At 40.1% G+C, this 57,671-nt stretch carries 57 protein-coding genes (2 of these 57 cut by a window edge); 34 read left to right on the top strand and 23 right to left on the bottom strand.

Features of this window, described 5'->3' with window-relative positions; genetic code table 11:
* Window positions 1–1,957, top strand: partial view of a beta strand repeat-containing protein gene (locus tag AC504W_RS08760; RefSeq protein ID WP_494877396.1) — the 3' portion only. It extends 419 nt beyond the left edge of the window; 1,957 of the gene's 2,376 nt are visible here — the last part of the coding sequence; its start codon lies beyond the left edge, outside the window; the stop codon is at window positions 1,955–1,957.
* A 191-nt stretch (window positions 1,958–2,148) separates the two neighbouring features.
* On the opposite strand, the gene rppB is transcribed toward AC504W_RS08760, so the two are convergent.
* Both rppB and rppA read right to left on the bottom strand, forming a co-directional pair.
* Window positions 2,149–3,507, bottom strand: a complete 1,359-nt coding sequence (gene rppB, locus AC504W_RS08755) for a two-component system sensor histidine kinase RppB (protein ID WP_494877395.1) — start codon at window positions 3,505–3,507, stop codon at window positions 2,149–2,151.
* Between the two features lie 5 nt (window positions 3,508–3,512).
* Window positions 3,513–4,247, bottom strand: coding sequence for a two-component system response regulator RppA (gene rppA, locus AC504W_RS08750; protein ID WP_494877394.1), 735 nt, complete (start codon window positions 4,245–4,247; stop codon window positions 3,513–3,515).
* 207 nt (window positions 4,248–4,454) lie between these two features.
* On the opposite strand from rppA, the gene AC504W_RS08745 reads away from it, so the two are divergent.
* Window positions 4,455–4,592 (top strand): hypothetical protein, encoded by a 138-nt coding sequence (locus AC504W_RS08745; protein WP_494877393.1) that lies wholly within the window; start codon window positions 4,455–4,457, stop codon window positions 4,590–4,592.
* Window positions 4,593–4,949, top strand: coding sequence for a DUF389 domain-containing protein (locus AC504W_RS08740; RefSeq protein WP_494877392.1), 357 nt, complete (start codon window positions 4,593–4,595; stop codon window positions 4,947–4,949).
* Between the two features lie 72 nt (window positions 4,950–5,021).
* Here the strand turns inward: AC504W_RS08740 and AC504W_RS08735 are convergent, their stop codons facing one another.
* Complete coding sequence (locus tag AC504W_RS08735) at window positions 5,022–5,921, bottom strand: ABC transporter ATP-binding protein (RefSeq protein WP_494877391.1); 900 nt, start codon at window positions 5,919–5,921, stop codon at window positions 5,022–5,024.
* 466 nt (window positions 5,922–6,387) lie between these two features.
* Here AC504W_RS08735 and AC504W_RS08730 point away from each other — a divergent pair, with 466 nt between their 5' ends.
* The gene (locus AC504W_RS08730) at window positions 6,388–6,726 is read left to right on the top strand and encodes a carbon dioxide-concentrating mechanism protein CcmK (RefSeq protein ID WP_494877390.1); all 339 of its coding nucleotides are present in this window, start codon (window positions 6,388–6,390) and stop codon (window positions 6,724–6,726) included.
* Window positions 6,727–6,768: 42 nt separating this feature from the next.
* Here AC504W_RS08730 and AC504W_RS08725 read toward each other — a convergent pair whose 3' ends face one another.
* Window positions 6,769–7,965: an acetyltransferase domain-containing protein gene (locus AC504W_RS08725; protein ID WP_494877388.1), complete on the bottom strand. Its 1,197-nt coding sequence runs from the start codon at window positions 7,963–7,965 to the stop codon at window positions 6,769–6,771.
* A gap of 43 nt (window positions 7,966–8,008) precedes the next feature.
* The gene (locus tag AC504W_RS08720; RefSeq protein WP_494878609.1) at window positions 8,009–8,782 is read right to left on the bottom strand and encodes an ABC transporter permease; all 774 of its coding nucleotides are present in this window, start codon (window positions 8,780–8,782) and stop codon (window positions 8,009–8,011) included.
* Window positions 8,783–8,953: 171 nt separating this feature from the next.
* Here AC504W_RS08720 and AC504W_RS08715 point away from each other — a divergent pair, with 171 nt between their 5' ends.
* From AC504W_RS08715 to AC504W_RS08705, 3 genes are all read left to right on the top strand, one after another.
* Window positions 8,954–10,894: an FAD-dependent oxidoreductase gene (locus AC504W_RS08715; protein WP_494877386.1), complete on the top strand. Its 1,941-nt coding sequence runs from the start codon at window positions 8,954–8,956 to the stop codon at window positions 10,892–10,894.
* A gap of 142 nt (window positions 10,895–11,036) precedes the next feature.
* A complete protein-coding gene (locus AC504W_RS08710; RefSeq protein WP_494877385.1) occupies window positions 11,037–11,465 on the top strand; it encodes a hypothetical protein in 429 nt (142 codons plus the stop codon).
* Window positions 11,466–11,540: 75 nt separating this feature from the next.
* Window positions 11,541–12,491, top strand: a complete 951-nt coding sequence (locus tag AC504W_RS08705; RefSeq protein ID WP_494877384.1) for a glycosyltransferase family 2 protein — start codon at window positions 11,541–11,543, stop codon at window positions 12,489–12,491.
* A 194-nt stretch (window positions 12,492–12,685) separates the two neighbouring features.
* Here the strand turns inward: AC504W_RS08705 and AC504W_RS08700 are convergent, their stop codons facing one another.
* On the bottom strand, window positions 12,686–13,330 hold the full coding sequence (locus AC504W_RS08700; RefSeq protein WP_494877382.1) for a transaldolase family protein: 645 nt from the start codon (window positions 13,328–13,330) through the stop codon (window positions 12,686–12,688).
* 503 nt (window positions 13,331–13,833) lie between these two features.
* On the opposite strand from AC504W_RS08700, the gene rnhA reads away from it, so the two are divergent.
* Window positions 13,834–14,742, top strand: coding sequence for a ribonuclease HI (rnhA, locus tag AC504W_RS08695; RefSeq protein WP_494877380.1), 909 nt, complete (start codon window positions 13,834–13,836; stop codon window positions 14,740–14,742).
* A 100-nt stretch (window positions 14,743–14,842) separates the two neighbouring features.
* Here the strand turns inward: rnhA and cruG are convergent, their stop codons facing one another.
* Window positions 14,843–16,042, bottom strand: coding sequence for a 2'-O-glycosyltransferase CruG (gene cruG, locus AC504W_RS08690; RefSeq protein ID WP_494877378.1), 1,200 nt, complete (start codon window positions 16,040–16,042; stop codon window positions 14,843–14,845).
* 208 nt (window positions 16,043–16,250) lie between these two features.
* Between cruG and pstS the strand changes: the two genes are divergently transcribed.
* The 6 genes from pstS to AC504W_RS08660 all read left to right on the top strand — a co-directional run bounded on the left by pstS (window position 16,251) and on the right by AC504W_RS08660 (window position 23,392).
* Window positions 16,251–17,432, top strand: a complete 1,182-nt coding sequence (gene pstS / locus AC504W_RS08685; protein WP_494877377.1) for a phosphate ABC transporter substrate-binding protein PstS — start codon at window positions 16,251–16,253, stop codon at window positions 17,430–17,432.
* A 187-nt stretch (window positions 17,433–17,619) separates the two neighbouring features.
* On the top strand, window positions 17,620–18,570 hold the full coding sequence (pstC, locus tag AC504W_RS08680; RefSeq protein WP_494877375.1) for a phosphate ABC transporter permease subunit PstC: 951 nt from the start codon (window positions 17,620–17,622) through the stop codon (window positions 18,568–18,570).
* 20 nt (window positions 18,571–18,590) lie between these two features.
* On the top strand, window positions 18,591–19,472 hold the full coding sequence (gene pstA, locus AC504W_RS08675) for a phosphate ABC transporter permease PstA (protein WP_096575254.1): 882 nt from the start codon (window positions 18,591–18,593) through the stop codon (window positions 19,470–19,472).
* A gap of 127 nt (window positions 19,473–19,599) precedes the next feature.
* On the top strand, window positions 19,600–20,406 hold the full coding sequence (gene pstB / locus AC504W_RS08670; protein ID WP_096575252.1) for a phosphate ABC transporter ATP-binding protein PstB: 807 nt from the start codon (window positions 19,600–19,602) through the stop codon (window positions 20,404–20,406).
* Between the two features lie 249 nt (window positions 20,407–20,655).
* The gene (locus tag AC504W_RS08665) at window positions 20,656–22,248 is read left to right on the top strand and encodes a DEAD/DEAH box helicase family protein (protein WP_494877374.1); all 1,593 of its coding nucleotides are present in this window, start codon (window positions 20,656–20,658) and stop codon (window positions 22,246–22,248) included.
* Window positions 22,178–23,392 (top strand): DUF790 family protein, encoded by a 1,215-nt coding sequence (locus AC504W_RS08660; RefSeq protein ID WP_494877373.1) that lies wholly within the window; start codon window positions 22,178–22,180, stop codon window positions 23,390–23,392. The genes AC504W_RS08665 and AC504W_RS08660 overlap by 71 nt, the downstream gene beginning before the upstream one ends.
* A gap of 135 nt (window positions 23,393–23,527) precedes the next feature.
* Here AC504W_RS08660 and crtO read toward each other — a convergent pair whose 3' ends face one another.
* The 4 genes from crtO to AC504W_RS08640 form a co-directional block, all read right to left on the bottom strand.
* Window positions 23,528–25,222, bottom strand: coding sequence for a beta-carotene ketolase CrtO (gene crtO / locus AC504W_RS08655; protein ID WP_494877372.1), 1,695 nt, complete (start codon window positions 25,220–25,222; stop codon window positions 23,528–23,530).
* A gap of 106 nt (window positions 25,223–25,328) precedes the next feature.
* Complete coding sequence (locus tag AC504W_RS08650; RefSeq protein ID WP_494877371.1) at window positions 25,329–26,087, bottom strand: LmeA family phospholipid-binding protein; 759 nt, start codon at window positions 26,085–26,087, stop codon at window positions 25,329–25,331.
* A gap of 32 nt (window positions 26,088–26,119) precedes the next feature.
* Window positions 26,120–26,380 carry a hypothetical protein gene (locus tag AC504W_RS08645; RefSeq protein WP_494877370.1) on the bottom strand — a complete coding sequence of 87 codons (261 nt, stop codon included), beginning with the start codon at window positions 26,378–26,380 and terminating at the stop codon, window positions 26,120–26,122.
* A 100-nt stretch (window positions 26,381–26,480) separates the two neighbouring features.
* Complete coding sequence (locus AC504W_RS08640) at window positions 26,481–27,866, bottom strand: cytochrome P450 (RefSeq protein ID WP_494879594.1); 1,386 nt, start codon at window positions 27,864–27,866, stop codon at window positions 26,481–26,483.
* A gap of 233 nt (window positions 27,867–28,099) precedes the next feature.
* Here AC504W_RS08640 and AC504W_RS08635 point away from each other — a divergent pair, with 233 nt between their 5' ends.
* The 5 genes from AC504W_RS08635 (at window position 28,100) to AC504W_RS08615 (ending at window position 33,309) form a co-directional block, all read left to right on the top strand.
* Entirely contained in the window at window positions 28,100–30,313 is a 2,214-nt protein-coding gene (locus AC504W_RS08635) for a phosphoketolase family protein (protein ID WP_494877367.1), read from the top strand.
* A gap of 143 nt (window positions 30,314–30,456) precedes the next feature.
* Window positions 30,457–31,509, top strand: coding sequence for a GTPase (locus tag AC504W_RS08630; protein ID WP_494877365.1), 1,053 nt, complete (start codon window positions 30,457–30,459; stop codon window positions 31,507–31,509).
* Between the two features lie 147 nt (window positions 31,510–31,656).
* On the top strand, window positions 31,657–31,893 hold the full coding sequence (locus AC504W_RS08625; RefSeq protein ID WP_494877364.1) for a hypothetical protein: 237 nt from the start codon (window positions 31,657–31,659) through the stop codon (window positions 31,891–31,893).
* Between the two features lie 655 nt (window positions 31,894–32,548).
* On the top strand, window positions 32,549–32,719 hold the full coding sequence (locus AC504W_RS08620; RefSeq protein WP_494877363.1) for a hypothetical protein: 171 nt from the start codon (window positions 32,549–32,551) through the stop codon (window positions 32,717–32,719).
* A complete protein-coding gene (locus tag AC504W_RS08615; RefSeq protein ID WP_494877361.1) occupies window positions 32,716–33,309 on the top strand; it encodes a Uma2 family endonuclease in 594 nt (197 codons plus the stop codon). Before AC504W_RS08620 ends, AC504W_RS08615 begins: the two co-directional genes overlap by 4 nt.
* A 54-nt stretch (window positions 33,310–33,363) precedes the next feature.
* On the opposite strand, the gene AC504W_RS08610 is transcribed toward AC504W_RS08615, so the two are convergent.
* Together AC504W_RS08610 and AC504W_RS08605 are read right to left on the bottom strand one after the other, a co-directional pair.
* The gene (locus AC504W_RS08610; protein WP_494877360.1) at window positions 33,364–34,119 is read right to left on the bottom strand and encodes a ParB N-terminal domain-containing protein; all 756 of its coding nucleotides are present in this window, start codon (window positions 34,117–34,119) and stop codon (window positions 33,364–33,366) included.
* Window positions 34,119–35,498 carry a ParA family protein gene (locus AC504W_RS08605; RefSeq protein ID WP_494877358.1) on the bottom strand — a complete coding sequence of 460 codons (1,380 nt, stop codon included), beginning with the start codon at window positions 35,496–35,498 and terminating at the stop codon, window positions 34,119–34,121. Before AC504W_RS08605 ends, AC504W_RS08610 begins: the two co-directional genes overlap by 1 nt.
* 338 nt (window positions 35,499–35,836) lie before the next feature.
* On the opposite strand from AC504W_RS08605, the gene AC504W_RS08600 reads away from it, so the two are divergent.
* The gene (locus AC504W_RS08600) at window positions 35,837–36,721 is read left to right on the top strand and encodes a ParA family protein (protein WP_494877357.1); all 885 of its coding nucleotides are present in this window, start codon (window positions 35,837–35,839) and stop codon (window positions 36,719–36,721) included.
* A gap of 262 nt (window positions 36,722–36,983) precedes the next feature.
* Here the strand turns inward: AC504W_RS08600 and AC504W_RS08595 are convergent, their stop codons facing one another.
* Entirely contained in the window at window positions 36,984–37,538 is a 555-nt protein-coding gene (locus tag AC504W_RS08595) for an SRPBCC family protein (protein WP_494877355.1), read from the bottom strand.
* A gap of 270 nt (window positions 37,539–37,808) precedes the next feature.
* Here AC504W_RS08595 and AC504W_RS08590 point away from each other — a divergent pair, with 270 nt between their 5' ends.
* The 5 genes from AC504W_RS08590 to lpxD all read left to right on the top strand — a co-directional run bounded on the left by AC504W_RS08590 (window position 37,809) and on the right by lpxD (window position 42,249).
* On the top strand, window positions 37,809–38,003 hold the full coding sequence (locus tag AC504W_RS08590) for a hypothetical protein (RefSeq protein WP_494877353.1): 195 nt from the start codon (window positions 37,809–37,811) through the stop codon (window positions 38,001–38,003).
* 199 nt (window positions 38,004–38,202) lie between these two features.
* On the top strand, window positions 38,203–38,367 hold the full coding sequence (gene rd, locus AC504W_RS08585) for a rubredoxin (protein WP_096575230.1): 165 nt from the start codon (window positions 38,203–38,205) through the stop codon (window positions 38,365–38,367).
* A gap of 117 nt (window positions 38,368–38,484) precedes the next feature.
* Window positions 38,485–39,717, top strand: a complete 1,233-nt coding sequence (locus AC504W_RS08580; RefSeq protein ID WP_494878607.1) for a BaiN/RdsA family NAD(P)/FAD-dependent oxidoreductase — start codon at window positions 38,485–38,487, stop codon at window positions 39,715–39,717.
* Window positions 39,718–39,923: 206 nt separating this feature from the next.
* Window positions 39,924–40,997: a hypothetical protein gene (locus AC504W_RS08575; protein ID WP_494877352.1), complete on the top strand. Its 1,074-nt coding sequence runs from the start codon at window positions 39,924–39,926 to the stop codon at window positions 40,995–40,997.
* 217 nt (window positions 40,998–41,214) lie between these two features.
* Entirely contained in the window at window positions 41,215–42,249 is a 1,035-nt protein-coding gene (gene lpxD / locus AC504W_RS08570) for a UDP-3-O-(3-hydroxymyristoyl)glucosamine N-acyltransferase (protein ID WP_494879593.1), read from the top strand.
* A gap of 154 nt (window positions 42,250–42,403) precedes the next feature.
* Here the strand turns inward: lpxD and AC504W_RS08565 are convergent, their stop codons facing one another.
* Window positions 42,404–43,309 carry a CoB--CoM heterodisulfide reductase iron-sulfur subunit B family protein gene (locus AC504W_RS08565; RefSeq protein WP_103124610.1) on the bottom strand — a complete coding sequence of 302 codons (906 nt, stop codon included), beginning with the start codon at window positions 43,307–43,309 and terminating at the stop codon, window positions 42,404–42,406.
* Window positions 43,310–43,634: 325 nt separating this feature from the next.
* Here AC504W_RS08565 and AC504W_RS08560 point away from each other — a divergent pair, with 325 nt between their 5' ends.
* Both AC504W_RS08560 and fabF read left to right on the top strand, forming a co-directional pair.
* Window positions 43,635–43,886, top strand: a complete 252-nt coding sequence (locus AC504W_RS08560) for an acyl carrier protein (RefSeq protein WP_096575222.1) — start codon at window positions 43,635–43,637, stop codon at window positions 43,884–43,886.
* A 151-nt stretch (window positions 43,887–44,037) separates the two neighbouring features.
* Window positions 44,038–45,285, top strand: coding sequence for a beta-ketoacyl-ACP synthase II (gene fabF / locus AC504W_RS08555; RefSeq protein ID WP_494877347.1), 1,248 nt, complete (start codon window positions 44,038–44,040; stop codon window positions 45,283–45,285).
* A 30-nt stretch (window positions 45,286–45,315) separates the two neighbouring features.
* Here fabF and AC504W_RS08550 read toward each other — a convergent pair whose 3' ends face one another.
* Window positions 45,316–45,507, bottom strand: a complete 192-nt coding sequence (locus tag AC504W_RS08550) for a hypothetical protein (RefSeq protein WP_096575218.1) — start codon at window positions 45,505–45,507, stop codon at window positions 45,316–45,318.
* A 117-nt stretch (window positions 45,508–45,624) separates the two neighbouring features.
* Between AC504W_RS08550 and tkt the strand changes: the two genes are divergently transcribed.
* The gene (gene tkt / locus AC504W_RS08545; protein ID WP_494877346.1) at window positions 45,625–47,637 is read left to right on the top strand and encodes a transketolase; all 2,013 of its coding nucleotides are present in this window, start codon (window positions 45,625–45,627) and stop codon (window positions 47,635–47,637) included.
* Here the strand turns inward: tkt and AC504W_RS08540 are convergent.
* Window positions 47,634–48,146 (bottom strand): hypothetical protein, encoded by a 513-nt coding sequence (locus AC504W_RS08540; protein WP_494877344.1) that lies wholly within the window; start codon window positions 48,144–48,146, stop codon window positions 47,634–47,636. The genes tkt and AC504W_RS08540 overlap by 4 nt on opposite strands.
* 365 nt (window positions 48,147–48,511) lie before the next feature.
* Between AC504W_RS08540 and tadA the strand changes: the two genes are divergently transcribed.
* Together tadA and AC504W_RS08530 are read left to right on the top strand one after the other, a co-directional pair.
* Entirely contained in the window at window positions 48,512–49,039 is a 528-nt protein-coding gene (gene tadA, locus AC504W_RS08535) for a tRNA adenosine(34) deaminase TadA (RefSeq protein WP_494877343.1), read from the top strand.
* A gap of 70 nt (window positions 49,040–49,109) precedes the next feature.
* Window positions 49,110–49,880, top strand: coding sequence for a lysophospholipid acyltransferase family protein (locus AC504W_RS08530; RefSeq protein ID WP_494877342.1), 771 nt, complete (start codon window positions 49,110–49,112; stop codon window positions 49,878–49,880).
* Window positions 49,881–49,946: 66 nt separating this feature from the next.
* Here AC504W_RS08530 and AC504W_RS08525 read toward each other — a convergent pair whose 3' ends face one another.
* Entirely contained in the window at window positions 49,947–52,049 is a 2,103-nt protein-coding gene (locus AC504W_RS08525; RefSeq protein WP_494877340.1) for a S8 family serine peptidase, read from the bottom strand.
* A 172-nt stretch (window positions 52,050–52,221) separates the two neighbouring features.
* On the opposite strand from AC504W_RS08525, the gene AC504W_RS08520 reads away from it, so the two are divergent.
* The 3 genes from AC504W_RS08520 (at window position 52,222) to grxD (ending at window position 53,574) form a co-directional block, all read left to right on the top strand.
* A complete protein-coding gene (locus tag AC504W_RS08520) occupies window positions 52,222–52,815 on the top strand; it encodes a hypothetical protein (protein ID WP_494877339.1) in 594 nt (197 codons plus the stop codon).
* Between the two features lie 102 nt (window positions 52,816–52,917).
* Window positions 52,918–53,154, top strand: a complete 237-nt coding sequence (locus AC504W_RS08515) for a BolA family protein (protein WP_096575206.1) — start codon at window positions 52,918–52,920, stop codon at window positions 53,152–53,154.
* 96 nt (window positions 53,155–53,250) lie between these two features.
* The gene (gene grxD, locus AC504W_RS08510) at window positions 53,251–53,574 is read left to right on the top strand and encodes a Grx4 family monothiol glutaredoxin (RefSeq protein ID WP_494877338.1); all 324 of its coding nucleotides are present in this window, start codon (window positions 53,251–53,253) and stop codon (window positions 53,572–53,574) included.
* A 374-nt stretch (window positions 53,575–53,948) separates the two neighbouring features.
* Here grxD and AC504W_RS08505 read toward each other — a convergent pair whose 3' ends face one another.
* Window positions 53,949–54,197 (bottom strand): DUF6761 family protein, encoded by a 249-nt coding sequence (locus AC504W_RS08505; RefSeq protein ID WP_096575202.1) that lies wholly within the window; start codon window positions 54,195–54,197, stop codon window positions 53,949–53,951.
* 563 nt (window positions 54,198–54,760) lie between these two features.
* Between AC504W_RS08505 and AC504W_RS08500 the strand changes: the two genes are divergently transcribed.
* Window positions 54,761–55,528: a response regulator transcription factor gene (locus AC504W_RS08500; protein WP_062296855.1), complete on the top strand. Its 768-nt coding sequence runs from the start codon at window positions 54,761–54,763 to the stop codon at window positions 55,526–55,528.
* Between the two features lie 46 nt (window positions 55,529–55,574).
* Here the strand turns inward: AC504W_RS08500 and AC504W_RS08495 are convergent, their stop codons facing one another.
* From AC504W_RS08495 to AC504W_RS08480, 4 genes are all read right to left on the bottom strand, one after another.
* Window positions 55,575–56,345 carry an ABC transporter ATP-binding protein gene (locus AC504W_RS08495; protein WP_494877336.1) on the bottom strand — a complete coding sequence of 257 codons (771 nt, stop codon included), beginning with the start codon at window positions 56,343–56,345 and terminating at the stop codon, window positions 55,575–55,577.
* 161 nt (window positions 56,346–56,506) lie between these two features.
* Window positions 56,507–57,064, bottom strand: a complete 558-nt coding sequence (locus tag AC504W_RS08490) for a hypothetical protein (RefSeq protein ID WP_494877335.1) — start codon at window positions 57,062–57,064, stop codon at window positions 56,507–56,509.
* A 72-nt stretch (window positions 57,065–57,136) separates the two neighbouring features.
* On the bottom strand, window positions 57,137–57,505 hold the full coding sequence (locus AC504W_RS08485; protein WP_494877334.1) for a DUF8617 domain-containing protein: 369 nt from the start codon (window positions 57,503–57,505) through the stop codon (window positions 57,137–57,139).
* Between the two features lie 24 nt (window positions 57,506–57,529).
* Window positions 57,530–57,671: the 3' portion of a DUF4079 domain-containing protein gene (locus AC504W_RS08480; RefSeq protein WP_494877332.1), read on the bottom strand. Its footprint extends 320 nt past the window's final position; the window shows 142 of its 462 coding nt (coding positions 321–462); its start codon lies off the right edge, out of view; the stop codon is at window positions 57,530–57,532.

The raw sequence follows: 57,671 nt of genomic DNA, 5'->3' as shown, positions 1-57,671 counted from the left end.
AAATAATAGCCTATATGGTGGTGCAGGTAATGACTCCTTCTACATCAGCAACCCTGTTTCACAAGAGTCAAGTTCCACAACAGTCACTCAAATAGTCGATGGGGAAGATGGCGAAGACTATCTCTCAGTTGATTACAGTGATGCTGATGCACCAATCTCCTCAACGTTCAATAGTGCGAGAAACATTGGCACAATCACAGCCGGAACAAATGAGATTAGCTACAGCAACATCGAACGTTTGAACATTATTGGTACACAGTTCAATGATTTCATCACGATTAGCAATGCGCGTTTAGATGACAGCATTGATGCAAGTGATGGAGACAACAACATTGCAGGTGAAGATGGCAATGACACAATACTAGCTTCCTTTACGACAGGAGATAATACCCTGAGTGGAGGTGAAGGTGATGACCTAATTGATATCAGTTCCTCTACCGGAAACAATCTGGTGGAAGGTGGTAATGGGAATGATGAAATTTATGCGGAGCGAGTCGCCGGAAATAATAGCCTGTATGGTGGTGCAGGCAATGACTCCTTCTACATCAGTAACCCTGTACCACAAGAGTCAAGTTCCACAACAGTCACTCAAATAGTCGATGGGGAAGATGGCGAAGACTATCTCTCAGTTGATTACAGTGATGCTGATGCACCAATCTCCTCAACATATAATGCTTCAACTAACAGTGGCAGAATTACCGCAGGTACAAATCGGGTTAGCTACAGCAACATCGAAAGTTTAAATATTATTGGCACAGCCTACAGTGATAGCATTGTCGGCAGTAATGGCAATGATACACTTTCTGGTGGTAGTGGTGGCAATGATCGGATCAATGGCGGTGCAGGTGACGATACCTTAAATGTTGACTATTCCACAGGCGATAACCTGTTGAATGGTGGCGCAGGGAATGATGTGCTTTCCGCTATTGGTGCTGCTGGTGATAACAATCTTGATGGTGGAGTAGGTGACGATAGAATAATTGCGGATGATTCCACAGGCAATAACTTGCTGAATGGTTACAACGGTAATGATGAGCTTGATGCTGTTGGTTCGTCTGGTGTTAACACCCTCATTGGTGGTGCAGGTGACGATACCTTAAATGTTGACTATTCCACAGGCGATAACCTGCTAAATGGTGGTACTGGTGATGATTCTCTGTATGCTGTTGGTTCGTCTGGGAATCACACCCTCAATGGTGGTGCTGGGAGAAACGCATTAATTGTGGATGATTCCACAGGTAATAACCTGCTGAATGGTGATAACGCTGATGATTTTCTCTCTGCTGATGGTTCATGGGGGAATAACACTCTTAACGGTAGATCTGGTAACGACATATTAATTGTGGATGGTTCCAGTGGCACTAATGTTTTAAATGGTGACAATGGTAATGATTATCTGTCTGCTGATGGTTCGTCTGGGAATAACACCCTTAATGGTGGTAATGGTAGCGACATATTAATCGTAGATAGTTCTAGTGGAAATAACTTACTCAATGGTGGTAGTGGGAATGATTATCTTTCGGCTGCTGGTGCTTTAGGTAATAACACCCTCGACGGTGGTACTGGCAATGATATTCTCACTGGGGGTAATGACAATGATATTTTAGTCGGTGGCCAAGGTAGAGATATTCTTTCAGGAGGTGGCGGTGCAAATACCTTTGTCTTTAATAGTTTCAATGAAGGTACTGACACTATTACTGACTTCAGCATCACTAATGACATCATTCAGATATCAGCAGCTGGTTTTGGTGGTAGTTTATTAGCAGGTGCGCTATCGATTAGTCAGTTCACTTTAGGAACATCTGCAACTACCAGTGATCAGCGATTTATCTATAACAATACGACTGGTGCGCTGTATTTTGACCAAGATGGTGGCGCTGGTGGATTTAGACAGGTGCAACTTGCACAACTATCTGGTGCGCCTGCATTGAATGTCAGTAATTTTGTGATTGTTTGACAAAATAAATGATTTGTTAGTTATTTGGCTTTGAAATAGTTCAGCAAATCAAGGTTACGCTAATAGCGTAACCTTACTTTTATATAGTGTTTGGTATAGCAGGAGGCAAGAGATAAAAATCTTACTATGTCTGCCATTTATGCTTTTTAAATGTTCTCACCTATACTTCGACTACTATAAAAGACGGGTCATTAAGACCGCAGAGAAAGCAGGGAAGAGGATGATAAAGGCAAGCGGATTGTAAATATACTACCCAAACCAGATTGACTTTGAACGTGAATATTGCCTTTGTGTGCTTGGACGATCGCTAAAGCAATGGCTAAACCCAATCCAGAACCACCAGAACTACGAGAGCGATCGCGATCTATTCGATAGAACCGATCAAAAATTCGCTGTTGATGTTCGAGCGCAATCCCAATTCCAGTATCTTGGACTTTAATAATGGCGTAAAGCTCACTATCTTCTAAAAAAATGATAACTTTTCCTCCACTAGATGTTGCTTGAATTGCATTGATCATTAAGTTAGAAATTAACCGATAAAGTTGTTCTTCATTTCCTTGAACATAAACTTTTTTTGTAACCAACATTTGACTAGAAAGACTGACTTGATGCTCTACTGCTAAAAATGCTAACTCCTCAATTAAATCGCTAATTAAGTCATTCAAACAGCAAAGCTGATATTCTCTGGTTATTTGTTTTTGATCTATCCTTGTCAATAGCAATAAATCACCAACTAATTGTGATAGGCGATGATTTTGGCGTTTGAGAACATCTAAAGTGCCATTATTAGATTTTGGTTCTGGCTGTAACTTAATAGCAGCCTCAATAGTAGAGTGCATTGCGGCTAAAGGTGTACGGAATTCATGGGCTGCATCAGCTGTAAATTGTTGCATCTGTTGATAGGAACTATACACAGGCTGCATAGCCCTTTCTGCTAACCACCAACTAGATAAAGCAACAAAAATCAGGGAAATTGGCAATCCTAAAATCAAAGTTAATCTCAAATAAGCAAGATGTTGCTCCAAATCAGTGATACTGCGTGCTACTTGGAGATAACCGGAAATTTGGTTATTAGTATATAAGGGTAAAGTGATTTGGCGGTAGCGAGTCCCAAAAGCATCGGTAATAATTTGCCACTTTTGTGACGATAAGATAATTGGTAAATTATCAAATTGTATATCTGTACTTGCAAAAACTTTTTGTGAACTATCTAATAAGCGTATATAGTAATTAACCTGATTACCTGCTTCTTCTATTGGTTGTTGAATAATAGTTGTTTTTGGCAAACAGTTTGTCGGATTTATACATAATTCTAAGGAAAGTTCTTTAGCTAGTTCTTGTAAATGTCCAGGTTGTTGCCAAGCAGGTTCAATACTTTTATGGAGTGCCTTTGCTACTGATTTTAATCCTTGGTCTATGGTTTCATAATAAGTATGGGCAACTACAGTATAAACGCCTAAACCAGATAGCCCTAAAATACTACTCATGACTAGGGTATACCAAGCTGCTAATCTCCATCTAGTTTCGGAGAAAATAGGGTTGCGTTTCATATTAATTAACTGTCTATTTCTGTTACCGGAATATTGAGACGATAGCCGACACCATAAATAGTTTCTATCAAAGTTTCACTATCTTCTTCGCCTAATTTGCGTCTTAATAAACGAATTTGCGCTGCTACTACATTGCTGACTGGCGCTGCACCAATTTCCCACAGTTGATTAATAATCTGGTCGCGGTTGATAATTTGGTTAGGATGTCGCATGAAATATTCTAACAATTGAAATTCTTTGATAGTTAAAATTAATATTTGCTTTTCACCATTAGGATACAAGCGAGTTAGTTCATGAGTGTTGTAATTGAGTGTCAGACAGCCTATTTGTAAACGTCGGGTTTGGACTTGGGGTATAACCGATATGCCTGTGTAAGCAGCCCGTCTTTGTAAGGCTCGCAATCTTGCCAGTAGTTCTGCCATATCAAAAGGTTTAACTATATAATCATCTGCACCGCTATCTAGACCAATAATTTTTTCTTCCATCCGGTCTTTAGCAGTTAGCATCAACACAGGTAGAGTTAATTGGCGCGATCGCAACCACTTACACAACTCTATCCCAGAAACTCCAGGCAGCATCCAATCAAAAATTCCTAATGTGTACTCTGTCGAGGCATCTTTTAGAGATTGCCATGCTTGAGTCCCATCCAGAAACCAATCCACTACATACGCCTCATGACTGAGAACTTGTTTAATTGCTGCACCTAAATCTGTTTCATCCTCAACTAATATCAGTCTCATAGTCAAACCAAAAAAACTTGCTTTAAATTATTCTAAATTTCTATTAGGTAAATTTTTATCTTGAAATAGATATGTTTATGAAAAATTTTGTTTAAAATCTTTTATCAAAATTATTTTATTTTAGGGAATTACTTTGGTTAATAATCTGCGTAACCGCTTCAGATAGTTCAAAAAAAAAGGGTTTAATCTTTAGAACTACAACAGCTTGTGGCTGAATTTCTTGAAGAATATAGTCCTAATAATACATATTTAATTTTAATTATTGGTTTTTGTGTGATCGCTACATTTGGGTTACTTTCTAATAGTACTGCGGTAATTATTAGTGCGATGATTATTGCCCCTTGAATGTTGCCAATTCGGGCTTTAGCTTTTGGTGCATTGGTAGGCAATGTCAACTTATTTCGTCAAAGTACAATAGCAGTTTTATTCGGCACCTTATTAGCTCTGTTAATTTCTTATAGTATAGGTTTGCTAGTTAATTTACCAAGTTTTGGTAGTGAAGTTTTATCTCGCTCTAAATCCATTAAAGTGGGTTTAGAAATTGCTGTTGCCGCAGGTGGGATTAGTAGTTACGCAAAGGTAAATTCAAATATTAAAAAAGAAATGGGTAAAGTATTCACCTTGGTTTTTGAAGTGAGTCAAGTTGAAGAAGTGAGGCGAGAAACATCTACTATTCCTAACCAAATACAAAGAAACAAGTAAAAAAGTAGAATTTTAATCATCTTATTTATAGAAATATTTACATTTTTTGCAAACAAATGATGATAGTAATCATCAAGAATAAAGATTTTTTGTAACTTCTAAATAAATATGTTCTAAACGCACAGGCTGACGAGCGATCGCCTCAAATTTTACACCTTCAAACCTGGCAATAATTTCTTTTAATTCTAGTGGTTCTGGTAGCCAAAAAGCTAACTCATTACCATAATATTTAGGCGTAAAACCATATTCTTGAGCGCGGGCGATCGCTTGTTCTTTTTGAGTAGTTTGTACTACTAAAATTTCGGCGGCAGGAATTAAGTTACGCAACTGAGCTAAACTACCTTCAGCCAAAATTTGCCCATTTTTGAGAATACCAATTATATGACAAAGACGTTCGGCTTCCTCTAATAAATGCGTCGTCAATAAAATAGTAATTCCCTGGTTACTCAACTGCCGAATTAACTCCCAAATCTCGTACCGAGATTCAATATCTAACCCGGTAGTTGGTTCATCTAAAATGACTAACTTTGGTTGATGCACTAATGCAATAGCAATATTTAACCGTCGCTGCATTCCACCACTGAGAGTTTCTACAGGACTTTTCGCCCTATCTAATAAATTTACCGCCGCCAGAGTTGTTTGTATTTGTTGCTGGCGTATTTTTCTATCTAATCCATAAATATCAGCAAAAAATTTTAAATTCTCTTCACAAGTCAGAGTTTTATACAATAAATTTTCTTGCGGGGCAATGCCAATAATTTTTTTGGTTGCATCTGAAATTAGCTGCTGATTAATTGTTACATCACCACTATCAGCCTTGAGTAAATTGCAAATAATATTAATTGTGGTTGTCTTACCAGCGCCATTGGCACCGAGTAAGCCATAAATTTCTCCTGGTTCTATATGCAGATTTAAATTTTGAATAACTTTTCTGTGAGAATAAGATTTATTTAAGTTTCTAATGGTCAGCATATTTAAAATCTTCGATTATGTATATAGGATTAATATTTGATTTTTGAAATCTACGTAGGATGTGTTAGCGACAGCGTAACGCATCTACTGTAAAGTTCTCGGTGCGTTACGGCTTACGCCTAACACACCCTACATATACTGAAATTTTTTCATAAATCAAATCGGATTCCTATATGACTAATATTTAATTTGGAAAATATACATAGTAGGATGTGTTAGCGACAGCGTAATACCATTTCACGAAAAAAATAATACAAATTTATGGGTTTTTCATTCTTTCCCCCTGCTCCCTGCGGTCTATTTGTATCAAACTTAAAGTGAAACGGTATAACACATCTAGCGCAAAGCTTTTTGTGCGTTACAGCTTACTACACATACTGTTGCTCGTTCCTTTTTCCATCTCCAGCAGGGAGTTGATTTACAATTTGGAACAACAGCAGAACAGATTCAGGTAGAGAAAAGCAGTATGACACTTGCACTTGGGATGATTGAAGTTTATGGAGTTCCCGCCGCAGTAGAAGCGGCAGATGCTATGTGTAAAGCTGCCTGTATTACTTTTGTTGGTTACGAAAATACTGATTTGGGCAGAATAACTGTACTGATTCGGGGAGAAGTTGGCGAAGTTAACGTTGCGGTTGTCTCAGGATTAGCGGCAATATCTCGTGTCAATGGTGGCGAGGTGCTTTCTTTTCATATTATTCCTCGTCCTCATGAAAATCTCGAATATATTTTACCCATTCATCATTCAGCAAGTATAGAAAATTTCAATGTAGATATTCGGTTTCCTCCACCCTTGTCAGCGTAAACGTGTTAATAATCACAACAAACTACTTTTAAAACGTTACAGTTAGTTTGATGATAACTTACTAGGATGCTTTGCCTTGTAACTTCTAAACCAGCTACAAATAGGATAAAGCAGAATTATCATAATTATCCAGAAATTGTAGATCATGGGTAAATCATATCCATAGTCGGCAGGCATTTGGGAAGAAACAATAAAAGGCAAAATAATTGCCTTTAACCCATATTTAGGTAAAGCCAGCAAAATTGCAGTTAAATGGATCAGCCAGAGGTGAATTATATAAAAAAATAAAGGAACTTGACCAAATAAAACTAGAGGTTGCAAAATCCGCAATCTATACTTCTCAAATAGATAAAGCAACAGCATTGCTATACCTAATGTGATTAACAAATACAGTAATGAAGGTGGATATTTCTGACAGTTAATAAACGATAGTATGGTAAAAGAGAAATTCTTCTGTACAGTCCAAGGGGAAGGGTCGCCATAGATATTTACAGCGCGGATAACCACAAAGCCAGCAATTAACCCCAGTCCTAACCGCAAGAACAATTGCTGTCGCAAACTTTTTTCCTGCTTCATGAAAGTCCCAAAAGCATAACCTGTTGCCATTACCCCAATCCAAGGAATCAGAGGATAGCCAATAACTAACTTTTTATTAGCAAAAACCATCAGCATTTTGGGTTCATGAAGAATTGTCCATAACCAACCCCATCTACCTAGTTGTTCAGCATGAATCTGATCAAATAAATTGTGTCCACATATCAGCACAAGTCCGAAAGTAGCTATTAAAGGAATTGGCATTCTAACTAATACTGCTAACACAACCATTGACCAACCAATTGCCCACAGTACCCCCGCTAACAACAAGGAGTAGGTAGGTTCAAATATCCAGGCAAAGCGTACCACTGTTAACTCTAAAAATACTAACCATAGTCCCCGAATTATCAGATAGCGTGATAATTCTTGTTTGCTTTGTAGTCGATTCTCGAAATAAAGATAAGCAGCTACTCCAGCCAAGAATATAAATGTGGGAGCGCACAAATGAGTTATCCAGCGTGTGAAAAACAGGGGTATATTTGTTTGTGTCAAGTCTGTAGGACGGAAGCGAACATTAGTAAAGAAATCTCGTACATGGTCTAGCACCATTAACACCATAACTAACCCACGCAACATATCTAGAGAGATGATTCGCTTAGTTCGTAATTGATCAGAATTAGAATTTGTCGTAATTGAAGAATCCATAGTTTATGTATTGTTTATCAAAATATTTATAATTTTTTGCTACTCATAATTTTCTTTCTACTAGTAACATTCTTCGATAAGACAACCATCCACTAGTTATCATTACCAAAGTAAAAACTAATAAAAACCAAAAATGTGATGCAATATCACTAATTTGCTTGCCCTTAGTTGAAACTCCCACAAATGCTTCATTCATGTGATAAATCGGGTTGTATTGGGCAATATTGATTAAACTTTTAGGAAATAAAGAACTCGGTAAAAAGGCTCCACCTAAAATTAATAAAGGTACGCCAAATGCAGCGACTAAAGCATTCACATCTTCAATTCGCCTCGCTAATTGCGTGCCTAAAATAAATCCTAAGCCGACATAAGCGGCAATACTCATCAAAATAATTATGAATCCTAAAAAAATAGAACCTTTAAATGTAGCACCCCAAAAAGCAGCAACTGTATAAACTAGCAAAGTTTGTCCTAAGCCAATGCAACTATGAGCTAAAAAAATTCCTAAAAAATAGGATATACCACTCAAAGGCGAAATAAACAGGCGTTTGAGGGTTTGCTGTTCTCTTTCTGCAACGACGGTGGCGACGCTACCACCCAAACAACTAAAAAATAGTGCAGCACCCACTAATGTTGAAGGTGCAGTATATTCAAAAGCCGTGTTGATTGGTAGTTTTGCACGTTCTGCCAAAATAAACGCACCCAGAATTAATACAGAAATTGGAAAAATACTCCAAAAAATCAGGCTGCGGCGGCGACGTAATAATTCAATGAGGATGCGCTGAGTGACAGCTATGGTTTCGCGCCAATATTTCATCTGAGGAAGTCTCCAGTCTTGTGTACTCTTGACAATTTCTGCCATTCTGGCAAAATAAATCCGTTCGGGACTTAGCACGGTGAGAAAAAAATACTCTTAACAATACAATCTGCGAACTCACAGTCATCATTTCACGACTGTGTTGTGTGTGAAAAGTTAATTTTGTAACCAATGCGCCAAATACCTAATTTGCTGGAATCATCTACTATCTCCCGTCGTACACTGCTGAAGTTGTTCGGGGTCGGTACAGTTGCAGGAGTCACAGGATATTCGCGGTTTACTAAGCCAAAACCAACGGTATTTCAAAAAGATACTCTCGACTTACCACAAATATTAAATCAATCCAAAACTGTTGTTGTAATTGGGGGTGGTTTAGCCGGTTTAGCTTGTGCTTACGAATTGAGCCAGCGGGGATTTATTGTCACACTATTAGAAAAATCTCCTCAATTGGGTGGCAAAATCGCTAGTTGGCAAATAGAAGCGGCTGGGGAAACTTTTATGATGGAACATGGGTTTCATGGCTTTTTTCCTCAGTACTATAATCTGAATAGTTTAGTAGCAGAATTAGGCATAACTAATAATTTTCAATCGTTGAATTTTTATTCTGTTATTTATCAAGATTCTCAATACAAACCAGAAATATTTCGCCCTAGTAGTTCGGCTTTTCCTTGGAATATTATAGATTTAGCGATCGCATCTCCAAATCGCTTCCGTTGGGGCATAAATTTAACTAAAATCAAACATCTGCAAGTTTTTCAAGCTATCACAGGCTTTCAAAGAGAAAAAAATTATCAGCGATTTGATAATATATCTGTTGCTGATTGGGTAGAAACAGAATTCCCACAAGGTTTATACGATTTATATTTTCTGCCTTTTGCTAAATCTAGCTTGAATGCACCAGATTTAATGAGTGTGGGAGAATTAATGCAGTTCTTTCATTTTTACTTTTTTGGCAACCCCGAAGGATTAGCTTTTAATGGGACAAAAGACGATATGGGGACAAGTTTAGTCCAACCTATCGCTCAGGCAATTAGGCAACAAGGTAGTAAAATTATCACCGATGCAACTGTAACTGAAGTTGTAGCTGTAAATGGGAAAATTGATGGGTTAAAATATAACGCTGGTAGTAATCAAACTGCTACACCATTTATAGTCAAACAAAATACGGCGATCGCAGATGACAAGATAGAATATTTTGGCGCGGCTGATGAAGTCTTTGCTTTACCATCAGGCTCTCAAGAAGCAATTTCTCTTACCTGCACTCATCAAGGTTGCACTGTCCAAAAAGCTGAAAATAGTAAGTTTCAATGTCCTTGTCATGGAGCAGTATTTTCTGCGGATGGTAAAGTTGTCAAAGGGCCTGCTAAACGAGATTTAGCTAAATTTAAAGTATTGCAAAGGCAAGGTGATGAGGTACAACTAGTAGCAGCAAATCAAGAGTTAGCATTACCCGAAAAACTCCAAGCCGATTATTATGTTTTTGCTACTGATGTTCCCGGAGTGCAGAAATTATTTCAGCGCGTCAGTGGTGATGTTGATACTACAGTAAAAAATCAAGTAGAAAATTTGAGTATTGCTGATCCATTCGCTGTGTGTCGCTTTTGGTTTGACCGCGATTTTGAGTGGCAACAAAGTAATTTTACTTCTTTATCTGGATACAAATTAACAGATAGTATCACTCTGTATCATCGTATTCAACAACAGTTTATTGAGTGGTCACAAAATACTGGGGGTAGTGTTATCGAGCTACACGCTTACTGTTACAAAGAAAAAGACTTTCCCACACAAGCAGCTTTGATTAATACTTTTGAACAAGAACTTTATGCCATTGTTCCAGAGTTAAAACAAGCCAAAATATTACACCGAGAATTAGTTAATCAACATAATTTTTCGGGATATCCACCTAATAGTTATGCCGCACGTCCTGAAACAAAGACGAATATTTCTAACTTAATATTTGCTGGTGATTGGGTGAAAATGCCTTTTCCCTGTGGTTTAATGGAACGTGCTGTGAGTAGTGGTTTATTAGCAGCTAACGAAATTTTACACCGGGAAGGTTTGCAAAGGCGATCGCTATTTTCTGTCAATCCTGAAGGGTTATTGCAAATATAAACTTTTCCCAGAAGACGTAGCTAATATTTTTTCCTCATAGAAGCTACGTCCTTGTTCTCTGTTACCTAGCTTAACAAGCAATTTCACAACTCATTGAGGATTGCTATATTGGATTCAGTAAATTTTCATACCAACAAAATAAATGAATAAGATGGGATTGGTAGTTGCAGCAGTTCTTACTATGTCACCATTGACTTTAGGACTAGCAGAAAATGTGCAAGCTGCCGTAAAGGAGCAAGTAAAATCAACGCCAGTTAATCAACCCGAACAATCTGCCCAAAAAACTTTTACAAGCCTTATAAATGCCATTGAACAAAAAAATTATTCTAAGTTTATCTCTCAAGGGAGTGCAGCGTTTAAAGAAGGCATTACACAACAAACCTTTACACAAGTTAGTGGACAATTAGCACCTCGGCTCAATAAAGGGTATTCGTCCGTTTTTTTAGGAAAACTGAATCAGCAAGGCTATCAAGTGTACTTATGGAAATTAACTTTTAAAGATGGCAGTGATGATATCCTAGCTAGACTTAGCCTCAAAGCTGGAAAAGTCGGGGGATTTTGGCTGAATTGAGGAACTTATAGCAAAAAAATCCAACTAAATATTTAGTGCTTTACCGTTTTATGCTGGAGATGGGTAATTTCTGTTGTGGGTGAGAATGTGTTTTTCAGCGTTGTGATACCAACTTACAATCGCCTGCCAATTTTAGAAAAGTGCCTCCGAGCCTTGGAAATGCAGGAATTGAGTGCGTCAACGATAATTCAGGATTACGAAATTGTCTTAGTAGATGATGGTTCTACAGATGGAACCTTAGAATGGTTGGCAGCCCACAAGCAAGATTTTCCCCATGTGCGATGCTTTGAGCAAGATCATGCTGGCCCCGCTGCGGCGCGGAATTTGGGAGTAGAACAGGCACTAGGGGATACAATCATATTTATTGATAGTGATTTAGTCGTACTGAAAAACTTTCTGCAAGCTCACGCTGACGCATTGTTGCAGGGAAAAGAGAAAATAGGTAGCGATCGCTTTTTTACTTATGGTGCAGTAATTAATACCTCTAACTTCGAGAATCCTACGGCTGAACCTTATAAAATTACAGATTTCTCGGCAGCTTTTTTTGCTACAGGTAATGTTGCAATTTCTAAGTATTGGTTAGAAAAAGCCGGGTTATTTGATATTATTTTTCAACTGTATGGTTGGGAAGATTTAGAATTAGGCGTGAGGCTGAAAAACCTCGGTTTAAAACTGATTAAATGTCCAGAAGCAGTTGGCTATCATTGGCATCCAGCATTTAATTTAGAGCAAATTCCTAACTTAATTGAAAAAGAAATTCAACGCGGCCGTATGGGAGTTTTGTTTTATCAAAAGCATCCCACTTGGGAGGTGCGAATGATGATTCAAATGACATGGTTGCATCGCTTACTCTGGGGCATTCTCTCATTAAACGGGCTGCTGAATGAACGCACAATGGCTCCCTTTTTACGCTGGCTGATAAAATTAGGTAAACCCCAATTAGCTTTAGAAGTAGCTAGGATTTTCCTCAATTGGTACAACGTCAAAGGTGTGTATGAAGCTTATGCACAGGGAATTGGAGAGTAAATTTTGATTGGGTATAGAGGTGTGAGAAATATCACACCTCTATACCCTTGAAGAAACTAGGACATATACCATTTCACGAAAAAAATGTCCGAATTTATGGGTTTTTTATTCTTTACCCCTGCTCCCTGCTCCCTGCCCCCTGCGCTCTATTTGTATCAAACTTAAAGTGAAACGATATTATACTCAGCACTCCCTCATGTTGACTGTAATATTCCGCGGCCATTTTCGGCAAATTCATCAATAGTTTGTGCTGACAGTTCGTGATTAGTTATGGACTGCAACATTGCTAAAGGTAAAGTGAGATGATGCGCGCCAGCTTGTAGGGATGCGACTGCTTCTTGAGGAGATTTGATGCTGGCTGCCATAATTTCGGTGTTGCTTCCTGCTACAACACTCGCCATTTCGCGGACTAGTGCTACTCCATCACCTAATAGTCTAGTAGCTCGATTGACATAAGCGATCGCATATTTTGCCCCGGCTTCTTGAGAGACTGCTGCTTGTGCTGCACTGTAAATAGCTGTGACTGCACAGGGAATTTCTGGCGCTAGTGCAGCCACTACCTGAAAGCCAACTAAAGACGCAGGAATCTTTAAGACTGTTTGCTTTCCAATTAACTCAAAGGCGGTTCTACCTTCTGCTACCATTTCGTCAAATTCAGATGCCATTAACTGATAAAATACTGGCCCTGGAGTTAACTGTGCCAGTTGTTTTAATATAGTCTCGACTGGTAAAGGGCTTTTGGCTAACAACGTTGGGTTAGTAGTGATGCCTTTTACCCAACCTAATTTTTTAGCAGCTTCCGCTTCCGCTGCGATCGCTGAGTCCAAAAATAAGCTCACTGAATTTATTTTCCTTAATGTGCTATCGCTGGCATCATACCAATTTTGGCTTTAAAATTTCAGTCTTTATATTATGTCTGATATCCAGTTCGGGTAATTAGTGATAAGTAGAGGGACATAAAATAATTGTAATTAGAACTAGGCAGGAGGAAGAAGGGAAGAGGTTTTTAACTATTTTGTCTAAGACTTATCTAGTTAAGTTTATTTGTGTTTTCTTACTTAATTCCAGAAATCTGTGCAGAAATGTAAAAACCTGCTCCTCTGCTCCCCTGCTTCCTCTGCGGTCTTAATGATAATTATTTCACCGAACACGATATGACTGATCAGGTATGATTCAAGGCATCTGTGCAGAAAACGCCAAATCATCTACCTTTCGCCGCTAGGTTTTGGGAAAATTCAACAAGCACTTGATTTTTATAGCAGTAGCATATATATTGCTACCCATCTTTTACCGCTAAACTTTTCTATCCTCTACGTAACCATGCGGTTTCTATATCTATATCATGTCTAGCCAAAGCATAATTCAAAGTATATATACTGATGGCGCTTGTACTGGGAATCCTGGCCCTGGAGGTTGGGGTGTTGTAGTTTATTTTAACGATGGCTCAGTTCACGAAATGGGTGATGCTGCATCCCATACAACTAATAATAAAATGGAGATGCAAGCTGCGATCGCTGCCTTAAAATATTTCCATGCCTCTCAACAATCTCAACCCATCACCCTCTATACCGATAGCGAATATCTCATCAACTGTGTTACCAAATGGGTAAAAAACTGGAAAAGAAAAGGCTGGAAAAAAGCCGATGGTAATCCTGTACAAAATCAAGACCTTTTGGAAGTATTAGATGAATTAAATACTCGTCAGATTAGTTGGCAACATGTTCGTGGTCACGCTGGTAACGTCGGTAACGAACGCTGTGATGCGATCGCCCGTAGTTTTGCTGCTGGTAAAATCCCATCACTCAAAGAATTATCTTCTAGCAATGCTCACAAAACTTTACCTACTTCTCATGAGCTAAATGTAGCGAAAGTTTCTGAAGATAAGGCACACTCGACAATAATTACCAAAGAAAAATCGGAAACCATTACATCTGCATCAGACATAAACGTTATGGAACCATCCACCGCACAGACTGCGGCCGCAATTGACACAACAACGCCTGGAATCAGGGTCGAACAACTTCGCAACTTGGTTGAAACTCTACGTATCGCTGATGAAATCGCTGACAAAGGCTATCTAATTACTAGTTCTGAATTAGCAGACTTAATGGATGTCCACGCCAGCGCCGTCACTAGCCGGGGGGATCAATGGCGCTGGCGGAACTGGATTGTGTCACGAGTCCGCCGCGAAGGTAATCAAATTCTCTGGGAACTTGAACGAGGCGATCGCGTGGGAGGTGAGGAAGAGTAGGGGGGCAGGGGTGCAGGGGTGCAGGGGTGTAATGGGGTTTAAGGGTGTAGAGGTGTCTTAAAGACTCAGCATTCAGTACTCAGCACTCAGCACTCAGCACTCAGCACTCAGCACTTATTCCATACTTCCTACCTCGCCATTCTCGTGGGGTGCGGAATGCAGATAAGAAAATGCGTAACACAGCGATGGGATCAGCCAAAGGAGACAGCCAGAATAACCAGCCGCCTTTAGCGATTTTGCGGTCATAAGAAGGTGCGATCGCCAGTAGCATCCCAAAGCGAATCAGTAACAGAAATCCATTCAAACCCAGCAATAACATCTGTGGCACAGATAACGGCGTAGGCAGAAAAATCAAGTAAGTAAGTATAATCAGCAGGGGCAGACCTTGAACTGCTGAAAGTAGCCATAAATCTCCCCAAATTTGCCCAGAAGTCGATGCGTCTTTTAAATCTAGGCTACGCCCCCATTCTTTCCAAGTTTCCAACGCCCCCTCATACATCCGCACCTTCAGCACCTTGGCCCCATCTAAAAAACCTACCTTATATCCTTGAGCCGCAATATACCTCGCCAAAGTCACATCATCACAAAAAGAACTACTAGCGCTGGTATAACCGCCCACATCTGCTAAAACAGCACGACGGCATAAAAAACATTGCCCATTGGCCATTACCCTTTCTGGTTGCTCAGTTCTAATTCCCGCAGGGTCAAAGCGATACAGCAAAGTCATCAATAAAGCTGGTTGTAATAAACACTCTCCCGGATACTGAAGGATGAACTGGGGTGAGAGTGACACCAAATCATAGCCTTGTGCTATTGCAGTCTGCACTAAACCAGCAACTAAACCCGGATGTGGCTGAGTATCAGCATCCATCCCCAAAAACCATTCGCTATCCTCACAACTATGTAAAAAGCCATTATGTAGCGCCCAAGGACGACCCACCCAACCAGCAGGTAAAGGGTCATCTGTCATCACCCGAAAGCGGGGATCTTTTTGCTGTTTAGCTTTTACTAAGTCAGGAGTCCCATCTTGGGAATTACTATCGACAACGATAATTTCTCGAACTTCGTAGCTTTGTTGGCTCAAGCCCGATAATAAAGGAGTAATGCGCCCAGCTTCGTTCAACGTGGGAACAACAACGCTGACGTTACCAAAAAGCTCTGGAGTTGGCTGTTGGGGTTGAATTGGCGGTAGTCTTCCCGGCCCTTTCAGCAGACGCGACAGCAAAATTGCTGTTGCTGGTAGTTGGATAAGTAGCAATATAAGCGGTATAACGCTTTCTACTATCGAAGCGTTGGCCATAAATCTGTATTAGCTCTACGAAGGCTCATCTGTAACTTGACATAGGTTGAAGTATAAATTTTATCAATTCACAAAGTGAGAGAATTGTAAAATTTAGTTAAAATAATACACTTTTTTTCTAGCTCTTAACCTTCCGTTTACCTATACGTCTCTCCTTTAGGATTATCGTAGAGGCGCTAACCTGGAAAGTTACTGAAAATTAACACAGATGCTCTCACGTCTACATGCAATAAAAAATAACCGTCTTGCCTCTTCAACAGCAGTGTTATTACTGACATTAAGTCTAGCTGCTTGTGGCGGACAGCAAGGTTCTGACAGTTCTGCTACCAAGGAAGCACCTACTGGCACAGCGCAAGATGCTACAGCTTCCAGTCCAGCTAAATTAGATTTGGGCGGCAACGTTTCCTTAACAGGTGCAGGAGCTTCTTTTCCCGCACCACTATATACAAGTTGGTTCACTGAGTTAAACAAAAAATATCCCAGTTTACAAGTCAACTATCAGTCTGTGGGTAGTGGTGCTGGGGTTGAGCAATTCATCAAAGGTACTGTCGATTTTGGTGCCAGCGACGTAGCGATGAAAGATGAGGAAATTCAGAAAGTTCCTCAAGATAAAGGCGCAATTTTGTTACCGATGACAGCCGGTAGCATTGTCCTCGCTTACAACTTACCAGATGTTGCCGAACTGAAGTTACCACGGGCAGTTTACACCGATATTTTATTAGGCAAAATTAAAAACTGGAACGACCCCAAAATCAAAGCAGCTAACCCAGACGCTAAGTTACCTGACCAAGCAATTACAATTGTCCATCGTTCAGATGGTAGTGGTACTACAGGCGTATTTACCAAACACCTCAGCGCCATCAGTCCAGAATGGAAAACTAAAATTGGTGATGGCAAAACTGTTAACTGGCCAGTAGGTGTTGGTGGTAAGGGTAATGAAGGTGTAACCGCCCAAATTCAACAAACTCAAGGCTCTATTGGTTACGTTGAATATGGTTACGCGAAACAAAATAATCTCAAATATGCGGCTTTAGAAAACAAAGGTGGCAAATTTGTTGTGCCTACAGAAGAATCAGCCGCTAAAACTTTAGAAGCAGTAACTCTGCCAGAAAATCTCCGTGCCTTTATCACCGACCCAGAAGGTGCAGATTCTTATCCGATTGTTACCTACTCTTGGATTTTGGCTTACAAGAAATATAGCGATCCGGCAAAAGCTAAAGCAGTCGAAGCTATGATTGAGTATGGTTTAACCGAAGGTCAGAAATTAGCTCCAGAATTAGGTTATGTTCCTCTACCGCAAAACGTTTTGCAGAAAGTAGCAACTGCGGCTGACCAAATTAGCCCAGACTACAAAATTGCGATTAGTGGTAGCACTAGTGCCAGCAAATAACATTTAACAATCACGAAAACTGAGTGAGACATCTATAGTCAAAAATTGATTTAATTAATAGTAAATGAAAAAACATTGCTATTAAAAATCATTTGCTGATGTCTCAATTTCTTAAAACTTTTGGCGACTTGACTACGCTGGTTTGCTCTCACATTTTTCTCTGATTTAATCTATAAAGTCAGTATTCATGGCTACAAATTCTCAAAATTTGTCATCAGCAATTAAGAATCGCTCCGATATTGGTAAGTCTTTAGATCGGGGTTTTATCTGGCTGACTCGGATTTTTGCTCTAGCAGTTGCTGCAACTTTATTATGGATTGCTATACAAGTTGCCATTGGCGCTTGGCCAGCCATCCAAAAGTTTGGTCTGAGCTTTTTAGCAAACAGTACTTGGAACCCAGTGAAGGATGAATATGGGGTATTACCTCAAGTTTATGGAACTATAATTAGTTCGCTGATTGGGTTACTAATTGCTGTACCAATAGGCGTTGGCACTGCTATTTTATTAAGTGAAAATTTTCTGCCAGCCAAAGTTAGACTAGTGCTGGTATTCTTGGTAGAACTTCTGGCCGCTATTCCTAGCGTTGTTTATGGAGTATGGGGAATTTTTGTCTTAATTCCCATTTTAAACAACATAGGTAGATGGTTGAATACCTATTTTGGGTGGTTTCCGCTTTTTAGCACTCCTCCCACTGGGCCAGGAATGTTACCGGCGGGGATTATCTTGGCAATTATGACTTTGCCAATTATTACAGCTATTTCTAGAGATGCTTTGATTTCTGTTCCATCTAGTTTACGTCAAGCATCTATAGGGTTAGGTGCAACACGTTGGGAAACGATTTTTCAGGTTTTGATTCCAGCAGCTTTTTCTGGGATTGTTAGTGCTGTAATGTTAGCACTTGGTCGGGCAATGGGAGAGACAATGGCGGTGACAATGTTGATTGGTAATTCCAACAAAATTAGTGCATCACTATTAGCCCCAGCCAATACAATTTCTTCTTTATTAGCAAATCAATTTGCCGAAGCTAGTGGTTTGCAAGTGGCAGCTTTAATGTATGCTGCTTTAGTTTTATTTGTCTTAACACTGATAGTCAATATTTTGGCAGAGTTCATCGTTCTCCGAGTCAAGCGAATGTAGCTGAGTTGTGGGTTAAATTTATGGTTTCTCATTATCCAGAAAGGAGTTTAACTAGTGCCTCTATGTCGCCTCGGACACTGTTTAATACAACGATGACTGGGGTAGCATTTATCTGTGGAGTTTTGGCACTTGTGCCTTTGGTGGCAGTACTTTCTTATGTTATAATCAAAGGCTTTGGCAGTCTTAATTTTAGTATTTTTACTGAATTGCCCCCCGCACCGCTGAGAAAAGGCGGAGGTTTTGGGAATGCAATTGTGGGAACTTTGCTGATGGTAGGAATTGCGTCCTTAATTAGCATTCCGTTAGGTGTGATTGCCGCAATTTATCTAACTGAGTTTAGTTCTGGTAAAATAGCTAGGTGGGTACGTTTTGCGACTAATGTCTTGAGTGGAGTGCCTTCTATTATTGCTGGGGTATTCGCTTATGGAATTGTGGTTTTGACATTAGTGAGGCTGAACCTAGGATCATATTCAGCTATTGGCGGAGGGTTTGCTTTGGCAATTTTGATGTTGCCAATTATTGTGAAAACGACTGATGAAGCTTTACAGCTAGTATCGAATGATTTACGGCAAGCATCTGTAGGTTTAGGTGCAACTAACTTTCAAACTGTTACACAAGTTGTATTGCCGGCGGCATTACCAGCGATTGTCACTGGATCAACTTTGGCGATCGCCAGAGCCTCTGGTGAAACGGCACCGTTGCTATTTACCGCTTTGTTTTCTACCTTCTGGCCAAATAGCTTGTTCCAACCAACAGCGTCCCTAGCCGTTTTGGTTTTTAATTTTGCGATTTCTCCATTTCAAAATTGGCAGTCGTTAGCTTGGGCAGCATCTTTGATATTGGTGTTAATGGTTTTAATCACCAGTATTTTTGCTCGCTGGGCAACTCGCCAAAAAGCCTGAATCAAGTCTGAAGTATGAAATAAAGAACACTATTGATGATGGGTGTTTTATTTCTGCCAAAAAATTCAGTCAATTACCCAAATAGCACAGTTGCATTACTGTCTCAAAAACTTACATTAGACTTTTTATGGCTACTAACATTAGCACATTGAATAGTACAGACACCGTATTACGCACAGAAAATCTAAACGTTTATTACGGCAAATTTTTAGCTTTGCAGAATATTTGGCTAGATATACCCAAAAATAAGGTGACAGCCTTTATTGGGCCTTCTGGCTGTGGTAAAAGTACACTGCTAAGATGCTATAACCGTCTCAATGATTTAATTGATTCATTTAGAGCCGAAGGCCAAGTTTTTTATTACGGGAAAAACTTATACGCATCTGATATTGACCCTGTAGAGGTGCGGCGGAGAATTGGGATGGTGTTTCAACGACCTAACCCATTCCCAAAATCAATTTATGACAATATTACTTTTGGTGCCAAAATTAATGGTTACAAAGGTAACTTAGATGAATTAGTAGAAAAAAGTTTGCGCCAAGCAGCTTTGTGGGATGAAGTCAAAGATAAACTCCGTCAAAGTGGTTCGTCTTTGTCTGGTGGACAGCAACAAAGATTATGTATTGCCAGGGCGATCGCAGTTCAACCAGAAATTATCCTCATGGATGAACCTTGTGCAGCTTTAGATCCCATTTCTACATTACGGGTTGAAGAGTTAATTCATGAACTGAAAGAGCAATATACAATTGTGATCGTTACTCACAATATGCAGCAAGCGGCGCGGGTTTCTGATAAAACCGCCTTTTTTAACGTGCGTCCTACAGAAACAGGTGGACGGATTGGCTATTTAGTAGAGTACGACGCAACAGAAGTTATTTTCAATAATCCTAAGCAAGAAGATACCCGCGATTACGTTAGCGGTAGATTTGGTTAAATATTGCAATTGAATTAAATATTTTCCGAATTGAGAATTAGGTATGCGACGCATATCTAATTTTATTTTTTATAGACTTTGATTTTTCAGAATCAAAAGGCTCAGATCCCCGACTTCTTGAAGAAGCTGGGGATCTTGTTGTTCACGAGAATAACATCCTCAATAAATGTAGGATGGTTACTAAGCATGACTTAACCATAGAAAATTAAGTTGTGACTATCTTCATCGCTAATCTCTTGTAAATTCCGCATGGCTCGCATCTCCAAATTAACCTTCGATCGCGGTACATTAATTCTGCATCCACCACCACGCGGTAAAGCTTGGATGGATTATGCTACGTGGGATGATCGCGTGGAAAAATTTCGGATTCCGGCGATGCGTTATCGCGCTTTAGTTGAAGCACTACAAGGGGAAGAAGTCGATTTTATTGATGAGGCGAAGGAATTTTATCCGCTAGAGTTGATTGCAAGTTTGGAAATGGAACCTTATCCCCACCAAAGTGAGGCTTTAGCTGCTTGGAAATTGGCGGGAAGACAAGGTGTAGTTGTGCTACCAACGGCGGCGGGAAAAACTTATCTGGCGCAGATGGCGATGCAAGCGACACCGCGCACAACGTTGATTGTTGTGCCAACATTGGATTTGATGCACCAATGGTATGCACATTTAGTGGCGGCGTTCCCCGATGCAGAAGTGGGATTATTAGGGGGTGGTTCGCGGGATAAGTCACCCATATTAGTAGCGACTTATGACAGTGCAGCGATTCATGCAGAAGCTTTGGGGAATAAATATGCTTTGATTGTGTTTGATGAGTGTCATCATTTACCCACCGATTTTAGTAAAGTGATTGCCGAATATGCGATCGCCCCTTATCGTTTAGGATTATCAGCGACACCAGAACGCACCGATGGTAAACACGCTGATTTGAATATTTTGATTGGACGAGAAGTATATCGTAAACGCGCTGAAGATTTAGCAGGGAAGGCGTTAGCCGAACATGAAATTGTCCAAATTAAGGTGAAATTATCGCAGATTGAGCGCGAAAGATACAATCAATTAATTCAAACTCGCAATGATTTTTTGCGCCAATCGAAAATTTCTTTGGGGAGTATTCAAGGTTGGCAAATGTTTGTGCAGATGAGTGCGCGATCGCAAGTTGGTCGTAGAGCGATGTTAGCGCACCGTGAAGCCAAAGAAATTGCTTTAGGTACTGATGGTAAGTTGCGAATTTTAGCTGATTTATTAGCGACACATTATCCTGAGCGCGTGTTAATTTTCACGGCTGATAACGCGACAGTTTATAAAATATCTCAAGACTTATTAATTCCGGCAATTACTCATCAAACTCCAGTTAAAGAACGCCATGAAATATTAACTAAATTTCGGGAAGGTGAATATAATACTTTGATTGCTTCTCACGTGTTGAATGAAGGTGTTGATGTTCCGGCGGCTTCTGTGGCAATTATTCTTTCGGGAACTGGTTCGACAAGAGAATATGTGCAGCGTTTGGGGAGGATTTTACGTAAGGGAAATGTGGAGAATAAACAAGCGATTTTATATGAGGTAATCGCAGAAGATACGAGTGAAGAAGGGACTTCGGCGCGGCGGCGGGGAGAAGATTACGAACCGCAAAGACGCAAAGGACGCGGAGAGAAGAGAGGAAATTTGCAGGTTGTCTATGGTACTGGACAGGAAAAAAGTTTAAAGGCTGCGGAACAATTAGAAATTAATTATTCAATCCAAAATCCAAAATCCAAAATCCAAAACTCAGAAGATGTTACCAACGGAGTTACTAAGCCATCGCCTAAACGGAGAAGAAATCATTCCGAAAAGACTGAAGATTGATGATAAACATTTGGCGTTGACAAACGAATTAATTGCTTGTTTTCAAGCAGCGCAAGGTAAAACTCAAGGGGAGTTAGACAAGCTCCTTTTAGATTTAGAAGGTGATGCAACAGATTATCGGATAAAGCGGGGATTGGCTTATATTATCAAAAGCAATTTTTGTACTTTTGAAGTGGTGAGTCCTTTAGAACCACCGATATTAAGAGAACGGGTGTTTGCTTTGGCGGCAAAGTCAGTTGCACGTCAAGAATCAACTCAAGCTACTTTAAGTAAAATAGCTGATGAGTTAAGTCAAGAATTAGAGCGAGAAGTTTTGTTAGAACAGGTGCGTGCTGGGTTATATGCTGACTTATCTGAAAATAAAATTTTGACGCAATTTGATACACCTTCGCCTGTAGATATATTAAATAGATATAACTTGTCCCAGGTACAGGGAATTTTTTATAAAGCTAGTCAATTAGTGTTAAATGCTCATCGCAATGTACCGGGAGAATATAAGCTGTTATTTCGCTATTTAAAATTATTTCAATTGATGGCTTATATTGAAGGTGACGCTGACCACGGCTTTACAATTACCGTGGATGGGCCGACGAGTTTATTTAATCCTAGTACGCGTTATGGGTTGGCGATCGCAAAACTAATTCCGGCTTTACTCCATGTGACAAAATGGAGTCTTTCAGCGACATTGCAAACCCGTGATGCTTACACAGATACTTGGAAAATTGGCAGATTTACCCTCAATTCCGAATGTGGTTTAGTATCGCACTATTCTAAAGGTAAACCTTACGATAGTATGCTAGAAGCTTCTTTTGCTGATAAATGGGATGCTTTAAAAACAGATTGGGTACTAGAGAGAGAAGTGGATTTAATCCCCATTCCTGGTAGTGTGATGATTCCTGATTTCCGCTTAGTGCATCCTAATGGACGGGAATTTTTATTAGAAATTGTTGGTTATTGGCGACCAGAATATTTACAAAAAAAGTTTTCTCAGGTGCGGCGTGCAGGATGTGATAACTTGATTTTGGCAATTTCAGAACGGCTGAATTTGGAAAAAGCAGGGGTGAAATTAAATGATGTACCTGCAAGAATCGTGTGGTTTAAAGATAAGTTATTACCCAAGGCTGTGTTAGCAGTGATGGATTAAATAGCTATGTATTCTTTCATTCAAAATACCCGAAAAGTGACACAAAAAAAATAAATATTTTTCGTAATTAGTTTAAGCAAAATATGTTCGGACAAAGGCGCTAAAACAACTTTGCGCCTTTGCGCGAAACTATGACTAAACAATTCCAAATACAGACCCGACAGTTGATTTAATCGAATCTCTAGCATCCTTTAAAGTTTGAGTAATTGGATGTTTAGATTGTAAAAATACCCGCGCACAATTGCGTCCTGGCATTCCAGAAATCGAACCACCTGGATGAGTACCCGCACCAGTTAAGAATAAATTTTCAATGGGGGTTTTGTAGTTGGCGATTTCCGGTAAGGGACGGAAAAATACCATCTGATCTAGGGTCATATCAACGTGGTAGTAATTGCCTTTGTATGCGCCTAATCTTTCACCTAATTCTGCGGGACTTTCTACTCGTCGCGCAATAGTCGCTGTTTTGACATTAGGTGCATAAGTAGCCAACTTATCAACTACTTTGTCTGCAACCTGATTTTTCAATTCATCAGTCCAACCAGTACCTCTTAAGCCTGTACCTTCTGCACCAGCAATTTGATAAGGTGCAAAAAACTCAATCCAGACTGTATGTTTACCAGGAGGTGCTAATGTGGGGTCAAGGTAACTCGGCATCACCACATACATTGATGGATCAGAATCAGGAATTTCTCCCAAGGTACACTTACTATGGGCTTGTTCCACATGAGCCACAGAATCAGCAATTAAGATAGAACCCACAAGATACTCATCTTTGTGCGCATGGAAAGGAAAGCGCAGAGGTTCATCTAAAGCCAAATCTATTTTGAGGATGGTTTCGTTGTTGTTGACAATGCGGCGTTCTAATCTTTCCCACAAATCAGGATCGGCTGAGTCAATATCGCTTTTATCGGTCATTTGTAAGAATAACCGCTTGGCATCAATATTAGAAATCACACCGTATTTCGCACGATATTCTGTGCCGCCAGCAACGCGTACACCAGCGGCTTTCCCATCATCAATCAACACTTTTTCTACGTGCTGATCTGTGAGAATTACACCACCTTTACTAGTGACTAAATTCACTAAAGCTTTGACTAATGCACCAGTCCCACCTCGTGGTCTAGCCATACCAGGATTATGACGCATTGCCATCATAATTGCACCAATACCAAGGGTTTTTTGTGATGGTGGCGCACCTAATTCTGCTGCTAATCTTGCCAATGGTGCTTTTAAAAATTCTGAATCAAACCACTCATTGAGTAAATCTTCAGCACTGGTTAGCATTGTGCGAACAAAATCTAGTGTTTTGTTTGGCGAACCAATCACTGAGAATAAATCTTTGAGTTTTGTGATGTCATAGTTACCAACAATATCGATGATTGATTTTGGTGGTGCGTTAAACATCGGAATCATGGCACCGAGCGCCCGTTGCCAATAATCAGTAAATTCGGCATATTTTTTAGCATCACGTTCGCTATAACGGGCGATTTCTGCACAAGTTTTTTCTAATGATTTATGTGCTAGAAAATATTTGCCATCGGGATGAGGACAGAAAACTACTGGATCACATTCAAGATATTCTAAGCCGTATTTTTTCAGTTCTAATTCTTCAACTACTGGCCCTAAATGAATAAATTCGTGGTCAATAGCACACAAATTAAATTTAAATCCGGGGGCTTCTTTGGGTAAACATTCTTCCGTGGTTGCTGCACCACCAGGGACAGAACGTTTTTCTAAAAGTAGGACGCTATAACCAGCTTTGAGCAAGTATGCTGCACAAACTAGTCCGTTATGTCCTGCGCCGATAATTACAACATCATATTCTTGCATATTTGTATTTTAGAATAAAGTGGCTTGTTAATAGTACAAAGGGTTAAAAGAAATGACAATCTTGATAATTGATTAATTTTTCGCTGTAAATTTTACATATAATAATTTAATCCATTAATTCTGTTACAGATTCAGGTATTTGGTTAACATTAGCTTCGATAAACAAAATTAAGTTTTTATTCTGCAATTCCATATTTTTAATCCTGAATTTCATATCTTCCAACTGAATATAAGGTAAATTGGATAATTCTTGGAATCTCTGCATTAACGAGACCATCAAGCCTAGAGATACACCTTCTCCTTGAGTACAGGTAAAACTGTCAAAAATTATAGGGCGGGATAAAGTACGAGGACGAAGTTTAGCGCTAAAACCTAATAACCGACTGTGGTCATTTTCTTGCAACTGAAATTTTCCTTCTAAAGCGATTTGACCAGTATCATGTAAGTGGATTTGCATTTGTTGTAAAGCAAATTTGACAATTTTTCCTTCTACATTTAACTGGAATTTTTGTACTAAATCACGAGAGAACTTAGAATTAAGAGCATTGTTAATATCAGCTTCTGCCAGGGTAATACGAGCAACTAGATTTACTGATTTATTCAGTTTAATTTGCCCAAAAATAGCACTAAGAGGATTAATATCAATGTTATCAGTTTGCAGTTTGATTTCTTGAAGACGGATATTTTGTTTAGTTACTAATCCTTGTCCGGCAAATCTCAAGCCGTCTACTTGACCTTGAACTATTTTTAAAATATCTGTTTCTACATAAATATCAATTTGTTCTGCTGCTTCTAGCTGATTAGATATACTGTTTTCAGCGACTTGAGAGATGATTTGCTGATCTAGGCTGGGTTGGTCTGCCATGAATACATAGTTTTTTTATTTACTATCATTAGTTACTTTAAACTCTCAATATCTGTTGATGAATCTATAGCATGGTATATATCTATCAACTGAAAAGTCAGAAGATAGATAAGGAGGAGATTTAAATTACTGATTTTATTGATTGTCAATATGTAGCAACGCTCAACATTTTGTACTAGTTGCTTGATGGCGATCGCCACCCGGTAGACCATACTAAAAACTAAAGGGAAATTATCTGGTGTTGGTAGCTTTGAATTGTGACGAAAATCATTAGTTTGTGTGCTGTCTGCCAAGCTAACTAGCAGCGAAAGGAATTTTAGATTTTAGATGAAAAACTAATCTAAAATCCAAAATTCAAAATTTAATTGCCTTATCCGTAAAATTAATTTGTCATCATCCTATGGTGGTAGTTTCTAAACTGCGAGACTTGATTTGACGTTGACTTTTCACCACCATTTGAATAGGACGATTTGGCCCGGTGACTAAACCACGACGTTGGGGTTTAACTTCTGTGCTGTCAACTAAATCTAATTCTTTCATGGTTAAAATTTTAGCGATCGCTAATTTCATTTCCCATTGAGCAAAGGCTAAACCAATACAGCGTCTTGCGCCAGCCCCAAAGGGTATGTATTCATAAGGTGAAAACTGTTTTTCTAAAAAGCGTTCTGGCTTAAACTGTTTGGGTTGTGGGTAGATATCTTCCCGTTGGTGGGTTAAGTAAATTGAACCCATGACTGGTGTACCCGGTGGAAGTTCATAACCACTGACAGTAATAGGTGTTTTGACTCTTCTGGGAAAAGTTAGCATTCCCACTGGGTAAATGCGTAAAGTTTCTGAGCAAACAGCACTCAGGTAAGGTAGTTTGTAAATTGTATTTGGATCTGGATTATCGCCTAAACTATCTAGTTCTTGTACAAGTTTTTCCTTAACTTGTGGTGATTTGTGAATCCAGTACATAGCCCAGGCTATCGCTGTGGCTGTGGTTTCGTGGCCTGCGACTAATAAAGTCATCAGTTCATCGCGTAACTCTACATCAGTCATCGGTTGACCTTGGGCATCCCTAGCATCCATCAATAAGCTGAGGATATCTGTGCGTGATGAGTCTGGATGTTCTCGCCGTTCTTGGATTTCATCATAGATGAGTTTGTCGGCTTGTTGCTGGAGTTCCTGTCGTCTTCTCCAGATTTTAATCGGCCCAAAATCTCTTTGTAATGCCGGGAAATATAGTGAAACTACACGCCACACAGAACTGCCATTTTCTAAAAGTTCCTTTAATCGCTGTTGGAGTTGTTCGGCGCGGAGTCCTTCATCTAGACCAAACACAGCCTGCATAATTACCCTTAGAGTAATGTCTTGGCTAACAGTGCGAATATTAAAAGGCTGTCCGACTGGGTATTGGCTGATAACTTTGGCAGTAATCTCATTAATAATCTGGCTGTAGCCGCGCATTCTTTCGCCATGCAAAGGCGGCATCATTAATTGCCGTTGGCGTTGATGTTCTTCACCAGACAGAGTAATTACAGAATGTTTACCCAGTAAGCCTTCTGCCAAACTATTTAACTCCCCAGGGGCTTCTAATTCTTTGGTGTCGTGACTCAAAATTTGCTGTAAATCTTGGGGGTGACTAACAAACACTATAGGAGGAAACTTTTTTTGTAGTTTAAGGGCAAAAACGTCACCATAGCGTTTAGTACACTCTTCCATGTAGGGCATAGGACGGAATACCCAGTTCAGCAATTGTAAAACTGCTGGAGTGTTTGGGGTTTGTGGTAGCTGCATAAAAATAGGTTTAATGGATAACGTTATTTTTACTTAAATTAGAAGTTAATTGCTGTTAGCGATAGCGGGGCGTTCAGCCCGTGTTGAGTCAAGACACCAATCTCTAGTTATTTAAACTACTTATCTTGAGCATCGTGAAACACTAATATTTCTTCACATCCTTAAAGATGTAAAATTTCTGTTAAATTCAACGGGCATCTACAATTTCCCTTCATCCTTATAAGGTACTCAGCATGACAGCAATTACACCAAAGGCATCTTCCGCGCTTCCTAATTTTTGTGAAGGAATTCAGTATTTTGGCGAGGCGTTACCAGATTTTGCCACTTATGGTGCCACACCTGCGATAGATTCAGATAAAGTAGCGATCGCATCTCCTACAGATACCGCAGCCGTATATCAAACTTTACTTGCTGCTGATGCCCTGCGTTATCTAACATTGCAAATCACTGGTAGTAAAGCATCAGGACATCCAGGCGGGTTTGCCAGCCAAGCAGAAGCGTATGCAGCATTAGTCATGCTGGGCTACAAAAATATTATTACGGAAGTCGGACACCACGCCCCTGGATTTTATAGTGCCATGTTTTTGGATCGTTCCTTAGAAGACATGGGCATTTTTACAGTACAACAATTGCGCGATCGCTTCCGCGAAAAACATGGTCTTTTAGGACACCTCTCCGGTTACATTCCCGGCATTCTCGCACCCGCCGGGCCTTTGGGACAAGGGCAACACTTTGCAATGGCGGCTGCACTCCTCCACCGCGAGAAACTTTTCCCCTTCACCCTCGGCGACGGTGGACTGGGTGAACCATATATTATGAGTTCAATGGCACACTTCAACACCGCCTATCCCAGCGTCACCAACTTCTTACCCGTGCTGGTATGGAACGGTTATAGCCAAGAACATCACAGTATGGTTTCCCTCAAAACCAACGAACAGATGCAAGCATACTGGCAAGGTAACGGTTTTGCAGAAGTCATTCTTGTAGATGCCAAAGAATTTGACGACCAAAATCAACCAGGGGACTACGTTGATAGTACCGCCTTTTCCTTTAAGCAACGCCTCGCCTTTACCCAAGCTGTACTAGTAGCGGTCGATAAAGCCGCACGTTCCGCACTAAGTGGGAAACTCACCGTCTTTATTATCAAACAACTCAAAGGCGCAGGCGTTCACGCCAGAGGTGCAAAATCTCACAACTTGTATCCTAAAGACACCTTAGACGCGCCGCACATTGTAAGTGCTTTGCAAGGACGCGCCTTATCAGAAGAAGCTTGGCAAACAGTCAGAACCAATGCAGAACGCGCTGGTGGTGGCCCCGCAACTAAAACTGTCGTCACAGAATTTGAATTAAAATTGCCAGACTTAGGCGAATTGCCATTAGAAGAATATGCAGTTGGCGGTGAACCCAAAGTTTCTACAACCGCAATGGGAAGATTAGTTGGTATCGTCGGACAAAAAGATAAAAATTTCTTAGTTACCAACGCCGACGGTAACGAAGCATCAGGAATTGGCAACATCAACCAAGCATTAAAAATTATTCACCCCACAACCGACGACTTATATAATCAAGCACCAAACGGTCAAGTTTATGAACCATTAAGTGAAGATGCTTGTGCAGGTTTAGCAGTTGGTTTATCACTCATGGGTGCAAGAAGTTTGTGGTGTTCTTATGAATCTTTTGCCATCAACGGTTTACCAATTTGGCAAACAGTCATCCAAGCAATGGCAGAATTACGCCGTCAAACTCCCTCAACAATTACCTTATTTACTGCTGGCGCATTAGAACAAGGTCGTAACGGTTGGACACACCAACGTCCTGAAATTGAAGCTTACTTTGCATCGATGATGCGGAATGGAAATGTGTTTCCTGTATTCCCCCCTGATGCTAATAGTATCCAAGCTTGTTATGACTGGGCATTGCAAACAAAAAATAAAGGAATTGTGATTACTGCTAGTAAGTCACCATTGCCAATTCGCACAACATTAAAACAAACTCAACAAGGGTTAGAAGATGGTGCAATATTATTGCATGAAATTGCTGGTGATAAGCAAGTTGTCTTTGCTGTGATTGGCGATATGACATTAATTCCTGTATTTGAAGCAGCAGCATTTTTAGAAACTGAAGGTATTGGTGTCAAGATAGTTTCTATCATTAACCCTCGACGTTTATATCGTCCTAGTGATGTTGCTTACGATACTTGTTCTGAACCGGATGGTAGTTTTATTGATGATGCAAAATTCGCCGAATTATTTGGTGGTAATGCACTAATTGGTGTAACTGGTGGTGCTGCGGCAATGCTAGAACCAATTATGTTAAGAAGTAACAGCAAGCGCGATACTTTTGCCTGGAAACGTGGAGAAACTACAGCCAGTGCTGGTGAGTTGATGGCGTTTAATGGTTTGACTGCTGAGGCTTTGACTAAGCGGGCGATTGAGTTAGTGCATTAAGTTGAGTTTTTGAAATAAAGTTAACCGCAGATGCACGTAAATGAACGCAGATGAATTAGCGTTTTTACGTGTGTTTGCGGTTTTTATTTTTCATTTAAATTGCTTAAAAATATATAAATTGATAAACTATAAGGAAAAATTTTATGTTTGCAGACACTACTAAAAAATTAGTAGATGAAATTACAAAAAAAATAGCAGACAGCAAGGAATCTATTTCTTCCTCTTTTGGGGAATTATTAATTTTATTAATCGAAAAATTACAGCTATCCCAAGAGAAAAATTTTGTATTTCTTCTAGCAGGTAGAACAGGTGTTGGTAAATCTAGCACTGTTAATTCATTATTAGGCAAAGAAATTGCTTCTGTAGGTAAATATGATGCTACAACAATAGAAGTTCAAGAGTATGAGCATGAACTTAACGGTATTAAATGTTCAATAATTGATACACCTGGATTATGCGATGATATACCAGAAAAAGGCAATGATCAAAAATATATAGACTTGATTCAAAATCGAGTAAAACAAATTGATTTACTTTGGTTTGTCACTCGTCTTGATGAGTCAAGAGTTACTAACGATGAGAAGCAAGGTATAAAAATTATTTCTGAAGCGTTTACACCAAAAGTATGGGAACATTCTGTAATTGTCTTTACTCGTGCAGATAAAGCTGACGATTATTTAGAAGAATTAGAGCAACGAACCAAACGTATTAGAGAAGAAATTGCAAAACATACAGGTAATGAAATTGCAAATACTATTCCCGCAGTTGCCGTAGATAATAGAAGCAAAACAACGCCAGATGGAAAACGGTGGTTAGAAGAACTGTATACACAAGTATTTATAAGGATGTCTGAAAGGGGTGCTATTCCATTTTTGATGGCAACTGCTTCTAGAATAAATAAATTACAATCTAATAAGATTAATAAAGAGCCAAATTGGAAGTTTTATAATCAATCTGACTCTCGAAAAGAAGGAAACATTACAGAAGAAGCCGATTCAGAAAGTGAATTCAATGTTAATGATTTTCTCTTTACTGGTATACAAAAAGAACTAATTAAGAAAAAAATTATAGAAGTTATTCCAGCTTTAGCAGTTGCTGGTGCTGGAGTAGGTGCTACTATAGGTGGCCCAGTCGGTGCTGCTATTGGTGGTGTAATAGGTGCTACTATAGGAAGTATTTTTTATTTTTTTAGCTGAAAACATATTGTGTAAGATTTTGTCCTTTGATAATGGCTAGATTTATAGAAAAGCAGGACGAAATATCACCCATAGTCCATTACGGTTTATACCCAACCTAAACTATAAACACTTAATACTATGGTATTTACAGTTTAGGTATAAATTATGACTAACAAACAAATTGACCTAGTTTTGAAGATTATTGCTGAAATCGCTGATAGTGATGAATCAAAAGCAATAAGCTTTGGACAAATTCGTCAAAAATCAGGTTTAGACAGTGATGAATTAGAAAAAATATTAATTTACTTAGGTAAGGAAGGTTATATTAAAAACCGACATAAAGTTTTTAATGAATTAGCTGATGTATATATTACACATTTAGGTATCAAGCATAGTAAGTAGTCTGTTAGTGTGGGTTATGCTGTTGCTAACCCACTCTAGCCATAAATCCTTTATAAATGGTAGGTTACGGTTGTAAAAACAGATATTTGGTCAATCCTAATACAGTCAGATGTAGGTTGGGTGGAGGCGCAAGCTTGCATCTTCGCAACACAACAAATTGATGTTTGCGCCGCAACTCAACACCAAATTATCTTAATTCCAACCTGATAATTGATTATAAAAACCTTTGTTGTGAAGAGTTAGAGCATTTGTAGGGTTTCACTTCGTTTCACCCAACCTACAAAAAAGTGCTTTGTTATCTGCTAAAAAATTGCGTTCTCTACGTATATTTGCGTTTTTTGTCAGAACTATAGGATAAATGCAGGTAAATTTGCTGAAATTATTTGAAAATAACAGATTTACGAATCGCAAAAGTTAGTTTACGAATCAGAAACTAAGTTTGCAAGTTACAAAAGTTAGTTTACGAATTGCAAAAGTTAATTTACGACTCAGAAACTAAGTTTGCAAGTCGCAAAAGTTAGTTTACAAGTCGCAAAACTATAATTGCTACTTTCATACAGGCGATCGCTTTTCAATGCGCCTGACAAGCTAACGTAAGCATAACTTCAACATACAGACTAAAATCGATAAAGAAGCATTCCATGAAGTCACTTCTATGCAAGTTAACGAACTCACTATCGAGCAACTTAAAGCCCTGATTCGAGAAACTGTCATAGAAACCATAGAAGAACTACTAGTAGATCCAGATACAAATCAAACCGTCAACGAGAATTTTAAACAAGAACTATTAGCAATTCAAAAGCGCAGAGAAACAGGAGCAATATGACTCTCCAAATCTTAGATAAAAATATCACAACTCTAGAACAGCGATTTCTCTTACCTGGTTATTACGCCTGGGAAGAATTGGAGAAAATAGAAACCTTAACCGCAGATGCAGCAGGTTTGCGGATAACTTATCTTGATGGGTGCATTGAATTTATGACGCTTGGTGAACAGCACGAAATGATTAAAAGCGTTATTGGGATATTATTAGCATTATACTTTTTTGAAAAAGGTATAAATTTTATTCCAGTAGGTAGTGCTACACGTCGCGCTAAAGAAAAAAGTGCTTCTTTTGAACCTGATGAATCTTATTACATAGGAGAGAAAAAAGAAAATCCAGATTTAGCAATTGAAGTTAATATTACCAGTGGCAGTATTGACAACCTAGAAAAATACAAACGTTTTAATATTACTGAAGTTTGGTTTTGGGAAAATAATCAGTTATTTCTATATCGTCTAAAAAATGATAATTATGAGCAAATTCAACAAAGCGAATTCTTCCCAGATTTGGATATAGAATTATTGGCAAGTTGTGTTTTAATGCCTTCGATTATTGATGCTAGAAAACAGTTTATGGAAGGAGTGAAAAAATAGCTCTAACTTGGTTAACGCAAACCAATTCAATAGACTGATTTAATTCAAAATTATTTAAATAATAAATATGCGTGACCAAATATCAACAATATCTACCATCTTGTCGGCGCTTATACCCTTAACTTGTTTTTTAGCACTAGGAATTGTTACTCTGGCTATTACATCTTTTAGAGATTCAAATTGTTTCTTCTTCCGTGCTTTTTCAACACTTTCAGCCACTTGAACAGCTTTTTTATCTGTAAATCCAGCCGTTCTTAATCTTAAAGTGAGTTCCAGTAGATTTAAACTATTAAATGCTTCTAATGGTGTAATCTGCTTGGGTATTTGAGTTTCAAGTGACTTTATGTATTCATAAAGTTTTTGTCTTTCTTGCCTGTCTTGTGCTAACTCTACCCTTAAGTCATTAATTTGCTTTTCTATTAAACTCAATTCATGTTTTCCCAAACTTGATTCAGATTGATTGGTTTCTTTTAATACCTTATTCTCTATATTCTTAGAATATTTAAATTCTTTAAAAGCAGATACTTGCTTAAATATTGTATCTTCATTCTTCGGTGAAATGACAAAAGCATTTACCATTTCACCTTTTCGTGGATTTTTTTCCTTTGCTTTTACAGCAGCATAGTACTCAAAATGCCCATCAATAACTGTATAAGTTTCTGCATCTGTTGGTTTTAAAACTAATGGTCTTATAATTCCTCCACTTTCTATAATCATATCTGCTAAGTTGTCGATATCAGCCTCAGCAAAATTTGAACGCGGAATATTGGAATTAATGTCTTTCACATCTACAAGATAAAACTTCATCATTAATTAATCCCCATTTTTTGTAAAACTTCATCTGCCAAAATTTCAAACTCCATAGCAGATTGTTGAGCATTAGATTTAACTTCTGCATATTTAATAACAGACTTAGGATCAGGATATTCTAATTCTCCAACTGTTATTGTCTGATTCATACACTCTGACAACACTGTTCTATCATAAATTACTGCTTCCATCAGAGGTAGATTATAGCGTTCTAATATTACTTCTCTTTGCTTTGGAAATGTGTATTGTAAAAATTTAGCATTTGTTGAAATTTTAGAAGCAACAATACCCATTATATTGATAGGTAATTTACCTATATCATCTCTATATTCATTAACTTGCTTAATAAAATTTCTTACTGTCGGTAAACCTTGGTTGGCAAATGGTTTTAAATCGGACGGAATGATTAAGTAATCAGCTGCAATCAAGGCAACCTCAGCGTAATAATCTCTTGAAGGAGGTGTATCAATAATCACAATATCATAGTTGCTTTCTACCATATTCAGTTTTTTTACTAACCTACGTCTAGTAGCAGCAATTTTATTTAGTGTATCTTGGTACTCAATCAAAGTTATATGAGAAGGTATTACATTAATCTCAGGATTATTAAAGTATTGAGACTGACGAACAATATCTGGAATATAATTAAATTCTCCTGATTCTATTAAATGGTATACATTTTTATCTTTTAAATCATCATCTTCTTCAAATTGAAATTTAATTAGCCCTGTAGCAAAAGTAGTATTTGCCTGAGAATCGATATCAATTAAAAGAACCCTTTTACCTTTTTTACTTAATGCTGCTGCAAGGTTGACAGCAACTGTTGTTTTTCCAACACCGCCTTTATTATGGTATATTGCAATGGTTTTCATAGAATTTTTCCCCTGATCTGGTAAATTTAATTCTTTTTCAGAGTTATGAATTGTTGCACTATCTGTTAATTGGTTTTTGTTGAGGCTATCTCTACCAATTAAATCTTTAATTTCTTCTAGCTTTGTCTCTACATCCTTCCCATAACAAGAAAAAACTAATTTAACATCATCAGCCAATTTTTGATAAATTCTAATTTCTTTACCATTAGTCAATAATCCATATCTCACATTCAAGCTGGTTAAATAATGCCTGAGTCTGAGAAAGTGATTATTTAAGTTTTGTTTAGGATGCTTTGCCTCCATCACCACACTCAATGGTGAATTAGCATCTATGACAAAGGGTAAAACTTGTGCTGCAAATGCTAGAAAATCTAACCGTATGCTACCAACTGCGACTTCTTGATGCCAGGTATCGGGGGTATATCCTAACTGTGGTAGCAAATATTGAACGATGAGTTTACTTTCAACTTCGCTTTCGTTACGGCACAACTCAGGATTAAAAGGCAAATTATTTACCTCTATAGAGTTTAGTTTATGGAAAAACACTTAATATTTGTTTGATTTTGTCACAAGATTACTTATAAAATTTGTGTATCAATATTTTTTAAGTATTTGTAAAAAAAAGAAATATCTTTGATTGAGAAAATAATACTGTATTCAAGGCTCAGATTCCCGACTTCTTAAAGAAGTTAGGGATCTATTTGTTCACGAAAGATGTATGACTGCTATAATCTAACATCGTTTATTTTTGATTTCCCACAAATATTAAATTTAACGAAAGTTTTAGTTATTCAGGATGGGTGTACGCTACCTAGATGGGAATGCGTCATCAGAGGAATTAACCAATGGGATATGTAATTGCTACTGCAAATATGAAAGGCGGTGTAGGGAAAACTACTCTCACCGTCAACTTAGCTACTTGTTTAGCGAAAAATTACGGTAAAAAGGTACTAGTTTTAGATTTAGATACCCAAATTAGCGCGACACTTAGTTTAATGTCCCCTTTAGATTTTGCCAAGCGTCGCAAACAAAGACTGACATTTAGATATCTCATTGACGATGTTGTCAATCCTGATCCCAACAGCAAGGTAACAATTAACGATATTATTCAACCCCAAATTTGTGGACTTTCTGAACTGAGTTTATTACCGGGAGATATCGACTTATATGATGAGTTTGTGGTGTCAGAAATGCTGCACAAGCAAACGGTTGCTTTTGGTGAACAAAACTTTGAAACAGTTTGGAACCGTTTTGAACGGGTTTTGATTAATAACATTTTAAAACCAGTCCGTGATGAGTATGATTTTATTCTTTTAGATTGCGCTCCTGGTTATAATCTTTTGACTCGGAGTGCTTTAGCTGCCAGTGATTTTTACATTCTCCCCGCCAAGCCAGAACCTCTATCTGTGGTGGGAATTCAACTTTTAGAAAGACGCATTGGCCAGTTAAAAGATAGTCACGAACAAGAAGCAAAAATAAATATCAAAATGCTGGGAATTGTCTTTAGTATGTGTAATACTAATTTGCTTACTGGCAGATATTACAAACAGGTGATGCACCGAGTTGTCGAAGATTTTGGTGTAGAACAAATTTGTAAGGCACAAATTCCTGTTGATATTAATGTGGCTAAAGCTGTTGATAGTTTTATGCCGGCTGTTTTGAATGCACCTCAATCAGCTGGTTCTAAAGCATTTTTGCAGTTAACTCAAGAGTTGTTACAGAAGTTGTAATCATCATTTGTAGAAACGTTGCATACAACGTTTCTACAAATTTATTTTTGCAATAAATCACTTTAAACCCTGTTATGCTTATGGATAATTTCACTTATTTACTACTTGCTTAATTCGGAAAGTTACACAAGAGGGATAGCTGAACAAAATACCCGACTTCTTAAAGAATCGGGTATTGGAAAATATGAATTTTTGCAACTCAAATGGGAATGTTCAATAATTTCCCTGCTAAATTTTGAATTGTGTGTTCTCAATACTTTGATTACTGCTTACACAATACCTGGCGCATTTTCCGCATATTTGCAGGTAATTCAAAATTCATTGCTTGTTGAATAAAAATTGAAGGGATAGGGATATTAGGTGTAGCTTGCACATTATAAGCTACCAAAGTACCATTACCAAAATCTTTTAAGTCTACGCAGGCGGTAAAGTCATCAAAAGTGCCTTTTTCCATCCGAAAGTGGATTTGTTGTCCAATCACTTCAACAACGTTGAGGTAAATTTCTACTTGAGCAGTAAAAAATAAAAATGCTTTTTGTGCTGCTTGATACAGGCGCTTAACTTCGCCTCTCTGGACAACTTCACTTTTGGTGATATCAGGAAAATAGTGTACCCAACGAGGGTAATCTGTGAGTTGCTGCCATACCTGCGATCGCATCATTGGTACATACATCCATGCAGTAACTGCACCACCCCACGCCGTATGCGATCGCGCTTCTACTAAAATTTCGCCCTGTATTAATAATCTTCGCTTGTCATCGCTCCAAGCCATATCTAAACCTGCAATAATTGGGTCGGAAACATGAGACGCAGCCATACTAATTCACTCACTCCTCACTTTGCCACACTTCCAGCGTTGATGCTCATCAACTGTCGATTTAACTTTAGATCAACTCACTCAAATTTTAGTTCCACTTCCCCAGCACCGTTTTCCGGAACTAATCTCATTTCTGGCCATTATTCTGGGAAATCACTGATAAATTCGTATTGATGATTACAGTTAATCAAATCTATATTTAAGCAGCTTTAACAATAGCACCACTTTTAATATAGAAGTGTAATAAATTTTGAATCAAAGGCGCATTCCATGAATCAATCTTCTCTAAATCGTCGGCTAACCCAGGCTTTTGGTATGCTACTCGGCATTGGTATCGCTATTTGGATTCTCAGAGGCCTTGGTATTCTTACATTTCTACCAGGAGGAATTATTTGGCTATTTGTCTTAGGTGCGATCGCTATGGGAATTATTAGTTTTGCTCAAAGGACATGGTGGCGTTTTTAATCTATTAACAAAATTGTGTAATGTTACGTAAAAAAGATTGTTGAATTTGCCATAAATCTAACTTGTGCAAACTTTTAAGTCTTAGTAATTATGGTCATAAAAGCCATATATCTTGTTTTCTCTTGAGTGTAAAACTGTGCTAATTGTAGTTTGACACTCAAACATGATCCAGAAATCATTGAAATTAAGGGATAAAACAATGGAAACTTACGAATGCACTGTTTGCGGCTACGTGTATGATCCAGAAGTCGGTGATCCTGAAGGTGGAATTGCGCCAGGAACACCATTTGAAGATATCCCTGAAGATTGGGTGTGTCCAGTTTGCGGCGCGACAAAAGATCAATTTGAACCAGCAGAAGTTTAATCTAGGAAGTACTAAATAAGTAAAAAGTCAAAAGTAAAAAGGTAAAAGATTTTACTTTTCCTTTTTGCCCTTTAACTTCTAACTTGACCATTGACCAATCAACGAGATTTTTTAAAATTGCAACCGTTAACAATTGTAGTTATTGGGGGTGGGGCTGCGGGATTTTTTGGTGCGATCGCCTGTGCTAATGCTAACCCTTACGCCCGTGTTATTTTGCTCGAAGCCAGCCGTCAACCACTAGCCAAAGTCAGAATTTCTGGTGGTGGTCGCTGTAACGTGACTCATGCTTGTTTTGAAGCAGCAGCCTTGGTGGCGAATTACCCCAGAGGTGGAAAAGCTTTGCGGGGTGCTTTTAGTCGCTTCCAAGCGAAAGATACGATATCTTGGTTTGCCAACCAGGGAGTACCCCTGAAAAAAGAAGCTGATGGCCGGATGTTTCCTGTCACAGACAGTTCAGAAACCATCGTGCAATGTTTAATGAATGCTGCGGAAGAAACGCAAGTAGAACTGCGGACTGGTAAACAAGTTGTTTCCGTTACACAGCTACCCAGCAATGAATTTGCAATCAATTTAAAGTCGGGTGAAACTTTAAAATGCGATCGCTTACTCTTAGCCACCGGTAGCAACCCCATAGGCTATAAAATCGCCAAAGAATTCGGCCATCAAATTGAACCGCCAGTCCCTTCACTGTTTACCTTTAACATTGCTGACCCAAATTTGCGAGCCTTAAGCGGTGTAAGTATGAATCCAGTGCGCTTGCGGCTGTCTGTTCCCGCACAACCTGCTTTAGAACAAATAGGGCCTTTACTAATTACTCACTGGGGTGTGAGTGGCCCGGCTGTGCTGAAGCTTTCGGCTTGGGGTGCAAGAATCCTGCATGACAACCGTTATCAAGCCACTTTATCAATTAACTGGCTACCAGATTTACAACAAGAACAAGTACGAGAAAAACTTTTAGCCATTAAAAATGAATGGGGTAAAAAAGCGATCGCCTTACATCGTGGAGTTGATCTACCTCATCGTCTTTGGCAATACTTTATCACCCGCATCGGTATTAGTGCGGAAGACCGTTGGGCTGAAATATCCAACAAAACCCTAAATCAGCTCGTGCAAGAAATTTCTCAGGGAAAATACTTAATTAATGGCAAAGGAGCTTTCAAAGAAGAGTTCGTCACTTGTGGTGGTATTTGCCTCAAAGAAGTAAACTTTAAGACAATGGAAAGTAAAATAATTACTGGTCTTTACTTTGCTGGAGAGATTTTAGATATTGATGGTATTACTGGTGGTTTTAACTTCCAAAGTGCTTGGACAACTGCTTATTTAGCGGGTTTAGCAATGGCAGAAAATTAATAAAAAATACAGGATTCAAAAAATTCGTCTACAGAAGTTCTGTAAATTTTTTTCTACTATAAAGAGAAAGCAATATTAACTCAGTAAAGAATAATTTAATGTAAAAAATAATACTATCTTTCAGGCATTTCTCTCATTGTCACTCTATATTTACAACAGTCACCCTAGAGTAGGCGATTTTTCGTGTATTTTTTGTTAAAGGGTGTATGTCAAACTACCAATCTACTCTGTCGGAGATTACATTACAGGGCAGTCAGTATATGCTGCACGGCTTTCCTGTATTAGGAATTCCCGATCAAGAACGTGCAGTTAAATACTTCAGTCTTAACCCATTTCTCCCAGATGCCCAGAATCGTTGTCCGGTTGAATGTGCTTATTGTGTCTGCCATCAAGACAGTGAATGGCATCATCATCCAGAAAACTTTGAGGAAAATTCTACTCCATCAGACCTGCTTGATCGTTTATTAGACCGCATTTTTGCCACTCCAGAAGGACAAAAAGGCTTTCCTATTTCCTTATGCGACTATTCCGATCCCTTCATTCCAGCCCATCGGGAAAGGGTACTGTCAATCATCAATGCACTGATTGACCGTCAAGCAGCCAACATGGTCTATATCACAACAAAAGTCCATCCTGGTCAAGCATTTCTCGAACGTCTCAAAGCTACCTTAGCTCAACCAAACTCATTACGAGTTACAGTCTTTGTGAGTCTACCACCCTTGAAAACAGGTTATGAGCAAGCTTCCATTCCAGGACGAGTTAAGCTGCTACAAGATTTAGTTAACCTTGGTATTCCCTGTTGCTGGTATCTTCGTCCCCTAGTTGAACAGTGGTTTGATCAAACTTTAATGTGGCAATTGACACGCTCACTTCTACCCTACGTTGCCCATCATGTCATTTTGTCTGGAATTGTTATGTCTGAAGAAATTGAAGAGAGTTTATTAAAACAGGGATTAACTGTACCGCAATGGGATCGGACACAACCAGGACGCAAACAACTTTTATCAGCAAAATTTGAGTCTCAACTGCGTTCTATTCTCAGCACAGTTGCTAGTGAGCAAAATATCTCCCTTGGCCCAGTCATGGGACACCGACTTTGCGGTACTAATGGCAATCATGCTTACGGCTGTTTAATCTGTGCTAAACAAGAGCGTTATTGTCAACTCTTTCAACTACATCACTACGGTGAGGCGATCGCCGCCGAAGATAATCAAAAACTCAAAATTCTACTGCGACAGAATCTCCAAAGCAAAGTACCATCAGCAGAAGAATGCCATTGAAGAAGAATTCTGAATTTAAAATCAATCAGTGGCGGATTCAGACCCGCCACTTTTTTGTTGACCAATAGTTCCTTTATAATACAAGCCCTCAGATTTATCTGTGGCATCAATCCAAACTCCAAAATCTCAAATCCAAAATTATTTGACTCCTGAATTCTGGGTTGATAAAGAGGGAAAATAATGTTGCCTTTGACGAATTCTCCATCAACGTTAAAAAATGAAATTTAGCGAAATCATCAGCCAAGTCGGGGACATTTCCACTAATAACAGCCTAACAACTAACCCAGACCAAGACATAGACATCACTGGGGTAGCGGCTATTGATGAAGCCACAACTGGGACTGTCAGTTATGTAGAAGGCGGAAAATTTACATCTTTAATTGGTCAGACAGGCGCAAGTGCTTTGATTTTGCCAGAAGATAACAATTTACAGACTCAAGCACAAGAACGGGGGATTGCTTGGATCAGCACACGGGAACCAAAACTTTTATTTGCCAAAGTTCTGACTCTGTTTTATCAACCATATCGTCCCAATCCCGAAATTCATCCGACTGCTGTCATTCATCCCACCGCCAAAATTGGCAGTGATGTTTACATTGGCCCTCATGCAGTGGTGCAAGAAAGAGTAGAAATTGGCAATCAAGCAGTGATTCATCCCAATGTGGTGATTTATCCTGATGTGAAAATTGGCGATCGCACTACCTTACACGCTAACTGTACAATTCACGAACGCAGTCAAATTGGTGCAAATTGCGTAGTTCACAGTGGCGCTGTCATCGGTGCAGAAGGGTTTGGCTTCGTACCTACCCGGACTGGTTGGTTCAAAATGGAACAATCTGGCTACACAGTCTTAGAAGATGGCGTAGAAATTGGCTGTAACACGGCTGTTGACCGTCCAGCAGTCGGAGAGACACGGATTGGACGTGATACCAAAATTGACAACTTAGTGCAGATTGGTCATGGTAGCCAAATTGGGATGGGTTGTGCGATCGCAGGTCAAGCCGGGATGGCTGGTGGTGTCAAAGTTGGTAATCGCGTAATTCTGGCGGGTCAAGTAGGAATTGCCAATCAAGTCAAAATCGGTGATGGAGCGATCGCCTCTGCCCAAACTGGCATTCACAGTGATATTGCTCCCAAAGAAATTGTTTCCGGTACTCCAGCTATGCCCCACAAAATCTATCTCAAAGTCAGTGCGATTACTAGTCGTCTCCCAGATATGTATCAAGCATTCAAACGCTGGCAACGTCAATAAAATCAAAAGTGAAAAATAAAAAGGTAAAAGTAAAAATTTTTTACCTTCTTACAAAGTTAGGCGAAGAGCAACGCCGTGCGGGGGTTCCCCCCGTTGAGGCGATTGCGGGGACGGAAACCGACACCGCCTACTTTGCGCTTTTTACTTTTGATATTTATATTCCCAATTTTTCTAACACTGGTTTTGTCGAAACAATATGCCTGTCTAAACCAAGCTCTTGAGGACTAATACCCAGCGCTAAAGCAATCAACTGCGGTAAATGTAGCACTGGCAAACCTAGCTTCTGCCCAATTACTTTTTCGACTTCTGGTTGACGAGAATCTAAGTTTAAATGGCATAAAGGACAAGGCGTAACTAGACAATCTGCACCATTGGCTAAAGCTTCTTGAATGTGCATCCCAGCCATTTTAAATGATTCGGTAGTGGCGTAACTTGCCAACGGCCAGCCACAACATTGGGTGCGCCCACGATAATAAATTGGTGTTGCATCCACAGCCCGAAAGACATTTTCCATTGCTTCGGGTTGGAAAGGGTCATCCAATAGCATAGTCTTTTGACCGCGCAGCAGATAACAACCGTAAAAAGCTGCACACTTTAAATTTGTTAACTTACGAGTAACGCGACGCGTAATTTCTGCCAAGCCATAATCTTTGACTAAAGCATAAAGCAGATGTTGAACTTCTGTACTGCCCTGATAAGGCGAACAGTTCTCCTTTTTCAGCAAGCCATTAACTTGGTCAATGTAAGTTGGATTGCTATTTTGGCATTCTTTTAGGCGTTCATTAACATGACCAATCACACCTTGACAAGTGCTGCAATGAGTGAGTAACGGTAAATTTAATGATTCGGCTAGGGCAATATTTCTGGCGTTAACAGTATCTTCCAGCAATTGAGAATCTTCTTTAAATGTGCCAGAACCACAGCAAGCAGCTTTTTTCAGTTCAATCAATTCAATACCCAACGCTTGGCTGAGAGCTTGAGTTGATTGGTGAAGTTCTCGACAAGCACCTTGGGCAACACAGCCAGGAAAGTAAGCGTATTTCAGCGTTTGAGAAACCATAAAATTAAGGGGGGAGAGGGCAGAAGGCAGTATTTAATACTATTGACCATTGACCATTGACTATTGACTACTCACTCAGAATTTATTTGGACATTAGCCAAAAAAATAGTAACAATTAATAAGTAGAAGCATTTATACAGTGTATGCGATCGCTGAAATTGCCTGACTACTCTGTCTGAACCTAGGGGGCTAGGGAGCAAGTTTTCTAGAAGAAAACACCTCGGTAGTATACGGGCGATCGCGCTTTCCGATAAGATGTATATGCTCAAAAACCATGTCACTCATCAAGAGCGGCTAATAGCAACTGGTCAAGGAATTTTATTGTATGAGCCAAAACGAAACTTTTGAAAAGGTCAAGAAAAGCGTCGCTGATCAACTAAGTGTTGACGAAGAAAAGATTACTGCCCAATCTAATTTTATCGATGATCTAGGTGCTGATTCCCTGGATCTCGTCGAGCTAGTTATGGCTTTTGAAGAAGAATTCGAGATTGAAATTCCTGATGAAGCCGCCGAGAAAATTTTGACAGTCCAAGATGCGGTTGACTACATTGACAAGCAAGTTGCCGCATCCGCATAAAAAAGTGCTGAGTGCTGAGTAGAAAGTGCTGAGTAGTCAAGAATTATTTTGCGAATCTTTATCTCTTAGTCTTCCTACTTAAAAACTTAGCACTCAGCACTCAGCACTCAGCACTTTAATTTGCAGCTTTCTCGCTACCTTTAACTGAGTCATGACAGATTATATACGTAAACGCGTTGTTGTCACTGGTGTTGGCGCGATTACACCTATTGGCAACACACCAGCTGAATATTGGCAGGGATTGATCAGCGGTCGCAATGGCATTGACTACATCACACATTTTGATGCGTCCAGCCATGATTGCCGCATTGCTGGTGAAGTGAAAAACTTCGATCCACACAATTATCTAGAGCGCAAAGAAGTTAAGCGCATGGATCGGTTTTCACAATTTGGGGTTTCAGCAGCAAAGCAAGCACTGGCTGATGCAAATTTGGTCATTAATGAGCTAAATGCCGAACAGGTAGGGGTAATTATTGGTTCGGGGATTGGCGGTATTAAGGTATTAGAAGACCAGCAAACAATTTACCTCAACCGTGGCCCTGATCGCTGTAGTCCCTTTATGATTCCGATGATGATTGCCAACATGGCAGCTGGACTCACAGCAATTCACACTGGTGCTAAAGGGCCAAACAACTGCACTGTGACGGCTTGCGCCGCAGGTTCCAACGCCATCGGGGATGCTTTTCGCCTGATTCAAGGAGGTTATGCCCAAGCAATGATTTGCGGGGGTTGTGAAGCAGCAATTACACCCTTATCTGTAGCTGGATTTGCCGCTTGTAAAGCTCTTTCTTTCCGCAATGATGATCCGGCTCATGCTTGCCGTCCCTTTGACCGCGATCGCGATGGATTTGTCATGGGTGAAGGTGCGGGAGTTTTAATTCTCGAAGAACTGCAACACGCTCTCAGTCGTGGCGCACGCATTTATGGGGAAATGGTTGGTTATGCCATGACCTGTGATGCTTACCACATAACATCCCCAGTTCCTGGCGGAGAAGGCGCAGCTAGAGCCATTCAACTAGCACTAAAAGATGCAGGTGTTACCCCAGAACAAGTTACCTACATCAATGCTCATGGTACTAGTACTCCAGCCAACGACTCCAACGAAACCTCCGCAATCAAAACAGCCTTGGGCGACCATGCTTTTAAAATAGCAGTTAGCTCCACTAAATCAATGACAGGTCACTTGTTGGGTGGTTCTGGTGGCATTGAAGCTGTAGCAACTGTATTGGCGATCGCTAACGAGCAAATTCCCCCAACCATCAATCTCGAAAATCCTGATGTTGAGTGTGACTTGGACTATGTTCCTCACACCAGCCGCCCCCAAACAATTGAAGTGGCTCTATCTAATTCTTTTGGCTTTGGTGGTCATAATGTCACCCTAGTCTTCAAGAAGTACTGAGTGCTGAGTGCTGAGTGTAGGATTCAGACTTCACACTTCATACTTTTCCTCAGATGCGCCAGACAAAAGTATCATAGATATCATTCCCAGCTGAACCAAGGGTTCAGCATGACCAATATTCTCAGCTTGATTAATTACCATAAACTCAGGAGATCCCGCTTGTCCATCGCCAATCGGGAATGGGATGATGAGGATACTGTAGGGGGAATACCAATCAGTCATCAGTTTAAGAGCAGTAGTAAATTCTATCTTGATAACTGTGACCTGTGAACTGTTAAAACAACCCCGGTAAATGAGAAGCTCGTAGAGTGCTAACCCGTCGTTAAAAACAATCTTATTATGGCTGTTGCAACCCAATCCCTCGAAGAACTGTGTATTAACTCAATCCGCTTCTTGGCTGTCGACGCTATAGAAAAGGCAAAATCGGGACACCCAGGGCTGCCGATGGGCGCTGCTCCAATGGCATTTGTGCTATGGGATCGCTTTATGCGGTATAACCCCAAAAATCCCAAGTGGTTCAACCGCGATCGCTTTGTCTTGTCTGCTGGTCATGGTTCTATGTTGCAGTATGCGCTGCTCTACCTGACAGGCTACGACAGTGTAAGCATCGAAGATATCAAGCAATTTCGTCAGTGGGAATCTAAAACCCCTGGACACCCGGAAAACTTCATGACCGCTGGGGTAGAAGTTACCACCGGGCCTTTAGGACAAGGTATTGCCAATGCAGTCGGTTTAGCCATAGCAGAAGCTCATTTAGCAGCTAAGTTCAACAAACCCGATGCCAAAATTGTCGACCATTATACTTATGTGATTTTAGGTGATGGTTGCAACATGGAAGGTGTTTCTGGTGAAGCAGCTTCTTTTGCTGGACACTTGGGATTAGGTAAACTAATTGCTTTATATGACGACAACCACATCTCCATTGATGGTTCTACAGATGTGGCATTTACAGAAGATGTTTCTAAGCGTTTTGAAGCTTATGGCTGGCATGTTCTCCATGTCGAAAATGGCAACACCGATTTAGAAGCCATCCATAAAGCTATTGAAGAAGCAAAAGCTGTCACCGACAAACCATCGATGATTAAGGTGACAACAACTATTGGTTATGGTTCTCCCAATAAAGCCAACACTGCGGGAATTCACGGTGCTGCTTTGGGTGGAGATGAAGTAGCATTAACCCGCAAAAATTTGGGTTGGGAACAAGAGCCATTCGTGGTTCCTCAAGACGTTCTCAACCATACCCGCAAGGCAGTAGAACGCGGTGCAGGCTACGAAACCGAATGGAACAAGACATTCGCTGATTACAAAGCTAAATATCCTCAAGAAGCAGCTGAATTTGAGCGTTACCTCAGCGGCAAACTGGCTGACGGTTGGGATAAGGTACTCCCCACCTACACCCCTGAAGATAAAGGACTACCCACCCGTAAGCACTCAGAAACCTGCCTCAACAAGATAGCTGCGGTTTTGCCTGAACTCATTGGTGGTTCAGCTGACTTAACTCACTCTAACTTGACTGAAATCAAAGGCAAAGGCGACTTCCAAAAAGGACAATACCAAAACCCTAACATCCACTTTGGTGTGCGGGAACACGCAATGGGCGCAATCTGTAACGGTATTGCCTTGCATGGTTCAGGGTTAATTCCCTACGGTGCTACCTTCCTCATCTTCACAGATTACATGCGGGCTGCCATCCGCTTGTCTGCCCTGTCTCAAGCTGGGTCGATTTGGGTAATGACTCACGACTCCATCGGTCAAGGTGAAGACGGCCCCACCCACCAACCAATCGAAACTTTGGCTTCACTGCGGGCTATTCCTAATTTGACAGTAATTCGTCCCGCCGATGGTAACGAAACCTCTGGTGCTTATAAAGTAGCGATTGAAAGATCAAAACAAAATGATCCTACTTTATTGGCATTCACTCGGCAAAACGTCCCCAACTTGGCAGGTACATCAATTGAGGGTGTCGCAAAAGGTGGATACACTGTTGTAGATTCTGAGGGTACACCAGAGCTAATCATCATTGGTACTGGTTCAGAATTAAGCCTCGCTGTCACTGCTGCGGAGAAACTCACGGCTGAAGGTAAGAAAGTGCGTGTAGTCTCCTTACCTGCTTGGGATTTATTTGAAGCGCAAGATGCAGCTTACAAAGAATCTGTTCTACCTAAAGCTGTTACCAAGCGTTTAGCTGTGGAAGCAGCTTCTAGCTTCGGCTGGCACAAGTATATTGGTACTGAAGGCGATACTGTAACTATTGATCGCTTTGGTGCTTCGGCTCCTGGTGGCGTTTGTTTAGAGAAGTTTGGCTTTAGTGTTGATAATGTATTAGCTAAGGCTAAACAACTGTTGGGTTAATCGCAACAGCCAACATATTCTCTTGATTTGATAGGGTGGGTAAATTGCCTGCCCTTTTTTTGTTTTTTATATGACTTACGCATAAAAACAAAAAATCCAGCTTGGGGAGAGGGTGAAGCGACAATGCAACCCAACATTTGCTGTTCAAAGAATAAAAGTTCAAGTTCTGAAGGTGAATGTTGAGACTTTTTGCTCGAACGTTGAGGTTTAAAGAGTGAATGTTGAGCCTTTTTACTCGAACGTTGAGGTTCTGAGGGTAAACGTTGAGCCTTTTTGCTTGAACGTTGAGGTTCTGAGGGTGAATGTTGAGCCTTTTTGCTTGAACGTTGAGGTTCTGAAGGTGAATGTTGAGCCTTTTTACTCAAACGTTGAGGTTCTGAGGGTAAACGTTGAGCCTTTGAGGTGGAAGTGTCAGGAAATTTTCTGCGTTGGGTGTAGCGAACCGCTATTTTGAGCGGCGTTTGTTCCTTCTGGTAACTGGACTGCGTTGAGTGGTAATACCATTTCACTAAAATCCTGATACAAATTCTTTCCCCTCTGCTCCTCTGCTCCTCTGCTTGCCTAAATGTATCAACCTTAAAGTGAATCGGTATAAGTAATCGGACAAAAATGTTTACAGTCATTGCGAGTGAAGCGAAGCAATTCCACCTCCTGCGATTGCTTCGCTGCGGGAACGCTCCGCGAACATTCCGCTTCGCTCCATTCGCAATGACATTATGTAATGAATTTTGTCTGACTACTTTAAGTAGGAGATTTAGATACCCAGCTTTTTTGAAAAGTTGGGGATACTGATTTTTAAACGATCGCCTAAAATTAGTAAGTCTTAACCAACAAAAAGCGATCGCATTTATTCAACCATCAAACTAGATTTGATATGTCAATCGAATATCCAGAATATTGGACACACCGTCAATGGATGAGTCGGGCGTTAGAAATCGCCCAAGCCGCAGGAGCAGCGGGTGAAATTCCAGTCGGTGCTGTCATCGTAGATAGTCAGGGAAATTTGATTGCTGAAGGTGAAAACCGCAAAGAACGGGACAAAGACCCCACAGCCCACGCGGAAATTGTCGCAATTAAAGCAGCGTCTCAAAGCTTAAATAGCTGGCGATTGCATGAATGCACCTTATATGTAACTTTAGAACCTTGCCCGATGTGTGCAGGTGCGATCGTTCAATCGCGTTTAAGAACACTTGTCTATGGAGTGGACGATACTAAAACTGGCGCAATTCGGACTGTTCTTAACATTCCCGATAGCGCTGCGTCTAATCATCGTCTACAAGTCTTGGCAGGCATACTAGAATCAGCTTGCCGTCAACATTTACAAGCTTGGTTTGCAACTCGCAGACTTCAACAAAAAACCACAGACAGCAAAAAAACTGTCCAATCACAACTACACAATTGATAGAAGAGAATTTACGGTTTAACTAATCACTCTTTCAGAACCCTGTACTGGGCAATTCGCAGCTACCGACATGATAAAATTCGACTTTTCCAAAGATACGTACAAGCCAAAGCCAATAGCACCAAATTCAGAAAATCATCAGGTGGCTGATGCAGCCTCACAAGTTTCTCCTTTGTTAGGGCCGATGGCGTATACTTTGGGACGGCATCTAGTTTTACCTTTGTTCTTTGGCAGAATTACAATCACAGGACAACACAATATTCCGACGACAGGGCCGATTATCCTGGCACCTACTCACCGGGCGCGTTGGGATGCTTTACTTGTCCCTTATGCTACTTCTCTGATAACTGGTGCCGATTTACGCTTCATGGTGACAATCACCGAATGCCAAGGGCTACAAGGCTGGTTTGTGCGTCATTTAGGCGGGTTTCCTGTCGATACCCAACATCCAACAATCTCTACCTTGCGGCATGGAGTTTCTTTACTTCAGCAAAGAAAAACTTTAGTAATTTTTCCTGAAGGTGGCATTTTCCGTGATGGCAAGGTTCATGCTTTAAAAACAGGAATTGCCCGTTTATCTTTGAGTGCTGAAACCAATCACCCAGGACTAGGGGTCAAAATTGTGCCTATGAGTATCAATTACAGCGAACCCTATCCTAACTGGGGTACAGATGTGAACATTAACATTGGCAACCCCATCAATGTTGCAGAATACACCAATGGCTCAATCAAACAAAATGCTAAACGTCTGACGGAAGACTTAGCCAAGGAACTGCAACACTTAAATCATCAAGAATCAGAAGTCACTAGTAGTCAGTGGTCAATGGTTAATGGTCAATAATGAACAGGGAACAGGCAATAGTTTAGAGAGTTTCATTTCTATTTCCATATTTTCTTTGTCCTTTATTTAATTGCCAATGACTAATTCCCAACTATTTAATCTGCCGATATCTTGCAGGGCATAATCTATTAACCACAATTGCCAGCGCCCTTGACCAGATAAAGATAGTAACTGCTTGAGGGCTGGATGCGATCGCACACTATAACTCATCTGCAAGTTAGTCTTTCTACCCAAAGTCCGATTCTGTAACAATACTTGCTGATTATTCGGGGCTATTAAATAAATTTCTAAATCACCTAAAAAATCGTGAGTGACATTCACATTCACTTGAATATCTCTCACGACAATAGATTCATTAATGGCGATCGCACTTTTAACTCCCTGGCGATCGTTATCAGGAATTCCGACTTGGTTGGTATTACTTAACCGCAATTGTTGGCTAACAGGTGATGCAGTTTCTCGCATTTGCTTGGCGGCTTGGACGGCTTTAGCCGCGTTGACTTTGCCATAGCCAAACCACTGGGAATGACCATTCCCATCGTACGTACCGCCCTTTAAACCTAATTGGGGGTCAACATTAGGGTCAACTATTTTATCAGCAGTTTCTTGTAAGATGCGTTTAACTTGTTGAGCAGTTAAATCAGGATTTGCTGATAAAACTAAAGCCGCCACCCCAGCCACCACAGGCGTAGCACTAGAAGTACCGCCAAAATTACTAATAAAATCGCCTTTTTCGTAGCCTGCTGCGCCTATTTGGTCAGTTGTAAATACACCCAACCCGCTAAGATAAGATGCGATCGCAGGTTGTGTATATACATAACCCTTCGCGGGAAATGACATTCCTGGTGGCGCATTATTACTAGGCGCACACACAGCAATACTATCTCCCCAATTACTGTAAGCAGCTTTTTTATTCAAACTAGTCGAAGCAGCAACAGCCATCACATCAGGATGTACCGCAAAGCCACTGAGCCAATCTGTTTTTCCTTGTAAAATTTTATCTGGCCAATTCTGCTCCACCACAGTACCGTTAATTGGACGGTTAGCATTGCCAGCCGCAAATAAAATCACACAGCCCTTGCCATTCCGTCCTTTGGTAGCGGCACGGGTAATAGCTGCTCGTTGGCGCAAAGACAATGGGAAGTAAACAGCAGAAGCTCCCCAACTGCAAGAAATTACACTCGCGCCCTTGTCAATTGCCCAGCCAAAAATTTGCTCAACAGATTCATCATCTAAATAACCAGTAGTACGAATGGGCATAAATGCACAACCAGGGGCAACCCCAACAATTCCTGCACCATTCTCTTCTGCTACCGCTACCCCAGCACAGGCTGTGCCGTGGCTAGTTTCCTTCGCATCAGGTAACGGTAAAAAATCATTTTGTTTTAAATCTCTAGGCGCAACAACTTTACCTGAACCTTGAAAATCAGGGTGATTTAAATCAAATGAATCATCTACCACTGCCAAAACTACAGAACGCACACCGCGCGTGATATCCCAAGCCTTTTCCACTGAGATATGCGAACCTAAGACTAATTCTTCACCGCCACTATGATTTAAGTACCATTGTTGTGTATAAAGTGGATCACGAGGTTTGTAATGGGTCTCGCTGTTAATGATAATGTTAGGTTCAGCTGCTAAAACTTCTTTTAGTCCTTGTAGTTGGTTAGTAATTTTAATTGGGTTTTCTGTGGCTTGTTTGCTAACTAAAAATACAAAAGTGTTAGATATACCTGGAACAGGTTTATCTTGAATTAAACTGTATGTGCTGGCTATAGTATTAATTCTGGCAGCTTCTACACCATCGGCAAATTGAATAGTGATTTGGTCGCCTAAGTAAACAAAAGTACCAGGATTACTTTTACTTATGTAAACATGGCTGGCAAAGGCTACACTTGCAGCCTCACGCGCTTGAGCCATTGCTGCGTCTAATTGGTTAGGTGCAATCGTAAACAATTCTAGTTGCGCTTGAGGAATACTTCGCTGCCAAATGCCCCAACTTACCTGAGATAATTGTTGAGGTGTAAAATCGGTAGCTGGGCGGATGGTGAAGCGGTCTGTAGCTTTTTCTAACACTAATTCTTCACCACCGCGTTGCAAAATAACTCCCACATTGCTTGCTGGTACACCTGTGGTTGGAAGATCAGAGGAATTGATGCGATCGCTCATAGGGGACGATGGTAATTCGTATACAGAGGCACTGGGAACTCGATTAAACCGATTTTCAGTCTAAAACAAAGAAACCAAGTATATAGCTGTGTTTTATTTAAAACGAAAACAAAGTTAAGATACCCAAAGTTTCCCGTAGTATTTGTATATATTTGTCACACCAGTTTAATCCATGAAAATAGCTGCAACTGCGCCTTTAATCGGCCTCAGTTCCTTCTCAGTCATCGCCATCTTGAGCTTGCTATCACCTGCAAACGCTCAGGTACAGCTTTATAGCCAACAAGCACAGCCCATCGACCCCAATGCGCCCAATAATCTCCGTCCTGCTTCCCAAAATAATAGCCTTTTAAGCATTGAGGGAGGGGAGCGACTGATGAAAGAGGCAGAAGCAGCTGTTTCCGCCCAAAACTACGCCTTAGCCGCCAAAAAACTCCAAGAAGCAAGACAAGTTTATAATCAGCTATCTAATTTTTATCAAGAACTAAACTCCAGCTTTTCTGGTATTGACCTGAGAGTTTCTGATTCTCAACGTCAAAAAGCTTTATTAACAGCCCAAAAGCGAGATGAAGCTACCTATCAATTAGCACTGGTACATCGCGCCCAAAATCAGCCAGAATTAGCCGTACCATTATTAATTCAAATTGTTAAAAGTCAAAACCCTACAAGAGATTTAGGTAAAAAAGCATATCAACAGCTATTTGAACTCGGTTTTGTTGATACTCCCTATCCCAGACAAGGTAGCGGCGGTTCAACTTCTCAAAAATAAATCTTGGTCATTGGTCATTCTCCCCTGCCCCTCTGCTCCCCTGCCTCTTCTTCCTCTCTAATCTGCTAATAATAGAGAAGTAAGTTTTTTTCAGGAATTGCGATGATTAGTCCGCAGCAGATTGAAGATATGATCAAGGCGGAACTGCCAGATGCTCAGATACAAGTGCAAGACTTGACAGGTGGCGGAGACCACTATCAAGTCACTGTCGTATCATCGCAGTTTGCAGGTAAAGGACTGGTGCAGCAACATCAGTTAGTTTATGGTGCGTTGCGGCAAGCTATGTCAACTGAAGCAATTCACGCCTTGGCAGTTAAAACATTTACGCCTGAAACTTAAAAGACAACAGCCACTTTGTCAAATCAATAGTGACTAGCCATGTTGAGCATTAACTATTGATTTTTTCATATCAGTAACATAGGAAACAAAAATACCATGACACCAGAACTCCAAGAGAAACTTGATAACTTAGTCAAACAAAACAAAATTTTGGTTTTCATGAAGGGAACTAAGTTAATGCCTCAATGTGGTTTTTCTAACAACGTTGTCCAGATTCTCAATACTTTAGGTGTTCCCTTCGAGACTATTGATGTTCTTGCTGATAGTGAAATTCGCCAAGGAATTAAAGAATATTCCGAATGGCCGACTATTCCTCAAGTTTATATTGATGGTAAATTTATCGGTGGTTCCGATATCCTCATTGAACTTTATCAAAAGGGTCAATTGCAGGAATTAGTAGAAGTTGCCCTAGCTTCATAAGCTCTTCTAGAAGCCAGAAGGCAAAACATCACTGTTCCTGACCTCAATCCCTCAAAAGGCAAAACTAATCTGAAATCTTACAAAAAAGCCCCTAGTAATGGGGCTTTTTTGATGGACTACGCTTCCCAAAGCAGAAAAATTACTCAACGGTTAGTAGTAAGTAGCGAATAAAAATTTTCTGCTTTTTTTAATTCAAATCACAATATTAAACACCCCTCAGTAGAATTAACAAAATTACCACGAGTCTGAGGGGATGTTTTTCCCAGAAAAATCTCTCCCAAAATGAATACCACTATTCACTTGATCAAGACAGATAATATGTTATAATCATCTGCGTCGATCTACGGTTACTTTTAATGTTTAGAGTAAAGGCATTAGTAGTAATCGTGTTGTGGTTGCGGTTCCGGCATCGCAAAATTTGAGCCATCGTACAAGTAGCGGCTGGCTTCCTCTTCTAGACGATGAATCAAATATGGCTCGATAGCGTTGCTATGTCGCAGTGCGGCTAGATATCCATCCAAATACATCCGCATATCGTCCATACGATAACCGCGATTCCATAGCTCGACGAAGGCGTCTGTGAGTCTTTGGTAATAGCGGATGGTTTGTGTGTCTTGAAGCATAACTGCTGTTTAGATCTCTTTGGAATGAGAATTGTAAATGATTAACGCTGAAATGTGAAGTGCCACTTTCGCTTTTTTTGCGTTTTTGGCATATAACTTATGCCAAGGAATCTGCTTTGATCTGCCCCCTCCAGCAGCTACAGCGTATTTAGATCCTATTCCAGAAAACTGGGAAATTAATTGTTTAGTAATTGATTCTTATGATTTCTTCTCTCAACAACTTGGTGTTGGTAGCTCAGGTTAAGCTTGATCAAGCTGAATCTGCACTCTAAAGCCAAGGCTGAACGATAATTACAGTAATGGGTGTTTGGTTGAGTAGAAGTTCTTGATCAAGTTACATTTTGCTAAAAGCAAGATGATTGTTAAGAAGAACTTTTGATAAGTCTAACAAAAATTTAAGAATATTACTAATTAACCTTGGAAATAGGCTTAGGTTGAAGATAGTGCCAACATTTCTGGGCGTAAATCTCAAACGAATTCCCATTAGAAGTAGCAAAGGCTACAAAACCTTGAGCATGAGCTTGTTACTTTGAAAGTCATCAACGCTAAGGGGTCTTACCGCCGTGGGTTCGGTTTGTATTGAAATCGTTGAGGGGAATCCCCATCTAAGGTCGTTGCTGGGTTGGCACTTGCAACAATTGGAATATAGGGTAAATCAAGCTGCCAGCATTTATCAAGCAAGGGAAGTGTTTTTAACCCATCAACCTACTCTAGTTATTCTAGATGCGGATCTGCCTGATGGAGATGGTATCGAGTTTTGCCGTTGGTTGCATCGTCAACAACAGCCTTTAATCTTAATGCTGTCTGCACGTAGCAATGAAGCGGATGTTGTCGCAGGTCTGAAGGCGGGGGCCGATGATTATCTCAGCAAACCTTTTGGAATGCAAGAATTTTTGGCTAGGGTTGAGGCGTTAATTCGCCGTAAGCGTACGCCCACTGCACCAGCATACCTGGACTATGGCACTTTGCAAATTGATTTAGTGCAGCGTCGCGTCCGGTTCCAAGGGGAGTTTATTGATTTAACGCCCCAGGAATTTAGTTTGCTGTATGTATTGGCGCAAGCTGGCGGAGTTCCTTTGTCTCGGTCAGAATTGCTGCGTCGTGCTTGGCCAGATGCAATTGATAACCCGCGCACAATTGACACTCATGTTTTGTCGCTACGCAAAAAAGTAGAACTTGATCCCCGCCAACCTAGTTTGATTCAAACTATTCGGAATGTGGGATACCGATTTAACATGGAAATTTTGAATGCTAATCTTCCACAATCGCAAACAAAGTTAGCAAAAGAACGGTTTAGTAATCAACGTCCAACACTTACTACTCAACGGTGATGATATTGAGTGTTGCGTTTAGGGTGATTTATCAAATCAGAAGTTTTTAAATCCATTCTTCTGCGGCTTGGGTTTCTGCTTGGATTAAACTTGCTTGTAAACTTGCTAAGTTGACCTCTGAGGCGGGTTGGTCTGCTAACAACTGTCCTTGGTGCAGGTGTAGCAGCCTTGTACAAAACATCTGGGCTAAGTCTAACTGGTGATTGACCATCAAAATTGTAGTTTGTTGGGTTTTGGCTAGTTGAATGAAGATTTGCATCAGATGAGAGGCTTTACCCGCATCCAAGGCGGATGTTGGCTCGTCTAATAGTAGGATTTTAGGTTGGATAATTAAAGCGCGAGCGATCGCAATTAATTGCTTTTGTCCAGCCGAAAGTTGTACCTCCGTCCTTCCCAACCAATCATCAGGAATTTGCAATTGTTCCAGCCAATGACTAATTCGTTGCTGAATTGTCTGTTCGGGCATCCCACGCAAAACTAAAGGATATTCTAGGGTCTGCTGGACTGTCATCCCTAGTAGCTTTGACTCTTGCAACACCAGTGTCACCATTTGGCGTAGTTGGACAGCAGGAATTTGGTGATACTCTTGATTTTCCAGATAGATTTTGCCGCTGGTAGGTTCATTTAAGCGGTTTATCAGGCGTATTAATGAGGTTTTGCCAGCACCAGTTACGCCGACAATAGCAATTCTTTCACCAGGGACTACCTGAAAGGAAATATTCTGTAAGATTGGGTATCCTTGGTGATTGCTTTTTAGTTTGCTAAATAGATTAACTTGCTCAAGCCTGAGTTGGGCTTGTCCAGTAAAATTATCCACAGTCTAGAAATATATAGTTTTTTTAATGCTCACGCAGAGGCGCAGAGGCAAGGCAGTGTGTTGGGCGGCTCTGCCGATTTGTAGACGCGCTTTGCGCGGCTTCTCGCAGAGTAGCGACTGCCGCGTGAGAGTGCCTTTGGGCTTTGGCGTGAGATTTGAGTTTAAGATAGTGTCAAAGCTGTATTAATAGTCCAAGCATCGACTAACAGCAGTAGTAATGTAAATCCAAATAGAATTGCATACATCCACGGCTGTGCTAAGGGACGGACATCTGTGGTGTCTATGCCAGTTTTGGCTTGGACGATGTTTACTAACCGCGCAAAACCAGCCACACGCATCGGTAATAAATACGCTTTACCATCTTTGCTAAGAAAATAATAAACCAGTCCCCCTTGACCTGTAGAACGGGGTTTTAATTCTTTAACTTCTGACCAAGGTAAAGTCCAACCTTTACGAAAGAAACGCAAAACCCAAACAGGGTAAGTTACTTGAATTTCTTGGTCGTTGACCATTACTCTTTCAGTCAACACCGCATATAGTCCGACAAAGCCGAGACAAATTCCTACCCAAAGTAGTGAAGGTGGGGTAGGTGCTGCGGTTGCTGCGGCTAAAAATGGTAATGGTACTGTGAGTGCTACATATAAACTCAACAGGGTAATCCGAATCAACGGAGATAGGCGAAATATAGTTGTAGAGGTATTAGCTGAGTTGGCTGTCACGGTTCCATGAAGATAGGTGCTTTCAGTTTTATCCTAACGGGACTTAGACAAAAAGTTTTAGCTGATGGGTTATTAAATCCCATCAGCCTGATTATCTATTGTTTCATCAACTAAGGAACGTAATGAGTCTGCATCTGTGTTTGCACGTTCTTGCTGATACCAGAATGCAGGCACACTATCAGAAGCACGAGCAAAGATAACCAAGCATTTACAATTAAAACACTCGTAAGCTTCCTGAAACTTTGGCTTTGGTTTTATTGAAAGTAAAAGTTCGTAGACTTGTTGTTCAAAATCTTCATCTGACTGAGCTTGCTGATGTGCAGTAACTAAATTATCAGCAAGCTTTTCAATCAATGGCTCCCAAATCAGATGAAAACTCTGCCCATTTGGAATTGGAGATAAATTAATTAGTTCACCACACAAACATTTAATTTTAGGCATATCAATTTCTAATCTCAAACGGCTCTATGGTAAATACTTCTGTACCACAGTCCAGCCAGTCCAGGATACCCAAGCAAAGGCAGCGAAAAGAATAATATTTATAGTGATGTGTAAAGTTCTTATCCAAGGTCTTCTGGGGCTAATTTGAGTTGCACTGACAGCAGAG

The sequence above is a fragment of the Nostoc sp. C96 genome (assembly GCF_059384975.1).
Note: the sequence above shows the minus strand (reverse complement) of the source record. Positions and strands in the feature narration are given on the sequence as shown.

Excerpts from the sequence above, each read along its gene's own strand:
- rnhA (WP_494877380.1), top strand. The coding sequence starts at position 13,834 with ATGTCTAGCCAAAGCATAATTCAAAGTATATATACTGATGGCGCTTGT.
- AC504W_RS08600 (WP_494877357.1), top strand. The coding sequence starts at position 35,837 with ATGGGATATGTAATTGCTACTGCAAATATGAAAGGCGGTGTAGGGAAA.
- AC504W_RS08735 (WP_494877391.1), bottom strand. The coding sequence starts at position 5,921 with ATGCTGACCATTAGAAACTTAAATAAATCTTATTCTCACAGAAAAGTT.
- AC504W_RS08575 (WP_494877352.1), top strand. The coding sequence starts at position 39,924 with ATGTCAAACTACCAATCTACTCTGTCGGAGATTACATTACAGGGCAGT.
- AC504W_RS08525 (WP_494877340.1), bottom strand. The coding sequence starts at position 52,049 with ATGAGCGATCGCATCAATTCCTCTGATCTTCCAACCACAGGTGTACCA.
- AC504W_RS08565 (WP_103124610.1), bottom strand. The coding sequence starts at position 43,309 with ATGGTTTCTCAAACGCTGAAATACGCTTACTTTCCTGGCTGTGTTGCC.
- crtO (WP_494877372.1), bottom strand. The coding sequence starts at position 25,222 with ATGCAAGAATATGATGTTGTAATTATCGGCGCAGGACATAACGGACTA.
- AC504W_RS08665 (WP_494877374.1), top strand. The coding sequence starts at position 20,656 with ATGGCTCGCATCTCCAAATTAACCTTCGATCGCGGTACATTAATTCTG.
- AC504W_RS08515 (WP_096575206.1), top strand. The coding sequence starts at position 52,918 with ATGATTAGTCCGCAGCAGATTGAAGATATGATCAAGGCGGAACTGCCA.
- AC504W_RS08660 (WP_494877373.1), top strand. The coding sequence starts at position 22,178 with ATGTTACCAACGGAGTTACTAAGCCATCGCCTAAACGGAGAAGAAATC.
- AC504W_RS08485 (WP_494877334.1), bottom strand. The coding sequence starts at position 57,505 with ATGCCTAAAATTAAATGTTTGTGTGGTGAACTAATTAATTTATCTCCA.
- AC504W_RS08650 (WP_494877371.1), bottom strand. The coding sequence starts at position 26,087 with ATGGCAGACCAACCCAGCCTAGATCAGCAAATCATCTCTCAAGTCGCT.
- AC504W_RS08640 (WP_494879594.1), bottom strand. The coding sequence starts at position 27,866 with ATGCAGCTACCACAAACCCCAAACACTCCAGCAGTTTTACAATTGCTG.
- pstS (WP_494877377.1), top strand. The coding sequence starts at position 16,251 with ATGCTCTCACGTCTACATGCAATAAAAAATAACCGTCTTGCCTCTTCA.
- AC504W_RS08720 (WP_494878609.1), bottom strand. The coding sequence starts at position 8,782 with ATGAAATATTGGCGCGAAACCATAGCTGTCACTCAGCGCATCCTCATT.
- AC504W_RS08730 (WP_494877390.1), top strand. The coding sequence starts at position 6,388 with ATGACACTTGCACTTGGGATGATTGAAGTTTATGGAGTTCCCGCCGCA.
- AC504W_RS08715 (WP_494877386.1), top strand. The coding sequence starts at position 8,954 with ATGCGCCAAATACCTAATTTGCTGGAATCATCTACTATCTCCCGTCGT.
- AC504W_RS08550 (WP_096575218.1), bottom strand. The coding sequence starts at position 45,507 with ATGACTGATTGGTATTCCCCCTACAGTATCCTCATCATCCCATTCCCG.
- rppA (WP_494877394.1), bottom strand. The coding sequence starts at position 4,247 with ATGAGACTGATATTAGTTGAGGATGAAACAGATTTAGGTGCAGCAATT.
- AC504W_RS08630 (WP_494877365.1), top strand. The coding sequence starts at position 30,457 with ATGTTTGCAGACACTACTAAAAAATTAGTAGATGAAATTACAAAAAAA.
- pstC (WP_494877375.1), top strand. The coding sequence starts at position 17,620 with ATGGCTACAAATTCTCAAAATTTGTCATCAGCAATTAAGAATCGCTCC.
- AC504W_RS08710 (WP_494877385.1), top strand. The coding sequence starts at position 11,037 with ATGAATAAGATGGGATTGGTAGTTGCAGCAGTTCTTACTATGTCACCA.
- AC504W_RS08620 (WP_494877363.1), top strand. The coding sequence starts at position 32,549 with ATGCAAGTTAACGAACTCACTATCGAGCAACTTAAAGCCCTGATTCGA.
- pstB (WP_096575252.1), top strand. The coding sequence starts at position 19,600 with ATGGCTACTAACATTAGCACATTGAATAGTACAGACACCGTATTACGC.
- AC504W_RS08625 (WP_494877364.1), top strand. The coding sequence starts at position 31,657 with ATGACTAACAAACAAATTGACCTAGTTTTGAAGATTATTGCTGAAATC.
- cruG (WP_494877378.1), bottom strand. The coding sequence starts at position 16,042 with ATGGCCAACGCTTCGATAGTAGAAAGCGTTATACCGCTTATATTGCTA.
- AC504W_RS08590 (WP_494877353.1), top strand. The coding sequence starts at position 37,809 with ATGAATCAATCTTCTCTAAATCGTCGGCTAACCCAGGCTTTTGGTATG.
- AC504W_RS08615 (WP_494877361.1), top strand. The coding sequence starts at position 32,716 with ATGACTCTCCAAATCTTAGATAAAAATATCACAACTCTAGAACAGCGA.
- AC504W_RS08725 (WP_494877388.1), bottom strand. The coding sequence starts at position 7,965 with ATGGATTCTTCAATTACGACAAATTCTAATTCTGATCAATTACGAACT.
- grxD (WP_494877338.1), top strand. The coding sequence starts at position 53,251 with ATGACACCAGAACTCCAAGAGAAACTTGATAACTTAGTCAAACAAAAC.
- tkt (WP_494877346.1), top strand. The coding sequence starts at position 45,625 with ATGGCTGTTGCAACCCAATCCCTCGAAGAACTGTGTATTAACTCAATC.
- AC504W_RS08595 (WP_494877355.1), bottom strand. The coding sequence starts at position 37,538 with ATGGCTGCGTCTCATGTTTCCGACCCAATTATTGCAGGTTTAGATATG.
- lpxD (WP_494879593.1), top strand. The coding sequence starts at position 41,215 with ATGAAATTTAGCGAAATCATCAGCCAAGTCGGGGACATTTCCACTAAT.
- AC504W_RS08560 (WP_096575222.1), top strand. The coding sequence starts at position 43,635 with ATGAGCCAAAACGAAACTTTTGAAAAGGTCAAGAAAAGCGTCGCTGAT.
- tadA (WP_494877343.1), top strand. The coding sequence starts at position 48,512 with ATGTCAATCGAATATCCAGAATATTGGACACACCGTCAATGGATGAGT.
- AC504W_RS08740 (WP_494877392.1), top strand. The coding sequence starts at position 4,593 with ATGTTGCCAATTCGGGCTTTAGCTTTTGGTGCATTGGTAGGCAATGTC.
- AC504W_RS08520 (WP_494877339.1), top strand. The coding sequence starts at position 52,222 with ATGAAAATAGCTGCAACTGCGCCTTTAATCGGCCTCAGTTCCTTCTCA.
- AC504W_RS08635 (WP_494877367.1), top strand. The coding sequence starts at position 28,100 with ATGACAGCAATTACACCAAAGGCATCTTCCGCGCTTCCTAATTTTTGT.
- AC504W_RS08530 (WP_494877342.1), top strand. The coding sequence starts at position 49,110 with ATGATAAAATTCGACTTTTCCAAAGATACGTACAAGCCAAAGCCAATA.
- fabF (WP_494877347.1), top strand. The coding sequence starts at position 44,038 with ATGACAGATTATATACGTAAACGCGTTGTTGTCACTGGTGTTGGCGCG.
- pstA (WP_096575254.1), top strand. The coding sequence starts at position 18,591 with ATGGTTTCTCATTATCCAGAAAGGAGTTTAACTAGTGCCTCTATGTCG.
- rd (WP_096575230.1), top strand. The coding sequence starts at position 38,203 with ATGGAAACTTACGAATGCACTGTTTGCGGCTACGTGTATGATCCAGAA.
- AC504W_RS08505 (WP_096575202.1), bottom strand. The coding sequence starts at position 54,197 with ATGCTTCAAGACACACAAACCATCCGCTATTACCAAAGACTCACAGAC.
- rppB (WP_494877395.1), bottom strand. The coding sequence starts at position 3,507 with ATGAAACGCAACCCTATTTTCTCCGAAACTAGATGGAGATTAGCAGCT.
- AC504W_RS08610 (WP_494877360.1), bottom strand. The coding sequence starts at position 34,119 with ATGATGAAGTTTTATCTTGTAGATGTGAAAGACATTAATTCCAATATT.